The sequence below is a fragment of the Photobacterium rosenbergii genome, from assembly GCF_033022775.1.
Lineage (GTDB): Bacteria > Pseudomonadota > Gammaproteobacteria > Enterobacterales > Vibrionaceae > Photobacterium > Photobacterium rosenbergii_A.
In genome coordinates, this window is sequence record NZ_JAWJZI010000001.1 from 288,358 (window position 1) to 344,967 (window position 56,610).

Annotated in this window: 63 protein-coding genes (2 of these 63 cut by a window edge); 28 read left to right on the forward strand and 35 right to left on the reverse strand. The window is 44.2% G+C overall.

The features are described from left to right. On the reverse strand, positions 1-1,000 hold the 5' portion of the coding sequence (locus R2X38_RS01330) for a bifunctional UDP-sugar hydrolase/5'-nucleotidase (RefSeq protein WP_317520199.1). It extends 761 nt beyond the left edge of the window; the window shows 1,000 of its 1,761 coding nt (coding positions 1-1,000); it begins with the start codon at positions 998-1,000; its stop codon lies off the left edge, out of view. A gap of 146 nt (positions 1,001-1,146) precedes the next feature. Beyond that, positions 1,147-1,539, reverse strand: coding sequence for a VOC family protein (locus R2X38_RS01335; protein WP_317520200.1), 393 nt, complete (start codon positions 1,537-1,539; stop codon positions 1,147-1,149). 237 nt (positions 1,540-1,776) lie between these two features. Between R2X38_RS01335 and R2X38_RS01340 the strand changes: the two genes are divergently transcribed. Further along, positions 1,777-3,462: an ATP-dependent endonuclease gene (locus tag R2X38_RS01340; protein ID WP_317520889.1), complete on the forward strand. Its 1,686-nt coding sequence runs from the start codon at positions 1,777-1,779 to the stop codon at positions 3,460-3,462. A 14-nt stretch (positions 3,463-3,476) separates the two neighbouring features. Here R2X38_RS01340 and R2X38_RS01345 read toward each other — a convergent pair whose 3' ends face one another. The 13 genes from R2X38_RS01345 to R2X38_RS01405 form a co-directional block, all read right to left on the reverse strand. After that, the gene (locus R2X38_RS01345) at positions 3,477-4,031 is read right to left on the reverse strand and encodes a DUF3833 domain-containing protein (RefSeq protein ID WP_411184404.1); all 555 of its coding nucleotides are present in this window, start codon (positions 4,029-4,031) and stop codon (positions 3,477-3,479) included. Further along, positions 4,031-4,549 carry a chalcone isomerase family protein gene (locus R2X38_RS01350; protein ID WP_317520201.1) on the reverse strand — a complete coding sequence of 173 codons (519 nt, stop codon included), beginning with the start codon at positions 4,547-4,549 and terminating at the stop codon, positions 4,031-4,033. The genes R2X38_RS01345 and R2X38_RS01350 overlap by 1 nt, the downstream gene beginning before the upstream one ends. 36 nt (positions 4,550-4,585) lie before the next feature. Further along, the gene (locus tag R2X38_RS01355) at positions 4,586-5,077 is read right to left on the reverse strand and encodes a DUF2878 family protein (protein ID WP_317520203.1); all 492 of its coding nucleotides are present in this window, start codon (positions 5,075-5,077) and stop codon (positions 4,586-4,588) included. A 56-nt stretch (positions 5,078-5,133) separates the two neighbouring features. Beyond that, positions 5,134-6,372, reverse strand: a complete 1,239-nt coding sequence (locus R2X38_RS01360) for a cyclopropane-fatty-acyl-phospholipid synthase family protein (protein ID WP_317520204.1) — start codon at positions 6,370-6,372, stop codon at positions 5,134-5,136. Between the two features lie 7 nt (positions 6,373-6,379). Then, complete coding sequence (locus R2X38_RS01365) at positions 6,380-7,228, reverse strand: DUF1365 domain-containing protein (protein ID WP_317520205.1); 849 nt, start codon at positions 7,226-7,228, stop codon at positions 6,380-6,382. Beyond that, entirely contained in the window at positions 7,225-8,559 is a 1,335-nt protein-coding gene (locus R2X38_RS01370; protein ID WP_317520206.1) for an NAD(P)/FAD-dependent oxidoreductase, read from the reverse strand. The genes R2X38_RS01365 and R2X38_RS01370 overlap by 4 nt, the downstream gene beginning before the upstream one ends. Next, the gene (locus R2X38_RS01375) at positions 8,556-9,296 is read right to left on the reverse strand and encodes an SDR family NAD(P)-dependent oxidoreductase (protein WP_317520207.1); all 741 of its coding nucleotides are present in this window, start codon (positions 9,294-9,296) and stop codon (positions 8,556-8,558) included. Before R2X38_RS01375 ends, R2X38_RS01370 begins: the two co-directional genes overlap by 4 nt. 2 nt (positions 9,297-9,298) lie before the next feature. Beyond that, a complete protein-coding gene (locus tag R2X38_RS01380) occupies positions 9,299-9,730 on the reverse strand; it encodes a nuclear transport factor 2 family protein (RefSeq protein ID WP_317520208.1) in 432 nt (143 codons plus the stop codon). Positions 9,731-9,779: 49 nt separating this feature from the next. Next, complete coding sequence (gene phrB, locus R2X38_RS01385; RefSeq protein WP_317520891.1) at positions 9,780-11,189, reverse strand: deoxyribodipyrimidine photo-lyase; 1,410 nt, start codon at positions 11,187-11,189, stop codon at positions 9,780-9,782. A 4-nt stretch (positions 11,190-11,193) separates the two neighbouring features. Continuing rightward, the gene (locus tag R2X38_RS01390) at positions 11,194-12,018 is read right to left on the reverse strand and encodes a MerR family transcriptional regulator (protein WP_317520209.1); all 825 of its coding nucleotides are present in this window, start codon (positions 12,016-12,018) and stop codon (positions 11,194-11,196) included. Continuing rightward, complete coding sequence (locus tag R2X38_RS01395; protein WP_317520210.1) at positions 12,008-12,955, reverse strand: DUF1722 domain-containing protein; 948 nt, start codon at positions 12,953-12,955, stop codon at positions 12,008-12,010. Before R2X38_RS01395 ends, R2X38_RS01390 begins: the two co-directional genes overlap by 11 nt. 143 nt (positions 12,956-13,098) lie before the next feature. Then, the gene (gene cutA / locus R2X38_RS01400) at positions 13,099-13,413 is read right to left on the reverse strand and encodes a divalent-cation tolerance protein CutA (protein WP_317520211.1); all 315 of its coding nucleotides are present in this window, start codon (positions 13,411-13,413) and stop codon (positions 13,099-13,101) included. Between the two features lie 87 nt (positions 13,414-13,500). Then, positions 13,501-15,528: an alpha-amylase family glycosyl hydrolase gene (locus R2X38_RS01405; RefSeq protein WP_317520212.1), complete on the reverse strand. Its 2,028-nt coding sequence runs from the start codon at positions 15,526-15,528 to the stop codon at positions 13,501-13,503. A gap of 438 nt (positions 15,529-15,966) precedes the next feature. Between R2X38_RS01405 and R2X38_RS01410 the strand changes: the two genes are divergently transcribed. Beyond that, positions 15,967-16,317, forward strand: coding sequence for a hypothetical protein (locus tag R2X38_RS01410; protein WP_317520213.1), 351 nt, complete (start codon positions 15,967-15,969; stop codon positions 16,315-16,317). 62 nt (positions 16,318-16,379) lie between these two features. Here R2X38_RS01410 and R2X38_RS01415 read toward each other — a convergent pair whose 3' ends face one another. Further along, a complete protein-coding gene (locus R2X38_RS01415) occupies positions 16,380-17,285 on the reverse strand; it encodes an AraC family transcriptional regulator (RefSeq protein WP_317520214.1) in 906 nt (301 codons plus the stop codon). A 101-nt stretch (positions 17,286-17,386) separates the two neighbouring features. Here R2X38_RS01415 and R2X38_RS01420 point away from each other — a divergent pair, with 101 nt between their 5' ends. Continuing rightward, positions 17,387-18,772, forward strand: coding sequence for an MATE family efflux transporter (locus R2X38_RS01420; protein WP_317520215.1), 1,386 nt, complete (start codon positions 17,387-17,389; stop codon positions 18,770-18,772). Between the two features lie 141 nt (positions 18,773-18,913). Here the strand turns inward: R2X38_RS01420 and R2X38_RS01425 are convergent, their stop codons facing one another. Beyond that, a complete protein-coding gene (locus R2X38_RS01425) occupies positions 18,914-20,080 on the reverse strand; it encodes a sodium:proton antiporter (RefSeq protein WP_317520216.1) in 1,167 nt (388 codons plus the stop codon). Positions 20,081-20,528: 448 nt separating this feature from the next. Continuing rightward, complete coding sequence (locus tag R2X38_RS01430; protein WP_317520218.1) at positions 20,529-20,981, reverse strand: GyrI-like domain-containing protein; 453 nt, start codon at positions 20,979-20,981, stop codon at positions 20,529-20,531. A 74-nt stretch (positions 20,982-21,055) separates the two neighbouring features. Between R2X38_RS01430 and R2X38_RS01435 the strand changes: the two genes are divergently transcribed. The 4 genes from R2X38_RS01435 (at position 21,056) to R2X38_RS01450 (ending at position 22,983) form a co-directional block, all read left to right on the forward strand. Then, on the forward strand, positions 21,056-21,229 hold the full coding sequence (locus tag R2X38_RS01435; protein ID WP_317520219.1) for a hypothetical protein: 174 nt from the start codon (positions 21,056-21,058) through the stop codon (positions 21,227-21,229). Between the two features lie 107 nt (positions 21,230-21,336). Beyond that, complete coding sequence (locus R2X38_RS01440) at positions 21,337-21,759, forward strand: Hsp20/alpha crystallin family protein (protein ID WP_317520220.1); 423 nt, start codon at positions 21,337-21,339, stop codon at positions 21,757-21,759. A gap of 132 nt (positions 21,760-21,891) precedes the next feature. Further along, entirely contained in the window at positions 21,892-22,314 is a 423-nt protein-coding gene (locus tag R2X38_RS01445) for a DUF3859 domain-containing protein (RefSeq protein ID WP_317520221.1), read from the forward strand. A 42-nt stretch (positions 22,315-22,356) separates the two neighbouring features. Then, positions 22,357-22,983 (forward strand): 3'-5' exonuclease, encoded by a 627-nt coding sequence (locus tag R2X38_RS01450; RefSeq protein WP_317520223.1) that lies wholly within the window; start codon positions 22,357-22,359, stop codon positions 22,981-22,983. 68 nt (positions 22,984-23,051) lie between these two features. Here the strand turns inward: R2X38_RS01450 and R2X38_RS01455 are convergent, their stop codons facing one another. After that, the gene (locus R2X38_RS01455; RefSeq protein WP_317520224.1) at positions 23,052-23,714 is read right to left on the reverse strand and encodes a carboxylesterase; all 663 of its coding nucleotides are present in this window, start codon (positions 23,712-23,714) and stop codon (positions 23,052-23,054) included. A gap of 127 nt (positions 23,715-23,841) precedes the next feature. Continuing rightward, entirely contained in the window at positions 23,842-24,315 is a 474-nt protein-coding gene (locus tag R2X38_RS01460; protein WP_317520225.1) for a glycine zipper 2TM domain-containing protein, read from the reverse strand. Positions 24,316-24,524: 209 nt separating this feature from the next. On the opposite strand from R2X38_RS01460, the gene R2X38_RS01465 reads away from it, so the two are divergent. Beyond that, a complete protein-coding gene (locus R2X38_RS01465; protein WP_317520226.1) occupies positions 24,525-24,977 on the forward strand; it encodes a hypothetical protein in 453 nt (150 codons plus the stop codon). A 97-nt stretch (positions 24,978-25,074) separates the two neighbouring features. Beyond that, complete coding sequence (gene rodA, locus R2X38_RS01470; RefSeq protein ID WP_317520227.1) at positions 25,075-26,157, forward strand: rod shape-determining protein RodA; 1,083 nt, start codon at positions 25,075-25,077, stop codon at positions 26,155-26,157. Positions 26,158-26,323: 166 nt separating this feature from the next. On the opposite strand, the gene R2X38_RS01475 is transcribed toward rodA, so the two are convergent. Next, complete coding sequence (locus R2X38_RS01475; RefSeq protein ID WP_411184412.1) at positions 26,324-27,973, reverse strand: peptide ABC transporter substrate-binding protein; 1,650 nt, start codon at positions 27,971-27,973, stop codon at positions 26,324-26,326. Between the two features lie 321 nt (positions 27,974-28,294). On the opposite strand from R2X38_RS01475, the gene R2X38_RS01480 reads away from it, so the two are divergent. The 5 genes from R2X38_RS01480 to R2X38_RS01500 all read left to right on the forward strand — a co-directional run bounded on the left by R2X38_RS01480 (position 28,295) and on the right by R2X38_RS01500 (position 34,257). Then, positions 28,295-29,563: an O-acetylhomoserine aminocarboxypropyltransferase/cysteine synthase gene (locus R2X38_RS01480; RefSeq protein ID WP_317520229.1), complete on the forward strand. Its 1,269-nt coding sequence runs from the start codon at positions 28,295-28,297 to the stop codon at positions 29,561-29,563. Between the two features lie 106 nt (positions 29,564-29,669). Beyond that, the gene (locus R2X38_RS01485; RefSeq protein WP_317520231.1) at positions 29,670-30,794 is read left to right on the forward strand and encodes an endonuclease/exonuclease/phosphatase family protein; all 1,125 of its coding nucleotides are present in this window, start codon (positions 29,670-29,672) and stop codon (positions 30,792-30,794) included. Between the two features lie 203 nt (positions 30,795-30,997). Next, on the forward strand, positions 30,998-32,908 hold the full coding sequence (locus tag R2X38_RS01490) for a bifunctional metallophosphatase/5'-nucleotidase (protein WP_317520232.1): 1,911 nt from the start codon (positions 30,998-31,000) through the stop codon (positions 32,906-32,908). A gap of 217 nt (positions 32,909-33,125) precedes the next feature. Next, positions 33,126-33,479, forward strand: coding sequence for a putative quinol monooxygenase (locus R2X38_RS01495; RefSeq protein ID WP_317520233.1), 354 nt, complete (start codon positions 33,126-33,128; stop codon positions 33,477-33,479). 136 nt (positions 33,480-33,615) lie between these two features. Next, positions 33,616-34,257 (forward strand): DJ-1/PfpI family protein, encoded by a 642-nt coding sequence (locus R2X38_RS01500; RefSeq protein ID WP_317520234.1) that lies wholly within the window; start codon positions 33,616-33,618, stop codon positions 34,255-34,257. 28 nt (positions 34,258-34,285) lie between these two features. Here R2X38_RS01500 and R2X38_RS01505 read toward each other — a convergent pair whose 3' ends face one another. The 4 genes from R2X38_RS01505 to R2X38_RS01520 form a co-directional block, all read right to left on the reverse strand. Next, positions 34,286-34,624: a DUF1840 domain-containing protein gene (locus R2X38_RS01505; protein ID WP_317520235.1), complete on the reverse strand. Its 339-nt coding sequence runs from the start codon at positions 34,622-34,624 to the stop codon at positions 34,286-34,288. Then, complete coding sequence (locus R2X38_RS01510) at positions 34,624-35,196, reverse strand: rhomboid family intramembrane serine protease (protein ID WP_317520237.1); 573 nt, start codon at positions 35,194-35,196, stop codon at positions 34,624-34,626. Before R2X38_RS01510 ends, R2X38_RS01505 begins: the two co-directional genes overlap by 1 nt. Before the next feature lie 55 nt (positions 35,197-35,251). After that, positions 35,252-36,058, reverse strand: coding sequence for a crotonase/enoyl-CoA hydratase family protein (locus tag R2X38_RS01515; RefSeq protein ID WP_317520238.1), 807 nt, complete (start codon positions 36,056-36,058; stop codon positions 35,252-35,254). Positions 36,059-36,136: 78 nt separating this feature from the next. Next, positions 36,137-36,628, reverse strand: coding sequence for a hypothetical protein (locus R2X38_RS01520; RefSeq protein WP_317520239.1), 492 nt, complete (start codon positions 36,626-36,628; stop codon positions 36,137-36,139). Between the two features lie 520 nt (positions 36,629-37,148). Between R2X38_RS01520 and R2X38_RS01525 the strand changes: the two genes are divergently transcribed. Then, positions 37,149-37,667 (forward strand): DUF4136 domain-containing protein, encoded by a 519-nt coding sequence (locus tag R2X38_RS01525; protein WP_317520240.1) that lies wholly within the window; start codon positions 37,149-37,151, stop codon positions 37,665-37,667. 298 nt (positions 37,668-37,965) lie between these two features. Here R2X38_RS01525 and aroG read toward each other — a convergent pair whose 3' ends face one another. Continuing rightward, the gene (gene aroG, locus R2X38_RS01530; RefSeq protein ID WP_317520241.1) at positions 37,966-39,018 is read right to left on the reverse strand and encodes a 3-deoxy-7-phosphoheptulonate synthase AroG; all 1,053 of its coding nucleotides are present in this window, start codon (positions 39,016-39,018) and stop codon (positions 37,966-37,968) included. 289 nt (positions 39,019-39,307) lie between these two features. Between aroG and R2X38_RS01535 the strand changes: the two genes are divergently transcribed. From R2X38_RS01535 to R2X38_RS01550, 4 genes are all read left to right on the forward strand, one after another. Continuing rightward, complete coding sequence (locus R2X38_RS01535) at positions 39,308-40,045, forward strand: amino acid ABC transporter ATP-binding protein (RefSeq protein WP_317520242.1); 738 nt, start codon at positions 39,308-39,310, stop codon at positions 40,043-40,045. Positions 40,046-40,088: 43 nt separating this feature from the next. After that, a complete protein-coding gene (locus R2X38_RS01540) occupies positions 40,089-40,886 on the forward strand; it encodes an amino acid ABC transporter permease (protein WP_411184590.1) in 798 nt (265 codons plus the stop codon). A gap of 93 nt (positions 40,887-40,979) precedes the next feature. Further along, positions 40,980-41,789, forward strand: a complete 810-nt coding sequence (locus R2X38_RS01545) for a transporter substrate-binding domain-containing protein (protein WP_317520244.1) — start codon at positions 40,980-40,982, stop codon at positions 41,787-41,789. A 27-nt stretch (positions 41,790-41,816) separates the two neighbouring features. Next, positions 41,817-42,707 (forward strand): amino acid ABC transporter permease, encoded by an 891-nt coding sequence (locus R2X38_RS01550; RefSeq protein WP_317520245.1) that lies wholly within the window; start codon positions 41,817-41,819, stop codon positions 42,705-42,707. Positions 42,708-42,762: 55 nt separating this feature from the next. Here R2X38_RS01550 and R2X38_RS01555 read toward each other — a convergent pair whose 3' ends face one another. The 4 genes from R2X38_RS01555 to cobU all read right to left on the reverse strand — a co-directional run bounded on the left by R2X38_RS01555 (position 42,763) and on the right by cobU (position 46,006). Beyond that, entirely contained in the window at positions 42,763-43,296 is a 534-nt protein-coding gene (locus R2X38_RS01555; RefSeq protein ID WP_317520246.1) for a GNAT family N-acetyltransferase, read from the reverse strand. 66 nt (positions 43,297-43,362) lie between these two features. Further along, positions 43,363-44,850, reverse strand: coding sequence for a cobyric acid synthase (locus R2X38_RS01560; RefSeq protein ID WP_317520247.1), 1,488 nt, complete (start codon positions 44,848-44,850; stop codon positions 43,363-43,365). Positions 44,851-44,860: 10 nt separating this feature from the next. Beyond that, the gene (locus R2X38_RS01565) at positions 44,861-45,484 is read right to left on the reverse strand and encodes a histidine phosphatase family protein (RefSeq protein WP_317520248.1); all 624 of its coding nucleotides are present in this window, start codon (positions 45,482-45,484) and stop codon (positions 44,861-44,863) included. Further along, entirely contained in the window at positions 45,485-46,006 is a 522-nt protein-coding gene (gene cobU, locus R2X38_RS01570; RefSeq protein ID WP_317520249.1) for a bifunctional adenosylcobinamide kinase/adenosylcobinamide-phosphate guanylyltransferase, read from the reverse strand. It abuts the gene before it with no gap. A 272-nt stretch (positions 46,007-46,278) separates the two neighbouring features. Here cobU and R2X38_RS01575 point away from each other — a divergent pair, with 272 nt between their 5' ends. The 3 genes from R2X38_RS01575 to R2X38_RS01585 all read left to right on the forward strand — a co-directional run bounded on the left by R2X38_RS01575 (position 46,279) and on the right by R2X38_RS01585 (position 48,585). Further along, positions 46,279-47,046, forward strand: a complete 768-nt coding sequence (locus R2X38_RS01575) for a type II CAAX endopeptidase family protein (protein ID WP_317520250.1) — start codon at positions 46,279-46,281, stop codon at positions 47,044-47,046. A 92-nt stretch (positions 47,047-47,138) separates the two neighbouring features. Then, the gene (locus R2X38_RS01580; protein ID WP_317520893.1) at positions 47,139-47,510 is read left to right on the forward strand and encodes a NirD/YgiW/YdeI family stress tolerance protein; all 372 of its coding nucleotides are present in this window, start codon (positions 47,139-47,141) and stop codon (positions 47,508-47,510) included. A 271-nt stretch (positions 47,511-47,781) separates the two neighbouring features. Further along, a complete protein-coding gene (locus R2X38_RS01585) occupies positions 47,782-48,585 on the forward strand; it encodes an alpha/beta hydrolase (protein ID WP_317520251.1) in 804 nt (267 codons plus the stop codon). A 103-nt stretch (positions 48,586-48,688) separates the two neighbouring features. Here the strand turns inward: R2X38_RS01585 and R2X38_RS01590 are convergent, their stop codons facing one another. Further along, the gene (locus tag R2X38_RS01590) at positions 48,689-49,870 is read right to left on the reverse strand and encodes an amino acid aminotransferase (RefSeq protein ID WP_317520252.1); all 1,182 of its coding nucleotides are present in this window, start codon (positions 49,868-49,870) and stop codon (positions 48,689-48,691) included. A 278-nt stretch (positions 49,871-50,148) separates the two neighbouring features. Here R2X38_RS01590 and R2X38_RS01595 point away from each other — a divergent pair, with 278 nt between their 5' ends. Beyond that, positions 50,149-50,460 carry a DUF3081 family protein gene (locus R2X38_RS01595; RefSeq protein WP_317520253.1) on the forward strand — a complete coding sequence of 104 codons (312 nt, stop codon included), beginning with the start codon at positions 50,149-50,151 and terminating at the stop codon, positions 50,458-50,460. A gap of 272 nt (positions 50,461-50,732) precedes the next feature. Continuing rightward, a complete protein-coding gene (locus R2X38_RS01600) occupies positions 50,733-50,903 on the forward strand; it encodes a hypothetical protein (RefSeq protein WP_317520254.1) in 171 nt (56 codons plus the stop codon). Between the two features lie 75 nt (positions 50,904-50,978). On the opposite strand, the gene R2X38_RS01605 is transcribed toward R2X38_RS01600, so the two are convergent. Both R2X38_RS01605 and R2X38_RS01610 read right to left on the reverse strand, forming a co-directional pair. Next, positions 50,979-51,395: a VOC family protein gene (locus R2X38_RS01605; RefSeq protein WP_317520255.1), complete on the reverse strand. Its 417-nt coding sequence runs from the start codon at positions 51,393-51,395 to the stop codon at positions 50,979-50,981. A gap of 203 nt (positions 51,396-51,598) precedes the next feature. Then, positions 51,599-51,850 carry a hypothetical protein gene (locus tag R2X38_RS01610; protein ID WP_317520256.1) on the reverse strand — a complete coding sequence of 84 codons (252 nt, stop codon included), beginning with the start codon at positions 51,848-51,850 and terminating at the stop codon, positions 51,599-51,601. A 315-nt stretch (positions 51,851-52,165) separates the two neighbouring features. On the opposite strand from R2X38_RS01610, the gene R2X38_RS01615 reads away from it, so the two are divergent. Then, positions 52,166-53,077 (forward strand): DUF368 domain-containing protein, encoded by a 912-nt coding sequence (locus R2X38_RS01615; RefSeq protein ID WP_317520257.1) that lies wholly within the window; start codon positions 52,166-52,168, stop codon positions 53,075-53,077. Positions 53,078-53,135: 58 nt separating this feature from the next. Here the strand turns inward: R2X38_RS01615 and ansB are convergent, their stop codons facing one another. After that, a complete protein-coding gene (ansB, locus tag R2X38_RS01620; protein WP_317520258.1) occupies positions 53,136-54,197 on the reverse strand; it encodes an L-asparaginase 2 in 1,062 nt (353 codons plus the stop codon). A gap of 331 nt (positions 54,198-54,528) precedes the next feature. Between ansB and R2X38_RS01625 the strand changes: the two genes are divergently transcribed. The 3 genes from R2X38_RS01625 (at position 54,529) to R2X38_RS01635 (ending at position 56,042) form a co-directional block, all read left to right on the forward strand. After that, complete coding sequence (locus R2X38_RS01625) at positions 54,529-55,011, forward strand: hypothetical protein (RefSeq protein WP_317520259.1); 483 nt, start codon at positions 54,529-54,531, stop codon at positions 55,009-55,011. Beyond that, the gene (locus tag R2X38_RS01630) at positions 55,008-55,601 is read left to right on the forward strand and encodes an SCO family protein (protein WP_317520260.1); all 594 of its coding nucleotides are present in this window, start codon (positions 55,008-55,010) and stop codon (positions 55,599-55,601) included. The genes R2X38_RS01625 and R2X38_RS01630 overlap by 4 nt, the downstream gene beginning before the upstream one ends. A 177-nt stretch (positions 55,602-55,778) precedes the next feature. Further along, complete coding sequence (locus tag R2X38_RS01635) at positions 55,779-56,042, forward strand: Lpp/OprI family alanine-zipper lipoprotein (protein WP_036821101.1); 264 nt, start codon at positions 55,779-55,781, stop codon at positions 56,040-56,042. Between the two features lie 42 nt (positions 56,043-56,084). On the opposite strand, the gene R2X38_RS01640 is transcribed toward R2X38_RS01635, so the two are convergent. After that, on the reverse strand, positions 56,085-56,610 hold the 3' portion of the coding sequence (locus tag R2X38_RS01640) for a response regulator transcription factor (protein WP_317520267.1). The gene runs 140 nt beyond the window's last position; the window shows 526 of its 666 coding nt (coding positions 141-666); its start codon lies beyond the right edge, outside the window; it ends in the stop codon at positions 56,085-56,087.

Below are 56,610 nucleotides of genomic sequence, written 5' to 3' on the forward strand. Positions count from 1 at the left end.
AGTTCTTAACCATCTGGTGAGTTGAATCGTCAAGGTGTTCACTGCGGCTAGCATCAACAGTAAACTGTCTGCCAAGCAACAACTGATTCTTACCTCCGACACTCGCGACTGTACCATCAGCATTGAAATCAATATCTAACTGTCCTAACGCAAGCGCGTTACAGCCCGCCTGTACAACACAAGTACCGTTGACCTGCACGGCATAATCATCAGAAGCGCTGAAACCAATATTACTGAAATCGCCTTGCATAGTATGGGTATGGCCACCGATGATTGCTCCTATCCCATCAATTTGAGCCGCAAGCTCTAAGTCTCGTTCATAACCAAGGTGACTAAGCACAATGACCTTGTTGATACCTGCCAGGCGAATAGCTTCAACAGTCTGATGGGCGACCGTGGTGACATTCAAGAACTGTGTATCTGGGTCCGGATTGGCAATGCCTGACATGTTTTCAATCGCCAAGCCAAAAATGGCAACGGGCTCCCCGTCGACATCTTTAATTAGGTACTTCGCATGCCCATTGTCGTTGTCATAAGCCATGACATTGGGTTTAGGGGACAATGGGTTTTGCTTATTTTGATGTTCCTGGGACAAATCCCAGTTGCCTGCTAACAGAGGGAAATTGGCTAAATCCATGAAATCAGCCACTACCTGGTTCCCCATGTCTAGCTCATGGTTGCCCAGTGCCATAGCATCAATACCAATCGCATTAAGTAAAACCGCATTGGCTGACCCTTTGTATAGAGAAAAGAATAACGTCCCTTGGAAACAATCTCCGGCATGAACAAAGAGAAAATCACGCTGTTGTAAAAGTGCCTGCTTTTTTACCTCTCTCACCGCGGAAGATACCCGAGCGAAACCACCACAACTCGCATATACCGACATTGGCGACTCTGAAGTGCCCAATGGTATCTGTAGCGCAATTGTAGATGGCTCAAAGTGTGAGTGAGTATCATTGATATGGGCAATAGTTAACTTTGCCGAGCGATGCTGTGTCATAAAGCGTTGTTGGCCTCCACATATTCAGAGCAGTTATCTTATACCAAAATCCGTTCAATCTCAGATTTTTGTAAGTAATTCCCTCTTCGTTACACAACAAAGAAGGAGTAGACTCACATGTTTTGCAGTTACAAAAAGACCATCGATTACTGGTACCGGCCATGGCGCTGCAAGAACTCAATCTTATAACCGTCAGGATCTTGGACAAAAAAGAACTTCGCTAGTAACTGCCCTTCACGGAAAAACTCTTTAATGTCAGCAGGTTCATAACCCAGCTCCGACATTTTTTGGTGCTCGGATTCAAGCTCATCAACAGCAACCGCGATATGACCGTAACCGCTGCCATGAGTGTAGCTTTCAGTGCCTTCATTCCAAGTGAGCTCTAGTTCCATATCATTCTCTTCATTACGAAGATAAACCAAGCTAAAGCCTTCAAAATCAAGACGTTCAGCGATATCCAGATCCAATACCTCTTTGTAGAATTTCAACGATTTATCTAAATCACCGACACGGATCATTGAGTGAATAATTTTAGCCATCTGACATCTCCTTGATAATCAATATGTTAGTCATTATATTAGCTGCTGACTATAGCAACTAGACACTGGAACAACAAGCAGTTTCCCTTTTCAATCAATCAGTTATTTTTCCAATATTGTGACAAATACACCTTCAGATCTGCGTCTCATAAGATAGGCTTAAAGTATGAGCCAACGATGCTTCGCTTACTCCTTTACATTGTCTCTGCTTCTTTTTTTCATCATGTTGAGGTGGCTATGCAGCTAAAACGAATAGAGATTTCAGGCTTCCGTGGTATTAAACGATTATCCCTTTCTTTCGACGAGTTAACCGTACTGATTGGTGAAAACGCCTGGGGTAAATCCTCTCTGTTGGATGCTCTCGATATTGCACTGTCACCCAATGCAACATTCCACACTTTTCACTTCGACGACTTTCATGTCGACTACAGCGCAGGCCATTCCAAAATGAGCCACCTAAATATCATTTTGCACTGGCAAGAAGATTACCCCGGTGAACATAAGGCTCGGCGATATAAATCATTTTCACCGGTATGGGTTAAAGGCGAAGATCATTGCAAAGCACTGTTTTATCAAATTACGAGTAGCGTATCGGGAGATAAAATAACGACAAAAAGGCGCTTTCTCGACATGCATGGCGATCCGATAAACTGCGAAGACAATGATAAACTCGGCAAACAACTGATGGTACTGCACCCTATTGTGAGAATACGTGATGCACGACGATTACGTGAGCATCATCCACTCTCATCCTCCAGTACGACTAATGGCAATGGGCAGCATAACGGCAATGGTACAGATCGTCGACATGATGACAATGTGCGAATACAGCGACGGCTAGACAACACATGCAGACGCCTGATGACAAAGCCCGGCCATGTCAGTCAAGACGAAATAAAAAGTAGTATTAATGCGCTTCGCACATTGGTTGATCATTACTTTGCTTTCACGCCTCACCACCGCAACCATAATTTCGATCGCGCACATTTTCCAGAGCGTGCCCAATTTGCAATAAATCCCCTAGAACACTTAACTGAACCAGAGTCAACGAAACAAAGCCGACTAGTATTGATGGGGTTGCTCAATGCATTCATTCGCGCTAGAGGCCCAGTTGAATTAAAACGGATATCTCGCCCTATCTTGATCTTAGAAGATCCAGAAGGCCGCTTGCATCCCACGATTCTCCATCAGGCATGGACATTTATTAGCAAGATGCCGATGCAGAAAGTACTGACTACCAACAGCCCCGACCTTTGCTCAGTAGTCCCGCTAGAAAGTGTCCAAAAGCTGATCCGTCAACCCAATAAAACCCAAGTTTATTCCATCATCAATCATAAACTCAGCCGTGACGAAGAACGTCGCGTGACTTTCCATCTCCGAGTCCACCGACCAAGCGCCCTATTTGCAAGAGCTTGGTTATTGGTTGAAGGAGAAACGGAAGTTTGGCTATTCAATGAATTAGCGAGAATATGCGGCTATAACCTTGCCGCTGAAGGCGTACAAATCATTGAGTTTGCACAAAGTGGTTTAAAACCATTGATTAAAGTCGCCAGACACTTCGGTATTGAGTGGCACATGATTGCCGATGGCGATATGGCTGGGAAAAAATATGCAGATACTGTGAGAAATATCTTGGGCAATGAAGCCGAGCGTCATCGTTTAACTATTTTGCCGAAGAGAGATATCGAACACTTCCTGTTCTTTAATGGATTCGAGCCTTTATTCAGAGATTTAGCCAATATTCCAGTTGAGTCACCAGTAACGCCTAAAAAGATTATCCAAAGAGCGCTAAAACGCCATGCCAAACCTGATGTTGCGCTTGCTATGATCAAATTTATTGAACAAGAAAATGTCGATAACATTCCCATTTTATTGCGCTGGATCCTCAAACGTATTGTTGCTATGTCCAGAGGGCAAAGTTGATAGTAAAGCATCTACTAATTTTGTTTTTCAAAAAACAAAGTGACGGTTCCAACCGTGAAACCCCATTTGGTCATCTTTGCGGTATTAAACAAGCGCTTTTTATCTTGTAAATGCATCCAGTCATTGAAGGTGATGTCATACGTTGTGCCGTCAACAGGAATACGCAACACATATTGCCAATGAAGCGTGTTACCTAATGCAATACCAGTCGCTTCTCCAACCACGTCATCAGCACGGCCGGTGTAAGTTCCATTTGGGTTTTGTGAAATTACCCAAACCCTGCGCTGCTTTTCCCCATCATCAAAGACAAAGTCCTCTTCCAGCGTCAAGACACTGTCATTTACCTTACCTTTTATATCAACGGTAAAGCGTCGAGTTTGTTTCCCGCTTCTATCCTGCAGCATCCCCCAAGCTTTGATATCACCTTCAAAGAAACTAAACAAATTGAATACGGGCTTAGTGTTTTGATAGTCATTGATTGTTGCACTACAACCGAACAATCCAAACAAGCACATTATCAAGCACCCAACCAGCCAGAAACGTTTATTTGATTTCTTCTCAAGCGACATTAGCGTTTACCTATCAATTGGTTGCGAATTTCAGGGTATGCAGTGTTTGGCGATAACCAAATCTGCAAGAATGATTGGGACATCTCGAAGTCTTGAAGTACGCCTATCTGTCGGTTGTCTTGGAAAAATGCACCTTGGTTATCGTCTAACACAAATATCAGACGATCCCCTTTTCTAACGTCAGGCCAAATTTGCTCAAGACGGTTTATCCATCGGGTCCTTTTACTAGAGCTGATGCCGAGATGACGCCATTGGTCATCGGTAGCTTCAATCAAATCTTCACTGTCTATATTCCTATGGTAGCGAATCACAAGCGCAAGGTTGTCACCAGCACCTTGATACTTCCCGTCAGGAGACCTCAACTCCGAGTCATATATCACCCAAGGCCCCCACGTTAAACGAGCATCACCTACAGCGGGCCAAACTTGCCAAGGCGTTGAAGCACCTGCATTGACAGCAAATAAGCCAAACAATACTAGGATTGTGTACCGGCATAGAATTGAACGTAACAGTTTCATAAATCCCCCTTGAGGGCGACAAAGCTAACAAACATGTTATGAGTAATGAGGTTCATTGCGTTTCATCATTAGCGCTATCACTAACGAGAACATAAGCCATATGACAAATAATACTGACAGGGTAATGCCCACCCCCAACGGCCATTGCACCGCTTCTAGACGGTAGCCGGCAAAGTAACTCATCGAGCCGCCTATGCCGCCTAAAATACCTATCAACATTACAGGGTAACTAACGATGGTGCTTCTCATGAACCACACGAATGTTCCGAAACCAAGCCAAAGCATGATTAGCCATGAGGGTATGATGATGCTATCGAATGCAAGAATATCAACTACACTTAGGGTTAAATCCATCACCACACCGACTAAGGCTATAGACAGAGCTGCTTTAATACCTTTTGGAAACTTCCACCAGCAGACAACAACAAGTAGCACAAGTACCCACACGTAAGCCTGTTGCCCTAACACCGCGATTGACCAATACATGTTAAACAATAAGCCTGCTAGGAGTAGTTTCTTACCGGACATATTCATCACCATTGTCGTACCGAGCGTTAGTTAGCCTGATCGTTAGCTATGGCGGTTCAACGTCTCCAACCACTTCTACTGGCAACTAACTGTACGGTGCTAATACTTCTCTCTAAAAATCCACCTTCGCAATAACAAAGGTAATAGCGCCACATCCTTATAAACTGCTCATCGAAACCGTTCTGAAGGTATTGGTCGATATTCTCATTAAAACCTTTATGCCAATCAGACAGCGTTTTTGCGTAGTCCATCCCCATGTCTCTCAGATCCCTAATCACGAAATCTGTATGCTGGGTGAGATGCTGCGAAATCACTGTTACAGAAGGCAAAAATCCACCAGGGAAAATGTACTTCTGGATAAAATCAACGCCCTTGCTGTAACTGTCATACCGCTGATCGGCAATAGTTATAGCCTGAATGGCCAATAAACCATCTTGTTTCAATAATGACTGACACTTTTTGATATAAGTGGTCAGGTACTCTTTCCCAACAGCTTCAATCATTTCGACGGATACAATTTTGTCGTACTGCCCGGTTAAGTCCCGGTAATCATCGAGTAACAAGGTAACCCTATCGCTCAATCCTTCTTCTTCAATACGCTTTTTCGCCCACTGATGCTGCGCATCAGATATGGTTGTCGTCGTCACTCGGCATCCGTAGTGCTTGGCTGCATGGACTGCAAGTGCCCCCCACCCAGTACCGATTTCCAGCAAATGATCATGAGGCTTAAGATCCAGTTGCTTGCAGAGGCGATCCATCTTATTGAATTGGGCCTGAGAAAGACTGGTATTGTCGCCATCATAGATCGCGGCCGAATAAAGCATATTTTCGTCTAAGAAGGTACGGTAGAAATCATTGCCAAGATCATAATGTGCCAGAATATTTTGCTTTGAAGATTGCTTGCTGTTTCGCCGAGAGTAATGCAGCCATTTGTTTTTTAAGGTCGTCAACCAGCCCACTTTAGATTCAATGTTATCTAGAATGGTCATGTTACGGGCGAGAACACGTACAACCTGAGTTAAATCAGGTGAATCCCACCAACCGTCCATATAGGCTTCACCTGCAGCAATACTGCCACCATCTAAAATACGTTTATAGAACCCCTGATGTTTGACGATGAGTTGTGCTTGCAGCTCACCATGTTTATCACCAAAGTAGAAGGTTTCACCTTGATTTTCCGATACCATCAAACCGCAACCGCTTAGTTGCTCTAAAAACCGAAAAATGATTTTCCTCGCAACGCGATCAGTTCCTGAAAAGGCAAGTGCCCCTTGGCTTATTTCGCTATTTAACATGATACCTCTACTCCTTATTGTTTGATGGTGGAGGAAAATGCTTATTATCATTTACCGTCGCTGGTGAATGGGTGCTATCTGGATGAGAGTAAAATGGCACTTTCTTTAGCCATAACCTCAACGCCTGCCAGTAAATACCGAACACGACTTTAACCGTTTGAATCGGTGTCTTAGCAATATGCTGCCATAAAACGGATGACGTCATTGGATGACGCTTTAGCGCCATAGTGGCATCCAGCACTTTGATATCTGTTTGCTGCTCATGAATATCGAGATGGAGAAAAACACTCGATGCCGGCTGTGTCAGTTTCCAGTAATAATGTTGCTCCATCGGATTGAAAGGCGACACATGGAACGATTTTTTCTCATACCATTGTTTCTTGTTCCAATGCTCAACTGCAGGCAACGCATAATAATGTTTTTCATTCCATGGCGTATTGCTGACTTCAGCCAACACCCATTGCCATTTACCCTGCTCATCAAACACGTAGTACATATTAAGTGGGCTGAAATACATACCAGCGTAACGCAATTGGCAAAGCATATAGACTTGGCCTTTCACTGTCTCGTCCGTCAAATGCTCTAATTTATCTAACACAGCAGACTTCAATGCTACGCCTTGTTCAGCAATACCTGAATGAGTCAGCCCATTGAGTTGCTCACAACCACGCATGTAGTCAGAGAGCTTGAACCTTGCAAAGTGATACCAGCGTTGGCCAAAACCAAAGACTTGTTTTTCAAGCTGACCAAGTTCATCCAAATTGAGCAAGGGCATGAACATCGGATACTGGAACTGATGTGAAACAGGCGTAAATCGGCGGTGCCTGACAACACCAGAATACAAGCCGCTGTTCATGACGTTCCCCTACTACTTACCTCAACGGCAGAGAACCCGCCAGAGTCATTACTTTCTGCAGAGAGTTCCAGTTCTAGCTTGTTGATCTGTTCGACGACATCTAATGCGCTGCGAACACCATCTTCATGAAATCCGTTGTACCAATAGGCACCGCAGTACCAAGTATTTTCTACGCCGTTGACTTGTTCACGGCATTGCTGAGCCTGAATACTTTCAGTCGTGAAAACAGGATGAGCGTATACAAACTTACGCAGTATCCGCTCTGGTGCAATTTGATCAGTTTGATTCAACGTGACACAAAAGGTTTCCGGCGCTTCAATACCCTGCAGAATATTCATGTTATAGGTCAAGGTTGTTTGCTTATCTTCCCATTGACCATCTTCATTATCCCCTAGGTAATAATTCCAAGATGCCCATGCTGCTTTTCGTTTGGGCAATAAATACTTATCGGTATGCAACACCACATCATTCTTTTGGTAACCCAATGCTCCGAGTATTTTCTCTTCTGCTTCAGTCTGATCTGACAGCATATTCAATGCTTGATCACTATGGCTAGCAAAAATAACGTGGTCATATATCTCGCATACCCCATTTGATGTCACTGCGACTTTTCCATGTGTTCGTTTCACAGAGGTGACAGGGCTGGACAACCGAATTCGTTCTTCAAAAGGAACAATCAATCGTTTGACATACTCACGGGAGCCGCCAGGAATGACGTACCATTGCGGTCTGTTAGTCACTTCCAATAGTCCATGGTTACGGAAGAATCGAATAAAGAACTCCAGTGGAAACTGCCGCATATCTGATAAAGTCGAAGACCATATCGCGGCCCCCATAGGTAAAATATAGTTTTCACAGAAGTAATTGTTGAAGCGGTGTTTGGTGAGAAAGTCACCGAGGGTTTGCGTTCTGCTTATCTCAGAGGCTAAATCCACCTCTCTCGCTAGACGATTAAATCGCAATATATCGTAGATGAAACGATAGAAAAATGGGTTGAGAAAGTTGCGCTTCTGGGCAAACATAGACAGCAAGTCATGCCCATTATATTCAAGACCATTTAAAGTATTATGAACACTGAAACTCATTTCAGTGGGTTGCCCGACAATACCAATTTCTGCGAGAAGTTTTTCGAAATTCGAATAAGTACGGTCATTGAAAACAATAAAACCAGTATCAATCGCGTATTTACCGCTCTCCACTTCAACATCTACCGTCGCAGTGTGCCCGCCAATATAATCATTTTCTTCATAAAGAGTGATGTCATGCTGCTCATTCAAATAATGCGCGCATGTTAGACCAGAGATCCCACTACCTATAATTGCTATTTTCATGCGGTTTTTCCTGTCATACGTTTCACGGTAGCCAATTGCAGCCTAATGGGTAGCAAGGCAATAAACTTTAAGAACAAACTAAACTTCAGCGGAAAGTGAATTTCCTTTTTCTTCGCTTCTATTCCTTCTCTTATTTTTTCTGATGCAAATTCTGGTGACATTAGCATAGGCATGGCGAAGTCATTTTTGTCCGTTAATGGGGTTTTAACAAATCCCGGACTCACTAAACTGACAGTGACACCTTTACTAGCCAAATCTATAGCTAGCGTATTTGCAATATAAGCTATCGCGGCCTTAGAAGAACCGTAAGCTTCTGCCCTTGGCAATGGAATATAAGAAGCGGTTGAACCTATTATCACGAGGTGAGTATTTGCATTAAAAGATTGTTGCAATGCTTCTATACAATTAAGCAGACCAAATACATTCACTTCGTAGACACGACGAAACAAAGGCACATCTATCTGACCATGGTCGATGTATTCGCAAGTGCCCGCATTTAAAATGATCAGATTAGGTACTTCACTTAACTCTGACATTTTCTCATGAACATCTTGATTGCTGGTAACGTCAAAATTGACGGTCGTAATGTTTTCATTTGCATCAGAAAGCGCCTGCAAACGTTCAGGATTTTGCCCGCAGCCAAATACCGACCAGCCAGTATTCGCGTAGTCAATGGCGAGTTGCTTCCCGATACCGGAGCTGGCTCCTGTTATCAATACCTGCTTATTTGTGCTCATGATTACAGTCTCGCTTTTATTTTGCGGACGACAGATCCTAACAAAGGAATTCCTTCATAAAGCATTTGCCCCATGTCGAAGTAATCCCGGTGGTGGATCACTTTGCCCTCTGCAAATACTAATCTCGAACAGCCATTAACCAAGCGGCTTTTACCTGACTGTAAGCGTGGATGCTGGAAGGTCATTACCCACTGTACGTATGCGATATCGCCTTGGCATACCTGCTCAGTAATATTGAAACTGCAGTAGTCCACCGCATCGAATAAACGCGCTAAATAATCTGAAAGCTCTCCCCAACCTTCTACACGGTGAGCGGGGTCTTCAAATACAATATCGTCGTGATATATATCTTTTAATTCAGACAAATCTTGCTTATCCAGATTTTGATAAGCTGCAACGAACTTGTCTGCTAACGCAATATTTTGCCCATCCATATGATCTCCCGAACGCTTAAGGCCGCTGCACCTGATAGCAAAGATGCAATCACATTTCCTTGGCCGTTTTAAAAGCACTGATTGCCTGTAACCTTGCCTGTTTATGATCAACAATTGGCTTTGGATAATTGATGCCATCGCTGCCAGGCCAAAGATGTGGCTGATGGATATATTTATCCGGCACGTCTTTTAACTCATACAACCAAGTACGGATAAATTCTCCTTTTGGATCAAAACGTTCACCCTGTGTTGTCGGATTAAATACCCGAAAATACGGCTGCGCATCAGTCCCAGTTGAAGCAGCCCACTGCCAGCCACCGTTGTTTGATGCAAAGTCTCCATCAACAAGCTGAGACATGAACCATTGCTCTCCAGCCTGCCAGTGAATCAGCAGATCTTTGGTAAGAAAACTCGCTGTTATCATTCTTAATCGATTGTGCATCCACCCTGTTTCTTTCAACTGGCGCATCGCGGCATCTACAATGGGAAAGCCTGTTTTACCCTGCTGCCATGCCGCCAATAGTTCACTCGATGACTGCCAATGGACTTTCTTCGTCCACTGCTGGAAAGGTTGATCCCGGCAAAGATTCGGGTAGGCAACAAGTAAGTGGCGATAAAACTCACGCCAGATAATTTCATTAAGCCAGCTAAAAGCACCACTTTCCGGCTCGTCCAAACACATAGGACTGACTGCAACCAGTACCGCTATGCACTGACGGGGAGACAACATGCCTAGTGCCAAATACGGGGACAAACAACTAGTGCCATCTATAGCCGGAATATCGCGTTGTTGATGGTAGTCCTCAACTTTTTCATAGCAAAAGGTCACTAACCTCTGCCGAATTGTTTCTTCATCTACAGGCCAGGCCATGCTGTCAACAGGCGGATACGTCAAGGCGATGTCACCCAAATTCTCTATATGTAAAGGCTCTTCCATCGGCTTAGGAATTGGTAAAGGAGCCGGCGACAATGAGCGAAACTGTTTTAGCCACTCTTTTCTAAACGGCGTGAATACCTTGAACGCTTCACCTTTTTGCGTTTGTACTTCCCCAGGGGTAATGACGCAGCAATCGTCAAAAATACTGAATTTAATTTTTGATTCAGCAAGTCTGTGCCCGACTTTGTCATCTCGTTGAAGTTCGTTCCACTCATATTGTTTATTACAAAAGACATGCGTTACTGACTTCTCTTTTGCAAAATCAACCAGCAACTCTGCGGTTTGAGCAAAATCTGCAATTTCTTTAAATACAAGTGGAACACCAATATCAGCAAGTTGTTCTCTTAGAATCGATAATCGGCGCCTAATTAAGTCAACCTGTATCGGGGCAACATGATGTTCATGCCATTGCATCGGTGTTGAAACATATAGAGCAATGAGTTGATCGCAGTGTTTAACCGCTTCAAACAAGGCTGTATTGTCTACTACACGTAAGTCAGTCCGGAACCAAACTAACCCTATCTGCTTATGCTGACTCATGCTGCCGCTCCAATAACTCGGGATGGATAGTATTAATGCTGCCCATTGTTACCAACTCTGAATCTGTGCCATCTAATAACATCACGATTTGGCTCAAAATTTCCGGCGGAAGCTTCTTATCACCATCGATGAACAGCTTTTTATCAGGCCAAGAATTCAGCAATGGTGTCAATGGCGCCAATTTGCCTTTTAGCTTCGGTAGCAAGGTGGCACTGTAACCAAGCTCTGAAAGTTCAACCGCTTTTAACCAGAACCGTGAGCTTGGCTCTTCATCAAAACTAATAAGCAGACACGGCTTTTTGTTGCGCTTACGCGAAGCGGAAATCAGAGATAAACATCTTTCTTGAAACACACTTGTCCAAATGACCATTTGAATTTCCAGCAAAGGGTTGTCAGGTTGCTGTATTTCTTTAATCACTGTACTGATAATTTTATTTTCCAATACCTTTACCGGATATTCTTTCATCAGTTGAATAAGCTGCTTATCCAAAGAAATAGCATCAAGTTGAGCCAAAGAAGCCAGGATATTTCCGATCGCTCGTTGGCTCTCATTCTGACTGTCTTCACCGACACTAGGGGAAAGCTTGCCTAACATAGGTTTTACTTTCCCGATAGCGACACCCTTATCAAGCCATTCAACAATTTCTTTGATCTTCGAGATATCTTGCTCAGTGTATAAGCGATGCCCTTTCTCGGTTCTCTTCGGGTTAAGCAAACCATAGCGTCTTTGCCAAGCCCTCAATGTCACTGAGTTCACACCCGTGATCTCAGAGACCTCTTTGATCGCATAATATTTGTTATCAGAGTCCATAACGTAATTTCAAATCTTCTGGGTAAGGGTCAAGGAATGTCTGGAGTTGCAAATACGGATCAGGGTATTCCCGTAAGTAATGCTTAATCAGAGCCAGTGGTGCAAGAATAGGTTGATGCCCTTCTTTGTAGCTCATGATTAATTCAGACAGCTCCTGTTTTTGCTCTTTGGTTAGAGAGCGCTTAAAGTAGCCCTGTAGATGCATCAACACATTGGTTTTGTTTTTCCTTGAAGCACGCTCTTTTATCGCTTCCATAAATTTGATGCGGTACTCCAAATAAAACTCGTCAATATCCCATTCACTGATATGCGCAACCATACCGCCCAACTCTTTATATGCAGCTGGATTGTGTGCCATTAATACCAGTTTGTAACGGGAGTGGAATTTCACAATAGCGTTGGCAGATAGCTGGTCTCGCACTGAATGATAAAAATCATTTAGGGCAAAAATGCGGAAGACGAAATTTTCACGCAATACCGGATCATTTAATCGACCGTCTTCTTCCACCGGTAACCATGGCATTTTTGCCATTAACTCTCTGGTGTAGATGCCAACAGAGCCACCTGGAACGGTGTTATTATTTGGTATGTGTAGTTTTACACGCTCCATACCGCATGTAGGTGATTTTGCGCAAACAACATACCCACACAGATCATCGAACTGAGACACTTTCTTGTGAGCGAATTCCACCATTTTATCGGTGTAATCAATTTCCTGACGCTTGCTTTCCACCAAGCGAATTTCATTGGAAGGTAGTTGTAGTAGGCGGATAACAGGACGAGGTACCTCCATACCGATGCCCATTTCAGGACAGACTGGCTTGAAAGTCAGATACTTAGATAATTCATCGACAATAAATCGATTGAGTTTGTGTCCGCCATCGAATCTTACACGCTCGCCCAAAACGCAAGCACTGATCCCAACTGGAATTTGCATGACTATCCCTACCTTGTACAAAACTAATCTCTTGTACAAGGAAGAATAGTAGATTGGATCAATTATACAAATATTTTTTTTGTACAATTGCAATTAGTCACATAACAGAGACTATCAACACATGGCTATAGCTTATATGAAGGCTATTTGCACACATTCTCTATCCATTGCAGATAGTCGTTGTATCCGGCAGTGATCGGAAGCTGGATGATTTCCGGTGTTTCGTAATCATGGTTGGCAAGGATATCGGCTTCCACCTGTTGATAGAGTTCGGTAGTCGTTTTAATGATGGCCAACTTTTCTTGGTCATTATTCACCTTTCCCTCCCAGTGGTAATAGCTCTCAATAGCTTGAACTTGTATGCAGGCAGCTAGCCGCTTCTCAATTAACGAATGGATGATTGCCTTCCCTACTTTTTCATCAGCGAAGGTTGTCATCACCACGCATTTTTTACTCATCTTTTCGCTTCCAGCTATCAATATTGTAATAAAAACAATAACAAAAAAGGGAGCGACCTGCTCCCTTTTGGTATTAAATGAATGAATTTATGGGCACTTAGAAACCATCAACTGTTCCGGCTCTCCGCTGTCAGAAAACTTGAGACTCCAAACGTACTCACCGGCTTCAGGTAACGTCACAGCAGTGTCTTTACCGTAACCACCTCGCTTAAGCGTCGCAACTTTACCTGGTGTTAGCTCAAGGCCATCAGCAGTAAATTGCGGTGACCAATCTTTACTGGCGTATTGCATTCTAAATGCGCCGGCTTTCTCGTTTACAACCGCTTGGTAGGTGTTATCGCCCACGTAGCTGTAGGCTCGATTCGGCTTGTGCTTCCAACCCGCATCGACAAAGTCACCCACAACATACAGAGTCTTGCCAACAGGGCCTGTGCCTTCAACCACTGGGTTGTCACACTGAGCCATAAAGCCCTCGCCCATTAATGTTGCAGAAGTCGCTGCTACAGCCTTGGTCAACCCCTCTTCTGATGGCTCAACAATTTTCAAGAACTTGGCTTCAAAAGAGGACAAGTTGATTTGATACTCACCGTCAGTAGCCTGGTAAACTTTACCACTAAGCAAATCCACCAGCTGGCCTTCAGAGGCTATATCCTTCGCTTTAAGCACAATAGATTCCGGCTTGGTCGTTGTACTGACCATGTAAAGCAGTGCTTCTTCGTCCGTTTGTTTGTGGTCAACATACACGGTATCGTTGGCAACTATATTGGTTCGCTCTCCTCGGCTTAAAGCTGGGTGAGCAGCCCGCAATGACATCAGCTGTGACACATAATGCTTCAAATCACGCTGATTGGTATTTAGAGAGGCCGTTATACCGTCAATATTGGCACTGGTACGGGCAACATGATCATCACATAGCCCTTGAACAGCACAATCTAACTCGACTTTTTTCGCATAACCTTCAAGCTCATCACCGATTTCTTCACCGTAATACAGAGTGATTGGCCCTGAATATGCCGCTTGGAAAGACAGTGCCGCTTTGTGCCTTGCCCAGTATTCAGGCTGATCTGGTGAGGCAATATCACCACGCTGAAGCAAGTCACCAAAGCGAACCAAATCGTGATTGCCTAGCATCAGGTTCGGCTTGGCGTGTGATGGGTAAAGACTATGAAGGTTCATCCCTTCATCAAGCCATTTTCCTCCCTTGTTGCCAATACTGTTTTCATTGACCGCAAAGGTTTCTACTACGCGATAACGAACCGGAAAATCAAAGGCAGAACAAAGCGCAGGCTCTCCCTCTTTACCGTAACCTGTTTCTTTGATGTAGTTTTCGTTGTTCCAGATTTCCGCAACCATATATCCCAATGGGTTGACTGTTTCACCCTCTGAGTTCACATAGGTCACTGATTTAGAAGCTTCGTCTACACTTGCTCGGATAGCGGCCCATGCATCAGTTGGTACTTGATAAGCTTGGTCTAGGCGCCAGCCATCAATCTTAAGCTCTTCGATCCAGTATGTGGCAACTTCCTGGTAGAACTCGAGGCTTTCTGGGTAGCTGACAGGGTTGTTCTCCCCAACAGGTAGTCGACCTTCAGGCGAAGGCACAACATTACCTTTATGATGACCAAATACGCCATCAAAGAAGACATATAGCCCCTTCTTATGCGCTTTTTCTACCAACTCTTTTGCTTGCTCCATGGTGCCGAAGCGTGGGTCAATGGTAAAATAATTACTGGTGAAATAGCCTGTAGCATCTAGCCTATCGGCCCAGTGATCCTGGCCCTCGACAGGGATTGAATCAAAAATAGGTGTCAGCCATATTGCATTCATTCCCAAGGACTCGATGTAATCCAATGAATCTATAATGCCTTGCAAATCACCTCTATGATGGCTGGTACCATACCCGGTACCGTGCCCAATGCTATCGTCACCACTGACAAAGCTTTCAACCATGATCTGATAAATACGCAAATCATCCGATTGCGCCATCATTGAGGTATCGCACATATAAGCATTTGAATTAACGCCAGCGACTTCAGCAGCATTGTCTGCACTGTTACAGGCAGCGAGCGATGCTGCAATCGCCACAGCAAGGAAAGATCGTAGGTTCCTTTTCACATCGAGTCTCCAAGTTTGTAGTTATGTTTTCCCTATTATTCATAACTTTGTAATCGCCATACCCTCCCCTTTGCTTTGTCTGATAGGCGTAGATGGGGGGCGTAGAAACTTTAGGGGATTTTTTACCAATTCCACCGGTGTCTAAAGAAATACCCATGGAAAAAAACAGCTACAAAATGAGAGGCAAAGCAATTTTTCGCCACCCGCTAACAAGTAATCAGCTCACATACTGTTAGGGGATCCATGTTTTTATGTATTTGAGTGTATGTATTGAAATGTTCGTGAATGAACGCTCAAAATTTGAAATTACCAGCTGGGCGACCCAAAAAGAACAAAATATAGTCACCTATTGCCTGCAAAACCATAATTCTGTCTTTCCAATCAATTACACTGCTAGAATATGCTCAATCAACTTTGCTTAATAATAGGTATCTAACCATGCAACATGACCAATTCGAAACACTGGTTAAATCTCTTTGTGAATTGGACTCTGTTCCCCAAGTTCTTGAAGCACTTAAAGCTAATGAAGATACAGAGATCGCTGAGGCGGCCGCCTCACTAACAGGTCAGTTTAAAGTAGCTGAAATTGAAGGTGAACAGCGCATCTACCATGTGTCGTTAGAAGAAAATGATGAAGGTGAACAAGAAGAGTACGCCGAATGGATCATGAATGTTGGTGAGGATGTGATCAAATTCGTAGCGTGGTTCTTCTTTGATATGTTCGACGTAAAAGCGAAAGATGTTTACCAAGCAGCGGGCCGCACATACCAGCAGCCTAAGCGTAAGTAATCTTTTGGGGCTTCACCGTTTATTTCTGTCAAAGTAAACGGTGAGGCCAGTAATCAATAATATCATTCGCCCAAAAACAATCGCTTGCGGTATTCCCTTGGTGAGCACCCATGATATTGGCGAAAACGGTGGGTAAAGTTAAACGGGTCTTGATAACCCAAACGCTGAGCCACCATACCGATAGTCCACTCTTGGTAGTAAAGTAAATCCACCGCCTTTTCCATTCGCAGTTGAATCAGCCGCTGTTGTGTCGAACAGTTAAAAAGCTGCTTAGTGATCCGATTTAGCTGCTCTGTACTGAGAAAACATTGCTTGGCTATTCCCTTCACCGTCCAGTTAAGATGAAGCTGAGACTCAATGTCATTAAACACACTTTGGACACGTAACACTGAGTTGGAAGGAGCCAAATTGGCACTCCCGAGCATTAAACGAGAAAGTTCGCTGGCAAACAGCTTTCTGTAACTGGCTCGGCCACCTATTTCGCTGTGTAGCAAATTCATTACTGACCATACTTGCTCACAGATATGGGTATGTTCAACACGCTGTCCATTAGCCACCAGCGGTAACCATTTATCACCGGGTTTCAAAAGCACCCAAGCCATCTTCCAGCCCTTTTTATTGTCAGCCAATTCAAAACGAAAGGGGTGCCCTGCTGGCAATATCGTCAGTGTATTGGGCTTAAGATGATACTGGCGTTCCGCAAGGGTTAATAACCCGGCCCCCTCTTGAGTCAACAAAAGAGTATGATTGGTCGTCGCAACCCGCTCTATCTCATAACCCTCAGCCAATTCGGCCAAGCCTGCCATAAAGAAGCCGTTATCGGTCAGCTCAGGCAGATCCGACTGAGTAAGAAAGCGCTCCTTACAAGCTTGAGCCAGATAAACCTCTTCTTTCCAATCTGTTTTGGGCTGAGCCAATGCAAAACCCATGGTGACAGATTCACACAGGTTTTCTGTACTTTCTAACATGTCACTCCATTTTTGTGTTCGTTATAGTTGCCGTCCATTACCAAGCCGATCTATCTCTACAAACCGCTCTACCTTTAATAGGTATGATCCGGAGACTGACGATGACAACAATTAAAAACAATCCAACAGCACTACCACAAGACCTCTTTGCCCGTATCGCAAAGTTGGCCTTTCCCGTTGCCATTCAAAGTGCCCTAGTGGCGATCCTCGCCCTTGCCGATGTATTAATGGTGAGTGACTTTGGCCAGTCAGCCACTGCGGCTGTGGGTATTGCTTCGAAATGGCACTTTGTTGCCATTATGATCATGGCAGGCTTAGCCTCAGCGAATGGCATCCTAGTTTCCCAGTATTGGGGCAAAAAAGACAGTATTCATGCTAAAACAGTAACTCTTCAAGCGATGAAGCTTGGGGCCACCATCATGGTACCAGTCACAATTATTATCACAGTGTTTGCCCCGCAAATCATGCGCCTTCAGACCAATGACCTGGAGGTGATCATGCAAGGCAGCCAATACTTGTGGTACAGCTTCCCTGTTCTGATCCTTACCCACGTGATCATTACGTTGGAATCTAGCCTGCGTGCCAGCGATGATGCCCTGCTGCCACTTATATTTGGTGCCATTACCATTGCGTTGAATATTGCCCTGAATTTCCTACTAATAAAAGGTGGTTTAGGCATACCCGCTATGGGGGTTGCCGGTGCGGCGCTGGCAACAACCATTGCTCGATTCGCACAGGTTTTGATGATGTGTGGTGTACTCGCTTATCGTAAGCATTGGCTGATTGTTAGCCAATCTATCCGTAACCACCAAACATTGTGGATGACGTACCGTAAGCTGGCTATTCCACAATCTTTAAACGCATTGCTCTGGGCTCTTGGCACACTGACCTACCAGATTATCTTTGGTCATATGGGCACCACGGAGCTTGCGGTATTTAGCATGATTGGGCCATTTGAATCACTACTCTACTCCGTGTTCATGGGTATTTCCGTGGCGTGTTCAGTATTGATAGGCCAGTCGCTGGGCCGCGATGAATTTGAAAAAGCCCAAGCAATGACGGTTTTCTTCCTCAAATTCGTGTTGATTATCGGCTTGGGAATGGGCTTGTTCCTTTATCTCAATCACCTGTTCGTGCTTTCTTGGCTCAACCTAAACCAAGAAGATTTAATGCCGTTAGCAAAACCAGCTATGTATGTGATCAGCATTGGTATCACGCTACGAATGCTCAATATGATTATCATCAACGGCATTTTACGCACCGGTGGTGAGAACCTGTTCTGTTTGAGAATGGACTTTATCGCCATGTGGATGATTGGTATTCCATTTACCGCATATGGTGCATTTATCGGGGAGTGGTCATTTGGCTGGGTGTATTTGGCACTGCTAGCGGAAGAGGTAGTAAAACTATCGCTCTGTTTCAACCGTTACTTGAAACGCCGCTGGCTAAATAACTTAACTGTTCAACCGCAACCTGCTAACGCGTAATAGAACCAATACATAAAAAAACTGGCTACGTTAATTTAGCAACGTAGCCAGTTTAGATAGAAACTAAGCCGATTTTATTATGCTGCTGCTCTACCCACTACGAGTGAAAACAGGAAAATTGATATTACGGCTGCTAGTAATTTAAGCTCGCGTTTTTTCATGTGCGCCTCCTTTAACTGGGCTTAGAATCAAACTACGTACCATCATGATGAAAAAGCCTGTCAGCACTAGGTTCAATGCCAATGACAGCATACTGATCGTCACAATAGGTCCACCAAATCCATAACCGATACTGATCATCAACACACCAGCACCAACTTCACCTCGAGGCCACATACCTATAGACAGAGCTAAACGCTCTTTCACAGTCGCCTCGTTGCGGTAACAAAACAGCGGGAACATCTTGCCGATATTCGACACAATGGAAATCATAATGACGTGGAATACAATCTCGCTCATTTCCATTGCAGGCATAGCAGTCGTCACACTTGTATTATCCGTCGGAGCAACAGCGCCAAAAATCTGAGGTAAGCTCAAACCGACCAATACCATGAAGATGCAAGCAACTGCCGTAGACACTTTCACATCTTCAGCCGATTCATGCTGCGATTTCATCATACAACCTAAGACAAAGGCCGGGAGAAGTACCTCAAAGTGAATATCCGTAGAGATATAGAACAGCTCACACAGGCCTGCAATCAAAACTGAATAAGCCACAATCGAACTTGCCGAAGCTGGTATATTCCACTTGTGTAGGTATTTGTAACCCATTACCAGCAGCACAAGCATGACTATTAAGGTTAAGCCCAGCGCTGGTCGCCAACCGACAACCAAAATAGTTAATGGGATCATCAGCAGTACGGTATCTAGATCATCAAAAATGGCTAACACCCTTGCCTTTTTGAACATCCAAGTCGCACCAAGACCTGCCGCAGCGAGCATCGCAAACAAGACTCCGGCTGAAGTAGGTGCTGCAAAACGGCCAATTACCAGTGTCTCTTTCCAAGCATCAGCATTGAACCAGAGCTCACTCGGCATCAGTACAAAAATAAAATAGAGAACGACAGCGATCCAAGGGAATGTCGCAGTGGTCATCGCTACGACATAGTCCCAGCCATATTGCTTTAAATTGTCTTTATCTATATCGAATTCACGCCCGACGTTGATCATGATGTAAGCCAATGCCGACATCGTTACAACCATCAGTACTGGCTGCAAGGCACTATAGCCTTGGAAATACAGTGGGAGCAATTGTGATAAGAACAAGCCAATCAAAAGTAGGATTGAATAGAGTATGACTTTTTTCACATTGAAACCTTATTAAGAGTAATCTTCATTCTACAAACGTCTGTTTTTTTGTTTTCTTGAGTGTGAATATATTGATTAAACTTATTACAGTGTTTTATTTAGCGTATAAAAAAGTATGTATCTGTAATGGAAATTACTTTTTTATAAATAACATCAAAAAATATTAAGCAAACATTTATTTTTCTTACAAATTGAAATAAATGGGGAGGGAATTTAAATCGGATATGTGAGATTAATCAATTAATAAGGTATGTTTTAATTTCGAATTGATAATACCCTTAACTCGGGTTTTTCTTCAAGTCTTTTCTGTCTAACCGATATAAGAAAACACTAAGCGACAAATTCAAAAGGAGATTTACACTTATCGATAATTGCAAAATAGATTTACGTATTGAAACCCATTCCTAACGCCTTGTGGCACAAATATTTTTTACTTCACGACAATCTATCACTCCCCCTTCACGGCGAGGTAAAACCCAACGTCTGCAACATGTGTTTCAATATCATAACTATGATACAACTCGAAACATGGTCGCTCATCGAGCTCGAAGCCAGCGTTTTTGACGTCATTTTCAATCTCTTTCCAATACATTGGATAATCTTCTTTATGCCTGACGATTTCTCTTCGGGTGCAGTATTTCCCCGCAGCTAGGGTTTGTATAGCAACATCACCACTTGCTACAGTGCCGGCAGGTACAGTCAAACATATATCTGTCCGGCATTGAGCAGGCGCTATTTTGTCTGGATCATCGTGGTAAATAAACAAACACTGTCCGCCTTGCAACTTTTGCTCCCCTGCCCAGCGGTATAACTGCTCAACAGCAGGTTCATAATTTTCACCATAGGGCCCAGTCACTCTCAGATAAGCTAAGCAAGTTTCACCAATGTGTACGCTTTTCATGTCATTACCCAAACAACGAACTAGTATTAGTGATGTAATGTTCAAACCGCTAAGGTCATTAGTAAGGTTAGCCTATGTTTGAGTGGCTCAAAAATATCTTTAATCCTGCACAACCAGACAAAGACAATATCGTTGAACAACACAGCCCTGATGATGAGGATGGCAGTGAACGATATGCCAAAGGTAGTCCAGGAGAAGACAGCCCCTACGACGGAAACCATGATGGTGGAGACGATGGCGGAGACTAAAAGGTAACTCGGCTTGACATACATCAAGCCGAGTTTAAATATTCGCCAGACTTTTTGCCCATTATCTACAATTGTATTGATGATTAAGCAATCTGTCGGAGGCAATTATGAGCTTGGTACCTCGTGATTCTTGGTTCGACTTTTCGCAGATGTTCGATCATGCCTTTCCTACACTAAGGCACAGACTTGATACTGATGTTTATTCACCAAGAATCGATATCATTGAAAAAGACAATGCGTTTGAAATCAGCGCTGATCTTCCCGGTGTTAATAAGAGTGATATTTCTGTCCAACTATCCAATGGTTCTTTGACCATAGAAGCTGTCACTAAGAAAGATGATCTAGAAGAAAAAGATGGAAAAGTGATCCGCAAAGAACGTTATGAAGGTAGGCTGATGCGAAGTTTTTATCTTGGCCACAATATCCAACAAGAAGACGTTCATGCTAGCTTCAATGATGGGGTACTCACCATACAAGTACCAAAAGTTGAAGGGGCTTCACCCAATAGCACCAATGTGGAAATCAATTGATTCAATACGACAAGCAACACAAGAGGCTAGCTAACTAGCCTCTTTTTGCATCTGCTTACAAATGAGCATGAAACCAACCGTACTTCGCTTTATAATACCCCTTTTATTTCTTCGTTTTGCTGCTCTTTAGTCATGGCCAAATCAAAACCTGTCGTTAGCATTGAGACCTATGGTATCCATTCAACCTGGGATGCCGAGTCCAAACACTTACCCAAAATCCAGACCTTTACCACCGATGTGCCAGCAGAAATAGACATCGAGTTCGGGTTTACTGTCAATATTAAGAAAGCCCGTGGCGAGAAGATCCGCTATTGTATTTACCATCCAGGTATCACCGACGAAGATGGTGATGAGCTAGAGCCATTTGATGGAGAATTGCATGTTCGCACCAACGATTGGGATTTCTACCTCGGTGACACCATTTGGGAGCCTATTTCCAATAAAATCGGCAAATGGCGCATGACGATTGAACTTGGTGGTAAGGTGGTAGCAGAAAAAAATTTCAACCTTTATGCCAAAGATGAAGCTGAGTTCTGGAAAAAACGTGGCTACTAGAAAAACAGAACACAATATAAACACTTATTTGCTAGGTTAGTAATGTATACACAACATCCCGCTGATACGGTCATTGTTCTCGACTTTGAGACAACAGGCCTTTCACCCAACATGGGCGATCGTGCCATCGAAATCGGTGCAGTAAAAATTCAAAATGGCATTGTTATTGACCAGTTTCAGCAACTGATGAATCCTGGTTTCCGTGTTAGCAGCTTCATTGAAGGTTACACGGGCATCACCAATAAAATGCTAGAGTCGGCACCGAGCTGCCATGCGGTTATGGACGAATTTGCTGATTTTATCCAGGGCTATAACCTCATTGCCCATAACGCTTCATTTGATCAACGTTTCCTTGATGCCGAACTGGGTATGCTTAATCGCCAATATAGCGGTGACTTTGTCTGCTCCATGCTATTGGCGCGCCGACTATACCAAGAAGCCCCGAATCACAAATTAGGGACTCTCGTTAACGAACTCAATATTCCCAACGACGGTACCTTCCACCGGGCTTTAGCGGATGCCGAAATTACGGCAAGACTGTGGTTGCGATTAGTCAATGTAGTAAAAGATAAAACCAATTTACCATCGATCTCTTTCGATGTGATGCGCAAGTTGAGCAAAACAAGCAAAGCGTCAGTACCAGCGCTAATTAGGAAAATTGCCGCCTGATCCTGACTTATCTTATAGCCCAAGCGTTATGCTTGGGCACATCTGTAACACTGACGACAAATGGTGGGCTATAGCAATTTAGCTTGCAGCCACTCAGAAATATCCTTGATTTGCGGGTAACATACCTGGTGCTCCATCGGGTATTCACGCCAATTTGGTGAAAACCCAAGCCCCTCAAGGGCACCTAGGGCATCCCTCCCCATTGCGGGCAACACAACTGGGTCATAACTGCCATGCATGATTTCTATTTCTAGCTGCTTATTGGCACAGCTTACTTCAATATCTTCCGCGGTAGGGAAATAGGTAGAGAGAGCGAGAAGCCCAGCCAATGGCTGCGGGTAAGTTAATGCGACTTGATAGGCAACCGCACCACCTTGGGAGAAACCTGCTAGCAATACCCGCTCGCTAGGAATACCACTGGCTATTTCATGATCCACCAGCTTTGTTACCGCATCAGCCGAATCGAGCAACTGCTGCGTATTGAGTTTCCTCCCTGCTCCCATCTCTAGAATGTCATACCAAGCCGGCATGACCATACCACCGTTAATCGTGACCGGAATTGAAGGCGAATGAGGGAAAATAAATCGAATAGGAGCGCCTTCAGGAAGCTTGAGCTCAGGGAGTATGGCCTCGAAGTCGTGACCATTGGCACCCAACCCATGAAGCCAGATAACACTCGCTGTTGGCGTAATTTCAGGCTCGACAATCACGGAAGATAAAGTTTGGGTCATTGAATTAGCATCCTGCATTTGATGGTGTTAGAGCTCTAATATACCTGTAGGGTGCACGTGAAATAAAGCCACTCATGCTTTCGAGAAATTGATACTTATCTCTTGAACTAGAATGGCAAGTGATTCGTTATTCGGGCACAACCCGCGCGGTACGGCCATCGACATTAACCCTGACTCGTTGCCCGACCGTGAACATCATATTGGGGTTTGCTTCTTGCACGATAGCTATAGTCTCCCCGGTGTCATCCATCTTAATCGTTAAGTTGACACCATTACGGCGGGTCACCCCTTCTGCTGCTTTACTACCAGCATAACCACCAAGTACACCACCACCAATAGCCGCGATATCAGAGCCGGAGCCGCCACCAATTTTTGAACCAAGAATACCACCTACGGCAGCACCCGCTATAGCACCAACAGCTTGACCTTCGCCTTCAATGGTAACGGGTTCAGTCTTCATCACAACACCATATCGCACCTGCTGAATTGTACGAGTATCTGCAACTCCATAGGAGTCACCATAAGGGTTACTCGAACACCCTGTTATTCCTATCCCTAGTAGGCCTAACAACAGCACAACCGGATAAAAAAGCTTATTCATGCCGACACCTTTTTGTTACGTAGGATCCTGCCTTAAGTATAGCGTTAGCTTTACAAGGCTCTAGCAAGGTATTCTGAACAAATATCCCGCAACTAAAAGCAATCCGGCACCAGCATTGTAAAAATCAATTGCATTTTTTTACTAACGCTATAACTTGTTTGCACTCATCAGATATAAAGCCCTCAAATACTTTGGCTTAGATACAAGAAATGAAACATTCACTTTCACTCCCCAAGTTCATTATGCTGATCTTCGGGTTATCGCTTGTATCCCTATCAACTTATATAAGTTTCTTATTTCAGTCTGGATTTGAGCACAACCGTTACCACCTAACCGTTGTGGTTGAGGCCTCTGAACAACGGCTAGAGGATGATGAAGAGTGGTATCTCTCTTCACTACATAAGCACGAGCCCATTGGTTGGATAACCATTAGCTCCCCGCCTACGTCACAACGGCACCTCGAGCTTTCCCAGCAAACAGTACCTGTTGATTACTGGTGGCAAGCATCCGAGAGACGACTTCTGGTCAAGCAATGGATAATGATTGCAATGGCTGTCGTCGCCATACCCTTGTGTGCTTACACGCTAGTAAAAACCAAACACCGCTTGGGCGGCTGGAAAGAAGCTAATCTCCAGTTCCGCACTATTGTTGAGCATCACTAACCAATCGAAACAACAACATAGATGTTTTTCGGCCTTAAAATGCCAGCGTGCGCAATACATATTGCGCAGATTGTTATTGCTTACGATTCAAGAAATTATGCTTAATTACAGACCAAGAATTGATTATCCATTGCTGATCGCCATCAGCATCCTGATTTTACTCGGCTCCCTCACAGTATGGAGTGCCAGTGGCTTTAGCGAGCCGATGCTCGAACGCCACCTTATTCGTGCTTTGATCGCACTGTTTTGTTTGGTGGTGATGTCTGCTATTCCGCCGATCAAATACCAACATGCCGCCCCTTATCTTTATGGCTTAGCCATTGTGTTGTTGCTGGGGGTTATCGTCATGGGCGATAGCACTAATGGCTCGCAGCGTTGGCTGGCTATTGGCCCTATCCGCTTCCAACCGTCAGAGTTGGTTAAAGTTGCCATTCCTATGATGGTGGCCTGGCTCTTGGTGGTTGATGCCGGCCGTCCTGACCTAAAAAAAATCGGTCTTTGTTTATTGGTAACGGGTATACCGGCAGGCCTGATCTTTATCCAACCGGATCTTGATGGTGCCATCTTCACCATCATCTATGCCTTGTTCGTTCTGTATTTCGCAGGTATGAGCTGGAAAATCATTGGTTCATTCCTTGGTGGTATCGCCACAGCGGTTCCTCTGCTGTGGTTCTTCGTGATGGAGGCTTATCAGAAAAAACGCGTTACCCAGTTCCTTGATCCGGAGTCAGATCCGCTTGGTGCCGGTTATCAAATCATTCAATCATTGATTGCCATTGGTTCAGGGGGAATTAAAGGCAAGGGTTGGACCAATGCCACGCAGGGACATCTTGGCTTTATCCCAGAGAGCCATACTGACTTTATCTTCTCGACCTATGCCGAGGAGTGGGGGTTTATCGGTAGCCTGATACTACTGGGGTTGTACTTGTTTATTACGGGCCGAGTGATTTGGTTGGCCTGTCAGTGTGAATCGCCATTCAACCGATTGGTCAGCGGTGCATTATCACTAAGTTTCTTCTTGTATGCGTTTATCAACATGGGCATGGTCAGTGGTGTGTTGCCGGTAATGGGCAGCCCTCTCCCCTTCTTCAGCTACGGCGGTACCGCGATGATCACGCAAGGTGTGTGCTTCGGTATCATTATGTCGTTGTGTCTATATAAGCCGTACAAGAGTAAATAACGCTAAGATTCATTATCTATGCGAGGCCAGTAGGATCAAATTTCAAAAACGCATTAATACACCCATGTAGCCCCGGCTCTGGAACGCCAGCCCGGGGCATCCATGGTGGGTAGGATTTTAAATTTAACCCTACTGCTCTCTATATCTCACCTGTCACTGAAACTGCTTACTTCACAAAATACATATCCTTGGCGTAGATGTTGCCCTTAGGATTATTGATAGGGAAGCCTTTCAAATCCGCTTTAACCAAACGGGTATGGTTATAGTGGTATAGCGGGATCACAGGTGCGGCCTCATTGAGGATCTCTTCTGCCTGATGGTACAAATCATAACGCTCGCTTTGGTCTGATGCCGAAGCTGCCTTAGCAAGCAGATCATCAAATTTACTGTCACAGAAACCGGTCTCGTTGCTCACATGGCCACATTGGAAACTGCCTAGTACTGATGATGGTTCAGCAAAGTCCCCAAATGCATAGGAGCGTGCGACAGTAAAGTCACCTGCTGTCTTGGCCGACAAGTACGCGTTCCACTCCATATTGTCCAGCTGAACATTCACGCCCAGCGGTTTCCACATTGAAGCAATAGCCAACGCAATTTTCTTGTGATTCTCACTGGTGTTATAGGTCAGCTTAATTGAAAGCGGCTTATCCGGCCCATATCCTGCCTCTGCTAACAGAGCTTTGGCTTGCTCAAGGCGCTGTTTGCCATCTGTCGCTTTAAATGAAGGCACAGCCCCTTCATAGCCAGCAATAATGTCCGGCACGACAGAATAGGCTGCGGGTTCACCTTGGCCGGTGATTTTATCAACCAATATTTCACGGTCGATAACCATGCTAAGGGCACGGCGTACATCAGCATTATCGAAAGGAGCAACTCGGGTATTGAATGCATAGACATAGGAGCCGAGCAAACGAAGAGCCTGAATCTGTTCCGGGCTTTCTTTGATGAGCTTTTGGTAGTATTCCAATTGAACACGGTTGGTCATATGGATTTCACCGGCTTGATATCGGGTAAGCTCGGCATTTTGTGACGACAGCGCAAGGTAAGTCACTCCTTCAATCACCGTTTTGTCATTCGCTCGGTATTGCCCATTTCTAACCACATCGACTTTTTCATTCGGTACCCACTGCTTCAGTGTATAAGCACCATTTGACACAAAGTTCTCCGCGCGGGTCCAGCTATCACCATGCTTCTCAACTATTGACTGCGGCACCGGAAAGAAAGTTTTGATACTCATCATGCTGATGAAATACGGAGTCGGACGAGTCAGTGATACCACTAAGGTTCGCTCGTCTTTAGCCTTTACACCCAACTCAGATGACGGTTTATCGCCAGCAATAATCTCATCGGCATTGACTACATTCGCAGTCTGGAAATTAAAACCCGTCGAGTTGCCCGTCTTGCTATCGACCGCCCGCTGCCAGGCATAGACAAAATCTTGAGCCGTCAATGGCGAGCCATCTGACCATTTCAAGCCATCGCGTAAAACAAACGTCACCGTTTTACCGTCTTCAGATGTCGACCATGATTCTGCCTGACCCGGAATGGTTTCACCTTTTAGGTTCTCGATCACCAAGCCTTCAAAAAGATCATTGACGATCACATCGCCCGGACTGCCTGAACCGACAAAGCCAGGATCGACAGTATCTGGCTCTGCGCCATTGGCTCTGACCAAATACTGGTTTTTAGCGAACTCTACACCTGCTGGCACCTCAGCAGCAATCAGATTAAAAGCGGGAAAAGCAAGTGCAGCACTGATCGCTGCGGAAAGAACGTATTTTTTCACTACTACTAAGTCCTTTTTATATTGATACATAGCCAAGTACATAGATGTAACTGATGAGGCTAATGACTTCCTTTTGTCAGAATGACCTACAAATAGAACGCTATATTGTCCTTCAGATCAATAAGCCAAACTAACATATTGCTCAACTCAGAATATTTGTTCGCCGTTTTAACTTACTACAGTAAAGCATATTGACAAGCATGAAGTTGTTAGCATTGTCCTCTTAATTTGACCATTTAACTTCAGTAATTCAACAGAATACCAATTTTCTGTGATGTTTCTCAGTAAACAGCTGAAGCATTTGCCATACTTTCGAATTGTTCTGTCATTAATCAAGGAAGAAACAGCAATATGAAAGACGAAACGATCTCCATACACAGTGGCTATGAAACCTGCCCGACGACGAAGTCTGTCGCTACACCGATTTACCAGACTGTTGCCTATGAATTTGATGACGCTCAGCATGGTGCTGATCTCTTTAACTTGGAAGTACCGGGCAATATCTATACCCGTATTATGAACCCGACCAACGATGTACTAGAAAAGCGGATGGCTGCGTTGGAAGGTGGTATTGCGGGATTAGCCGTCAGTGCAGGAAGTGCAGCTATCAACTATGCTGTCCAAACCTTGGCCGAAGCGGGTGATAACATTATCTCAACTCCTCAGCTTTATGGTGGGACTTACACCTTGTTCGCCCATATGTTACCTAAACAAGGTATTGAAGTTCGCTTTGCACCAGATGACAAACCTGAGAGCCTGGCGGCCCTAATCGATGACAACACCAAAGCGGTTTACTGTGAGAGTATCGGTAACCCAGCAGGGAATATTGTCGATTTGGAAAAAATCGCAGAGCTTGCCCATCAGCAAGGTGTACCCGTTATTGTCGATAACACAGTCGCGACGCCTGCTCTATGTAAACCTATTGAGTTTGGCGCGGATATCGTGGTTCACTCGCTAACCAAATACGTAGGAGGTCATGGTACAACCCTTGGCGGTATGATCATTGACTCCGGTAAATTCCCTTGGGCTAAATTCAAAGATCGCTTCCCTGTCTTCAACCAGCCAGAAGCCTCTTACCATGGTGTCGTATATACCGAGGCATTTGGCGAAGCCGCTTTCATCGGCCGCGCCCGTACTGTACCTCTGCGCAACACGGGCTCAGCACTGTCACCGATGAATGCCTTTATGTTGCTGCAAGGGCTTGAAACACTCCCGCTTCGCATGGAACGCCATACCGAGAATGCGCTTAAGGTTGCTGAATATCTGAAACAGCATGAAAAGGTGAGCTGGGTGAGCTATGCCGGTTTGTCTGATTCACCTTACTACCCACTGGCTGAGAAGTACATGAAAGGCAAACCTTCAGCAATTCTCTCCTTCGGATTGAAAGATGGCTATGATGCTGGCGTCCGTTTCTACGATGCACTGAAAATCTTCAAGCGCTTGGTCAACATAGGGGATGCTAAATCACTCGCTTGTCACCCCGCTTCAACCACTCACAGGCAGTTGAGTGAAAGCGAACAAGCTCAAGCGGGGGTCAGCCCAGAGATGATTCGCCTTTCCGTCGGTATCGAACACATCGACGATATCATTGAAGACTTGGAACAAGCGTTGAACGCATAACATCCAATCAAGTTCGGTGTATAAGGGCTAAACTGCAATTTCCGTTTTGTTTTTGCATGTTTAGCCCTATTCTATTTATAGGATTACCGAATATTTGGATAGCAATTTGCCGTATTTAACCGATAACGCTCAACCCGACAATACTATCAAAATAGCGACTTTCAATTTATGTAATTACCTCGCCCCGCCCGACGCTTTCTACGACTTCGAAAATATCTATTCGCAAGAGCAATGGGATAGAAAACAAACTTGGATCCGCACTTACTTAGAAGATCATCAACCTGACGTGGTTGGGTTTCAGGAAGTCTTTTCTTCACCCTCTCTACAGCAACTGACAAAAGAGTCTGGTTATGCTTATTTTACTGTTATCGATGAGCCAAACGTGGTCGACGACTATATCTACGATAGCCCGGTGGTCGCCATTGCCTCACGCTTTCCGATCACAGGCTTCAGCGCTGTTCCAGAAGACGCCAATCTCAATGGCCCGCTAGGGATCAGTGACAGCTTTTCTTTCAGCCGCAAACCGCTCAGAGCAACGATACAACTACCTCAGCTAGGAGAATGCGACTTCTATGTCGTTCATTTTAAGTCGAAGAGGCCCATTGTTGATGAGGGCTTTCGTCAAATTAATATCGATACAGCTTTTTATTCAGAAATAGCCGCTGACAATTTACGTGCAGAGATCCTTGGCCAGTGGGCTTCAACCCAACAACGAAGCGCGGAAGCTGCCCAGCTCATTAATGCTATCTGGAAACGAAAAATGAAGTCGGGGTTACCTGCCATTTTAATGGGTGATTTCAATGACGAGTTAGAGACCAGTGTATTGCACCATTTACTTGCTGATGGTGGTCGCCAGAAAAATGATGCCTTTTCGAACGCTATTTCCCAACGCTTCCGGCTTCAACAGAGTTGGTCACTGTTTCAGGCCAGCCTGTGCCATCGCGAATTCAGCAAACTTGCTGTTTCAGGTTCTGTTAATGATATTGCTGAGCAAAACGTACCGATCCCTAGTAAACACCCGGCACCATATACCTTTTACTATGGTGCAAAGGGCATGGTGCTTGACTACATCTTATTAAGTGGTGAATTCGACGCGAGCTTCGACGAAAGCCTGGCTGAAGTTTACGATTATCACCTTTACGATAAGCACCTTATCAACCCATCCTATGACATAGATAGCCATAGCACAGACCATGCAGTTGTGATGATTTCACTTCTCATTCGGCAATAAGGCTTTAAACAAAAATGATGACAATTTGGCAATTGGTTTAAAGCCACCCATTTCGATTAATACCGCAACAAAATGTAAGACACGCCTCACAATGACATGCAAATAAATACAATCAACAAGCAATAAAGTGATCAATACTGCAAAAACGAAAACGTTAAACCTTTAGTATTACGCCACTTTATTCATAAAAATCATAAGTTAACATGAAAAAACATCTTTTAGCCTCAACCATTCTTCTCGCCATGAGCGGCCATGCCTTCGCAGCTGACGGCGATATCGTTGATGTCACTATCTTAGGTACATCTGACATTCACGGACATTTCATGGCGTGGGATTACGCCAGTGACAAAGCCAATACCCGCGGCAGCCTGAGCCAAATCGCCACGAAGGTAAAAGAGGTCCGAGGCCAATCTGACAATATCATTCTGGTCGATGCCGGTGATACCATCCAGGGTAACTTCGTTGAAACCTTCAAGGATGAGCCTGTCGATCCTATGATGCTCGGCTTCAATGAAATGAACTACGACGTATGGGTGTTGGGTAACCATGAGTTCGATTTTGGTCTCAAGGTGCTAAACCGCTCGCTTACACAGTTTAAAGGGACTTCTCTGGGCGGTAACATCAAACGCAAAGATGGCAACCCATTCTTACCTGCCCACACAATTATTGAGCGTCAAGGCATTAAGATTGGCGTTATCGGTATGGATACACCGATGACTCAGGTGTTTGCTGAAGGGACAAACCGCCTAGAAGGCATGACATTCACCAACCCTTCGTTGGAAGTGAAAAAAGTCATCAAGCAAATTGACGATAAAGTAGACGCTATCGTGCTTGTTGCACATATGGGTCTTGATAACGAAAACAATATCGAAGCAACCGGTGTCACCGATATCGCCAACGACAACCCAGAGCTGGATGCCATTGTTGCTGGCCACATGCACACCCACATCGATAAGGCCGTGGTCAATGGTGTAATTATCACTGAGCCTGATAAATATGGCCGCGCCCTTTCTCGTATCGATCTTCAGTTCGAAGAGAAAAATGGCCAATACACTTTGGTGAACAAAGACAGCTGTACCTACAAAATTAACGGTATAGATTCTGATGACAAAATGGACGAGCTGTACTCGCCATATCACAAAAGACTTCGCGAGCAAGCTAATCGCGTAGTCGCTGAGCTTACAGGCATCGACCTTGTACCGCAAAATGAGATCAAGGGGATCCCGCAGGTACATATCCAAGACACAGGTATCAGTACTCTATTCCAAGAAGCCAGCATGTATTATGCGCCGAAAGCCAATGTCATTGCCCTTCAGATCGATAATGACAAGGCTGAGCTGAACGTTGGTAAGATCAAGGCTAAAGATATCGCCTATAACTACCAGTATGCAGGTGGCGAGATCACTGTTTATGAAATGACAGGTAAAGATCTAAAAACCTACATGGAATGGTCAGCTGGCTACTTTAACAGCGTCACGCCAGGCGATGTGACCTACAGTTTTAACCCTGATCGCCGTGCATCGAAATACTCAACCAATGACTTCTTTGCCGGTGTTACCTACACCATCGACTTATCCCAGCCACAGGGCCAGCGAATTACTGATCTACAGTTCGCTGATGGTACAGCTGTGACCGATACTACCCCTATCCGCTTAGGCATGAACAGCTACCGTATGGGTCACCTGACAAAAGCTGGCGGCGTATTGGAAGGCAAATCTTTTCCTGTACTATTTGATACCGAAGCTGAATACGGTGAAGAAGACGGCACAATTCGAAATCTGACCATTCGTTACCTGACTGAAGTTAAGCACGGCAAATACGAAGGTAAGCCAATGCAACGTTGGAAGCTTTCAGGCCTTGAAGGTTTTGAAAAGCAGCGTGAAGTCGTCAAGACACTAATAAACGAAGGCAAGATTTCCGTACCAACCAGCAAAGATGGTCGTTACACCAACATCGCTTCAATTAATGTCAAAGATCTAATGTTCAAGTCGCCAAAACAAGCTGCCGAATATATCAAAACACAGCAACAAATGCTTAAAGGTGATGTCAGCAAACATAAGGCGAAAGAAATTGAGCGAAATATCGTGATTGCTCAAGCACTGAATAATGTTTAGCAGTAAGGCTATTTCATTTAGAACTGCCACTCTGGCAGCATAACCACAACCTCAATTACAGCTCCTCACTCGAGGGGCTTTATTTTTTCATGGACAGAATCCGTCCTCAGCACTACATTTGACTAATTAACTGTACACCCAGTAACTTGGGTATATGTAACTGCATGGTTTAATTAATCAAAGCTCACAACTTTAAAATGTCTGATAAGGAAGTCAAATGTCGAAAAAAGTTTACTGTATTGCCCAATTCCAACCTAAAGCTGGCCGTGAACAAGAGTTATTTGTTGCCCTCCAAGCTTTAGAGCCAAACACGCTAAGAGAAGATGGCTGTCTGCAATATATCGTCACGCGACAGATCAAAAGCCCGTTTGCCGAGGGGAACTCTATGTCTATTGCGTTCAATGAAATATGGTCAGATATGGCTGCATTTGAGGCGCATTGTAAGAGAAACGAGATCCAAGCTTTCTTTGCTACCCATTGTGAGGCTGAAACAGGTGCAGCCAAAGAGTGGAATGTGTGTATTTACACTGATGAGCCTGAAAACTTTGACGCGCCGCAGAAAGTTTCTTAATGCAGATGCTTTCTTAAATCGGCTCAGATAAAGATGAAAGCTCTTATCTAATTGCCGGAAGCGCAAACTTGCGAACCCTTCCGGCAGTTCTCGAAGCTACGCTTACTTAAAGTGTCCCAAATTACGTAAAAGATTTATGTCAGAGCATCAACAACCGGCCGTGCCATCACGCTTTACATTAGCAATCGTTTTATTTGAAGGGTTTGATTTACTTCAGGTATCGGCTGCTATTGCACTGTTTCATGGATTACCCGAGAAGTTTGATATTCTGCTGACCTCAGAAAACAGCGAGGCGGTGGCCAGCCAGCAAGGTATCGCATTAAATGCTGATTTAAGCTACCAGGCATTAATGGCCTATGACATTCTCTTCATTCCCGGCGGCTCCGGCGTCGAAAGTGCCCTTCTAAACGAGAACCTAATTCATTGGCTTACTAAACAAAATCGACATGACACCCTCATTTGCTCGTCATGTTTAGGGGCTGTGTTACTCGCTCAGGCAGGGCTACTTGAGAATCACTCTGCGACCACCAATAAACAACACTATCATTGGGCAACGACATTTGGAAACCAAGTTAAATGGAACCCCGTAGCGCGGTGGACACGTGATAAACGTGTATTTACCTCGTCCGGTAATACTGCCTGTTTAGACATGCTTATCGCTGTGATTGCAGAATTTCTCAACGAAGAAGCCGCGCGCAAGTTAGCAATAAAAATGGAATACCTTTGGATCCATGATCCTGACGATGATCCTTTCGCGCCCCTTCACATCGTCGAATGAAGCTGGTGTGAGGCCCAAGTGAGAAAGTTTAGCAACCTTCATCCCACATGACATGGCATTCTGCCTGTTTAGCCGCTTGTAGCATTTCTATCAGTGGCGTTGCACGAGTATGGAGACTTACTACCGGCTCCATGTCTAAATCAGCGACATCATCCACATCAACAGCTTCTTCATCGGCAGATTGCAACTCTAAATGACGCAATCTTTGGGTTTCTGCAGTGAGTTTTGCAAGCGCATCATCAATATCCTGTGGGTCAATGGCTCCTGGGATGTTCTCGCAATGCCCCATAAACTTAAGAAATTGTTTAGCGACATCACCAAACATAACGACATTTGCGTGAACCTTGCATTTAAACGTCACCAACATTATTCATTCCTCCTCTTATCTCTACGGGCATAATGGTAGCCCGCTATCCCACCCGAAATAGCACCGAATAAATGGCTTTCATAACTTATCCACTCTTGAGTGGGTAAAAAACCCCAAACCATTGAGCCATAAAAAAACATCACCAAAACGGCGATAGCAATCGACTTAACACTACGATACATAATTGCGTACATCAGCAAATACGCCCATAGTCCATAGATAATCCCACTCAAACCTATGTGGTAATGCATTCGACCGAACAACCAGACACCCAAGCCACTGCCTAACCAGCTAATCATAAAAATAGCGATTAACCGTGCCAAACCTGATCGAGATAACAGAAACGCCAAAACAGAAAACGACAGGATATTACTGATCAAATGGCCCCAAGAGCCATGGAGAAATGGGTAAGCAATAATGCCGGTAAACCCACCAAAGTGACGTGGTAATAGGCCAAAATCAGAAAGATAGCCGACAGTGAATACATTGACGACATGCACGACAGTGATGAGCACGACGATTGTCGTAATGAACTTTAACGAGTCTCTGTCTTTCTGATCCAGCTTCATCATCTGCAACCATTAAAATGCATTAGCTTATATACCATCATCACCCATAACGTTTTTTCTACCAAAACGACTGCCTGGGTTTGTAATCTATATCAACTTTCTTACGTTGTCGTTTACCGGCGATATGAAAGTTCTTACCGAGAATCAATCTGATCTGATTCAAGGTTTCAGTGGCTAGCAAGCGACGATCTGAGCTATGCCAACAGCGATTCATTGTTAACTTAATAGCAGCAATAGCATCTGGAGAACCTTTGCAAATCGCTTGACAGATTGATTGAGCATACTGCATAGGATCTTCAACGACTTCGGTCACCAAGTTCAACTTGTTCGCTTCATCAGCTTGTAAGATTTCCCCAGTCATAGTCAATCGCATGGCTGCATCTCTTGGCATCACTTCACGTAAGGACATCAACCCTGCCATATCTGGCATTAACCCCCAACGGATCTCCATAATTGACAACTCTGCATCTGGCGAAGCGATACGAAAATCCGCTCCCAACACTATTTGCATACCCCCGCCCCAACATTTGCCTTCTATAACAGCAATGACAGGGCAAGGGATCTTACGCCAATTTCGCGATACACGTTGTGCCATATTGGCATTGCCAGGCAACCATTTCGCAAGTAATGAAAGTGCATTAGAACGTGAGGTCACCACACTTTTCACATCGAGCCCACTACTGAAATTGCCGCCCGCACCTTTAACAATCACTGCCCGCACATCCTTGCGCTTACGTAGCTGGTTACTTACTTTGTCTAGCTCTTTGAATAAAGACATATCCAGTGCATTACATTTATCTGGCCTGTTAAGCACAACAGTAACGACACCATCCTCTTCTTCAACTAGCAATCTGGTCCATGACATAGTCGCCCTCTCCATTCTGGTCTGTCCAGTTACACCATGAACATTAACACAAAATCAACAAAGCACCGCATTGAGTCTTCATCTTTGTGGCGGTTCAAATCCTTTTTTTTCAGCATAGAGTCGCCATTCAGAAGACGTCGAAGAAGATATAGGTTCAATAGTCTCAACACTTACTGCTACATCACCACCAGTACAGGTTGTCCCTGTTGGCTCAATTGAAGCTCTGAATAACGGATAGGAATGACTACCTGAGATACACCAATCTACATCCATTTCCCCTCCCTTGCTGTCACAGACATCAGCGATAAAGTGCTGGAACTCATCTATTGAGCCTTTCCCCTTGTCCAAACACCAAAGGCGGTTGTAATAGATGTACCCGTCACGAGGGTGATAAACCTTACTGGGAAAAAGTGAGGTAAAATCCCATCCGCCACCACGTGTTGCATTCACGTACTGCGCCGATAAACTGGCAATGTCTTTATTTTCATCGATCACAGGCTTTGAGTAATGTTGGCTAGTACAGGCACTTACTAAAACACAGCTAAATAATGCCAAACCTGCTTTCCCCATATCCGCACCTTCATGTTAACTACTGCATCCGACTCCCTCAGAAATGAGGCGTTTAATGTCAGAGGGTTACGCATTAATGCCACTTCATTAAGCATAGTGAGGATTTATCTTTCCCTCTAACCCATTTGCAACACTAAGCACTAAGTCTTTTGAGACCCTTCTTGGACTACGCAGTAATAGATGCATCTCCTCCCAGTATCAGCAAGCAATGAGCAAATACCCCTTGCTAAGCTATGCTTTTATGAGAACAAGCCCAAAGTGTGATGTGAGCCAGATATGTACTTAGAACCTCATTCGAGACTATTAATCGCTGATACTGCCGAGGTATTGGACGCTTTTTTAGACAATGGATTGCATAAGGAATATGAGATTTACTGTCAATTTCCTCACAGCTTGCATTTACAAGAAAAGCTGAAAAATGAATCGCCCATTTCTGTTGAGTTTAATGACGGCTTTATTATCAGCGAAGACGCGTTGTGAGATTTATACACACCTGCATCTAATACTTATAGGTGAAAGTATGGCTAAGCAATTAATATTACTGTTTTTTATATTAATTAATATCGGTTGTACTAAGGATGTTGTTACTGACTTTAATAGTGCAGTGAACTACAACAATTACAAAACCTATGAGTTTGCGACCTTCTCTACTACCCAAGCCACCACGCTCGATGGAAAAAGAATTGAAGATGCCATTGCTACACAACTTTATACTAAAGGGTTAACGGGTGTGAATGATAATGCTGACTTATTAGTTAGGCATTCCATCGTCGAACAAAGTGATTTTCAAACCTACGGTACATCATTTGGATTTGGATACAGGCATCGAAGTGTTGGTGTTGCTTATTCCACACCAACACAGATTAGAGAATATCGGTACGGTAAAATAATTGTGGAGCTCATTGACACCGAAACCAATAATGTTATTTGGCGTTCGACGTCGCAACGAAGACTTACCGAAACAATGACTCCCTCATCTCGAAAATCATTCATTGATAACCAAATCAATGAAATGTTTAAAGAATACCCCCCGCAATAATAACCACAAATTTTAAAGCTTAATTAAAAATTTCACCCATCCATTCCCTTCCTTATTCAACATAATAAAGCAGCTAGTTAAGAAGTTGAAGAACCTGCTAGTCACTATTACTAAAACGAAACAACCATGTTGTAATAATTCTTATCATCTACCACGCCTCTTCCTTGAGATGTAGACACTAAAAATATTTATATGCAACATATGAAAGAAATTATAATAAGTCTCTCATTTATGCAAAAAGCCAGCAGGACTATCCCTACTGGCCTTACTTTATAGATTCAAATTGATTTGACTGAAATTACTTCTCGCGGCGCTTCTTCACATCTTCCGCAAGTTGACGTAGTACTTTCTCTGTGTCGCCAAAACCAATACAAGCATCTGTGATACTTTGACCGTAAGTGGGCTCCTGGCCTTCTACGATATCCTGGCGGCCTTCTACAAGGTGACTTTCGATCATCACACCAAAGATAGCTTTATTACCTTCAGCGATCTGGCTACCTACATCTTCAGAAACCAGTAACTGGCGCTGGAACTGCTTTAGGCTGTTTGCGTGGCTGAAGTCGATCATCACCTTCTGGCGCAAACCGGCTTTCTCAAGCTGATCAGTAATCGAGTTAACATGCTCTTTACTGTAGTTAGGCTCTTTACCGCCACGTAGAATGATGTGACAGTCTTCATTACCGGCAGTCGATACAATCGCAGAGTGACCATACTTAGTGACTGATAGGAAATGGTGCGGAGCACTCGCTGAACCAATCGCATCGGTTGCGATCTTGATGTTGCCATCGGTACCGTTCTTGAAGCCTACCGGACAAGATAGGCCCGAAGCCAGTTCACGGTGAACCTGTGATTCTGTGGTACGTGCACCGATTGCACCCCAGCTGATCAAATCACCCATGTACTGCGGCGTGATCATATCAAGGAACTCACCTGCTGTCGGTACACCCATATCAGTTAGGTCAAGCAGAAGCTTACGGCCCATGCGTAGACCATCATTTAGCTTAAAGCTGTTATCCATGTACGGGTCATTAATCAGACCTTTCCAGCCAACAGTTGTACGTGGCTTTTCGAAGTAAACTCGCATAACGACTTCTAGCTCGCCTTTTAGCTCTTCACGCAGCGCTTTTAGCTTCTGGCCGTACTCCAAAGCAGCTTTGGTATCGTGAATAGAACATGGGCCAACGATTACCAGCAGGCGATCATCTTCGTCGTTGAGAATATTGTGAATTGATTGACGAGCTTGATATACCGTTTCAGACGCATTTTCTGTTGCAGGGAAACGCTCCAGTACCGCGACAGGAGGGAGAAGTTCTTTTATTTCGCTAATGCGAACATCATCGGTCTTATGCATTGTTACTTCCTAATTTACGCACTTGTCAGCTGTAAACTAATAATTACAGACTTTGTTGACAGTATATTTCGAATCCAATTGACATAAACTTATCTGTCTTTTATGTGCAGTGCAAACGCTAATTGACCAATTTGGTGATTTTTTTTCATAACGGCTATTTATTAATCAACATGATGCGTAATCAGAATAATTTCACAGTTATCACTCTATAATCACTCCATATCTTTGAATTCCTCTTTACAAAGCAATAGCATAGTCAAATAAACACCTTCTCTTTGGAGCGGTCTGGATGACCAAAGAAACTGTAATTTCGTTTCAAGACATCAATAAGTGGTATGGAGATTTCCAGGCACTGAAGAATATTAACCTCAACATACAGCGAGGGGAAAAACTCGTCATATGTGGTCCATCCGGGTCGGGAAAATCTACTTTAATACGTTGTATCAATGGCCTAGAGCAGTTCAATGATGGTCAATTAGAGGTGGCAGGCCAACCATTAAATGCACAACATCTCAAACGTATTCGTGGACAAGTGGGCATGGTGTTTCAACACTTCAACCTATTCCCTCACATGACGGTATTGGAAAACCTTGCTCTCGCGCCTCGCCGCACTAGAAAGCTGAGCAAGCAAGAAGCCGACAAATTGGCGATGAAGTACCTTGAACGCGTTCATATTGCCCATCAAGCGGATAAATACCCTTCACAGCTTTCAGGTGGACAACAACAACGTGTAGCTATTGCCCGTTCGCTTTGCATGAAGCCTAATATCCTGCTTTTTGATGAACCAACATCCGCGCTCGATCCGGAAATGATCCGCGAGGTCTTGGATGTTATGACAGAACTTGCTGATGAAGGGATGACCATGATTTGTGTCACCCATGAGATGGGCTTTGCTAAAAAAGTTGCTGACCGCGTAGTCTTTATGGACGAAGGTGAAATTGTTGAAATTGCTCCCCCCTCTCAACTGTTTGATTCCCCAAAACACCCAAGAACCCAAATGTTCTTAGAGCAAATTCTGAGTTATTAAGGGTGGCATGATGATTCAGAACGTAGTTAGTTCATCACAGATAATGAAAACGATGGGGCGTATTTCCAAACCTTTCTTCTCAGGGTTATTGCAAGTGGGTCTTGTCGCTATGTTTTTACTGTGGTTACTGGAAACCGGTGCCGATGCGATGAACTACCGTTGGCAATGGTATCGGATACCACAGTATTTGTGGTTTGTTGAAGATGGCCAATGGTTTCCAGCGGAATTATTAGAAGGCTTAAGAGTAACACTTGAAATTTCAGCCGTTAGCTTATTTTTCACTTTAGCTATAGGTTTGACTACTGCCCTACTTCGGCTGTCTGACTCTGTTGTGGGCCGTACTGTTGCCAGGGGTTATATCGAGCTTATCCGTAATACCCCTTTACTGGTTCAGGTTTACCTACTTTATTTTGTCTTTGGCCCAGTTCTTGGACTAGAAAGATTTACAACTGCGGTATTGGCGTTATCACTTTTCCAAGGCGCTTATACCGCAGAAATTTTCAGAGCAGGCCTAACCAGCATTGATCGCGGACAGTTTGAAGCCAGTGACAGCCTTGGCCTCTCGGTTTTTGATAGTTATCGTTTTGTCATCTTGCCGCAAGTCATTAAGAGAGTCTTGCCACCTTTGACAAATGAAGGGGTTTCACTTGTTAAAAACTCATCAATAGTCAGCGTAATGGCCATCTTTGATTTGACCACAGAGGGTAGGAATATTGTCGCTGATACGGCCATGCCCTTCGAGGTATGGTTTACCGTTGCAGGTATCTACCTTGTTGTCACCCTTACACTCTCAGGCTTTGCCGCTTGGTTAGCACACAGGTTAGATACTCCGTCACACTAACAGAGCAATTACCAAAAGAGCTATCACCAAAACAACTATCAGTACTATGTATCAACAGTCATTTAGAAAATGGTCAATTAGGAGAAAGGAAGCATGAAACGATTACTCTCAGCATTTATTGCTGTTATGGCGCTAACGATAGCCTCTGTCTCAACAGCCGCCGATAAAAGTGCACTGGTTGAAATCAAAGAACGCGGGACACTTCGTGTTGGGCTCTCAACATTCGTCCCTTGGGCAATGAGAGATAAACAAGGAGAGCTTGTCGGTTTTGAAGTTGATGTTGCTCGCCGTTTGGCGAAAGATGCAGGGCTAAAAGTTGAATTCATCCCGACAGCGTGGGATGGAATTATTCCAGCCCTACTTGCCGGTAAATTTGATGTCATCATCGGTGGCCTATCCATTACCCCCGAACGTAACATGAGCGTATTGTTTACTAGCCCATATGCTCATTCAGGGGTACAGCTTGCAGCGCATAAAGAGCTTGCTGCAGACAAAACAAGCTTTGAAGACTACAACAAGCGCAGTGTAACCTTAGCTGTCCGTCGAGGCGCTTTCACAGTACAAACTGCAAAGAAGTATTTCCCAAAAGCGAAATTACGTCAGTTTGATGATGAAGCACAAGCATTCCAGGAAGTACTTAATGGTAATGCGCACGCGGCACTAGCCTCTTCACCAAAACCCGAACACATGGCGATTCAGTATAGTGACAAACTCTATATTCCTTTCGAAGAACGTCTGAGTCGTGGTTCGGAAGCATTTGCAATTCGCCATGGGGAGTTTGATCTACTTAATTTCTTCAACAACTGGATTTTACTTCGTACCGAAGACGGTTGGCTGAAAGAGCGACACGACTACTGGTTCACCACCCTTGACTGGGAAGACCAGATCGCAGAAGGACAATAAGCGTTGTCGCATTCAAAGTCACAAAACATGCCGGGAATTAAATTCCCGGCTAATTTAAAACTGAACAAGCTTGATGCCTTTCTGCTGGCACTAATTGCCATTGCCATTGGCTGGTTGTGGTATCGCTCTTCTGCCGGGATTCACTACCAGTGGAACTGGGAAAAAGCGTTTAGCTTGATAATGACACCAGGCCGAAATGGTGAACTACCTTATTTTTTTCAGGGGCTGCTTGCCACATTGCGCCTGAGTTTGTGGGGAATGGTGTTTGCCGGCGTACTGGGTATGCTACTTGGCTTGGCCCGCCGCTCCACATGGTTTTTCTTACGACTACCAGCGCAAGCCTACATCCAGTTGGTGAGAAACATCCCACCATTAGTTTTTGTGTTCATCTTTTACTTCTTTATTTCGAGCCAACTGATCCCGGTTTTAGGTTTAGACACCGTATTTAGAAATACACCCAGTGAAATCGGCCATTGGCAGTCTGTACTGTTTGGTCCGGCAAAATTATGGGAGAACTTATTCTCAGGGATCTTATGTGTCGGTCTAATCGCAGCGGCATATATTGCTGAGATAGTCCGCTCAGGTATTGATGCTATTGCAAAAGGTCAATGGGAAGCCGCTAACTCGCTTGGGTTATCTCCAATTGACCGATTCCGCTATGTTATCTTCCCTCAGGCATTAAGTGGTATTGTTCCACCACTCGCAGGTCAATTTATTTCCTTGGTCAAGGACTCCTCCATTATCTCGTTAATATCTATCCAAGAGCTCACTTTTGTTGGCAGCGAAATCGCCAACTCTTCAGGTTTGATATTTGAGATCTGGCTCTTGGTCGGTGCGGGGTACCTTTTCCTGTGCCTTGGCTTATCTGTTCTATTTAGCCACTTAGAAAAACGTTCACAAAAACACTATCAACCTTGATGAAGGCGACTTCAGCCACATATACAATCATCACAGCAAAAATAAGGGAGTCGATTCAAGGCTCCCTCTTTATTTGGAAGACACTGAGCTTTCTGTTGTGAAGCTCTCGGTCACCAATATGTTCCATCCCTATTTTTTTCATCACCTGGCGTGCCGACATATTTCGCACACAAGTAAACCCGATAATGCTGTGGAAACCCGCCTCTTGAAAACCGTACTCAAGGATCGCTTTTCCAATTTCTGTCGCATAGCCTTGATGCCAATGATCTTCACAGATCACCCATTCAATTTTTGCTGTCGAATCATTATCTCCATAGGGATGCAATCCAACTCGACCGATTAGGGTATGACCGTCAGAGAGTATAAGCGGGCAGTTAAAATAACCACGTTGACCATCAGGCACAGATGGCTCAATGTGATACTTTTGCAGCTCGCGCCTTGCCTTGTCTTCAGACCAAGGTTCTTCTCCCGTGAAAGTATGAACTGATTGATTGGACATTATCCGGTACAAACCAGCAAGGTCGTCTTCACCCCATGGCCTAGTGTATAGACGAAGAGTTTTAATACTCGGTGAAACATCTAAAATCATATTCATCCCTCTTGAGAGAGCCTAGTTCGCTCCTCACACTAGGCTCTAGGTTTACAAAAGGAGAAATTAGCTCCCCTTGTTGCTAAAATGCTCTGCCCATTCCGGCCATAGCTTGTCAAATTCCATGTGCTCTTCAAGCATATCGGCAACACGATCAATGCCTTGTTCTCTGATCAAGTCAAAGTCTGGTGTACAGGTCGCGGCCAGTCCCGCCCAGCTCAAGATCGCATCGCAAGCTTCTTGCTGCTCGAAAATACCGTGTAGATAGGTACCAAACACCTGACCATCTACCCCAAGTTTTCCGTCAACATTATCAGCTAAACAGATAGGCGCATCTTCACCCACACCTTCGGTCACACCAGCATGGATTTCATATCCTCTTACCGGCACACTTTGCTGCTCAGGCATTGTTAAGTTGCCTGATACCTGTTTGAGCTGCTTATGTGGCGCTAATACTGTCGATACCGCTAGGTATCCCAAGCCACGACTTGTTCCCGGCTCACCCTCAATGCCGTCGAGATCTGCAATGGCTTCACCCAACATCTGGTAACCACCACAAATACCCATCACCTTACCGCCTAGACGAAGATGACGGGCAATTTGCTGATCCCACCCTTGCTCCCTAAGGTAGTCCAGATCACTACGAACACTTTTAGTCCCTGGAATAATGATAAGATCAGATGGCGGAATTTGCTGCCCTTTACCTATAAATTGTAGATTTACTTGGGGATGCATGCGCAGTGGATCAAAGTCTGTATGGTTACTTACACGCGTTAGCACCGGTACCGATACCCGAAGTTGATCCCCATCGGCATCAACTTGCTGAACATCAATGGCATCTTCTGCCTCAAGCATTAAACCGTGGAGATAAGGCAAAACTCCAAGCACTGGCTTACCGGTTTTCTGCTCTAGCCAGTCCAGGCCTGATTCCAATAACTTGATATCACCACGGAAACGGTTAATGACAAAGCCTTTGACCCTTGCCTGCTCGCTGTCTGATAGCAGCGCCAGGGTGCCATATAAGTGAGCAAAAACGCCTCCACGATCGATATCAGCAACAATGATCACTGGCACATCGGCTTCTTCAGCAAAGCCCATATTGGCAACGTCGTTTTCGCGCAAATTGACTTCAGCAGGACTTCCTGCACCTTCAATGATGACAGTTTGATATTCCTGCTGAAGAATGTTGAAGGATTCCATTATCGGGCCAAGCACGACTTTTTTGTAGTTGTGGTACCCCACAGCATCCATGTCTGCCAATGCTTTACCCTGAACGATTACCTGCGCCCCGATATCTGTGTTCGGTTTTAACAGTACAGGGTTCATATGCACGGTTGGCTCAATCATACTCGCCTGAGCCTGAACAGCTTGTGCCCGCCCTATTTCACCGCCGTCTTTGGTCACGGCGCTGTTTAAGGCCATGTTCTGCGATTTGAAAGGCGCTACTTTAATGTTCTTTCTAGCCAGTACTCGGCATAAACCGGCAGCCAAAACACTTTTGCCTGCATCTGATGTTGTGCCCTGAACCATCAAAGCTTTCATTGTTGATTGCATTTGCTCTCGCTTAATACTGTTGTTCGATCGGCCACTGGATCTGAGGCCAGTGCAAGCCATTCTTATCGGTTGTAACTATGACACGGTAACGCGCTGCGTAAGGTAGATCTACCCGATGGAGATAGCTGGTCGTTTCAGGCATCTCCAACAAAATACGCATGAGCTGCTTCATGACACCCGCATGAGTCACCAGTAAGATTTTCTTCCCTAAATAGTTTTCAAGAAGATGGCCCCAAGCCTGCTGGATACGCATATCAAAATGTTTAAGGGCTTCGCCGCCATGCGGTGTCGATAGCCAAGGGTTTTGCCAGTACTGTTCTAATAACGCACCATGCTGTTGCCATAAGCTATCATGACTTTGGCCATCCCATTCACCAAAGTCCATTTCCTTCCAATGATTTAAATGCTGGCAAGGCAAAGTAAACTGCTGAGCAAAAACATCCGCAAAATCACTACAGCGCTGTAAAGGCGAGGCAATCACCTGCTCAACATCATTCAACCCTTTTACGGCACTGTGCATCTGAGCTAAACCGGTATGGGTGATAGGAAAGTCAGTGTGTCCCCTCAAGCAGCCGTGGCCTTCCGGTAGACCGTGGCGCAAGATATCGACCCTCGTTGTTACACATTGAGCCATCTACGCCCCCTTCAAGTGCTGTGGGATCCCTGCTGTCACGAAAGTTACTTTCTCAACCTGCTTAGCTATAGCTTGGTGTAACCAGCCGCTTTCATCAACGAACCGTCTCGACATCTCGCCCATAGGGACAATACCCTGCCCGACTTCATTGCTAACAAGAATGATCTCCCCTGGCGCCTGTTTCAATGCCGCAAGAAATTCACCTTTTTGCTGCTGCCAATCAATGGCGTAATCTTGGTTAAACAGGCAGTTGGTCAACCATAACGTTAAGCAGTCCACCAGCAAACAATTCTCTTTTGTAGAAAGCTCGGTGATCACTTTCGCAAGAGCGAGGGGCTCTTCGATTACACGCCAACTGTTCGGACGGTCTTTCTGATGACGCTCAATTCGCTCGGCCATCTCAACATCACCGCCTGTTGCCGTCGCAACATATACGATAGCTTTTCCACTCGCTTGGGCAAGTGACTCAGCATAACTGCTTTTTCCCGAGCGGGCACCGCCCAGCACAAACTCCGTTGTCATTCATTAACCTTTCTGTTCGCAAGCAAGAGATTCATGAAGATTATTCCTCATGAGACGTTGTTCCTGCTCACTTTCAAATGCGCTGTATTTTCACCATTATCGCAATGAAAACACAGTTTTTTTTAGTTACCATGGTTGTAACCATTATAACGCTCAACTCAACTTAAAATACTATGTTTCATCTTAATGACCTATGGCCAGACGGCCTGATTTGGCTACTTCTTGCCATTGCTGTTTTATCCGTTTTTATCCGGGCAAAAGTTTGGCCGCTTTTGCTGGCTACCACTGGCTTAGTTGCATTTGTTCTTGAACGAATTTCGCCAATCGCACTGGTCATTATCGCTATCGGACTCGGGATTGCCAAACTGGGGCAACGGCAAACAGGTATCTATAAAATCGCTTGCCACTCCGTAGTCATACTCTGGGCTGGCGCTCTAGTACTCCATCTAGTACCTGGTTTTGACAATTTACTCGTACTCGACAAAGCCTTAACTGGATCAGGCAGTATCCCCTTTACTCTGTACCTGAACCTCGACAAGCCGCTTATTGTTTTCGCTCTGTTGCTGCTCATGCCTGATATGCTAAAGCGCACCAGTCCTATATCATCGGCTAAAACATCTCTAACTCAATTACCATTAACTCAAAAATTTATACTGGCCGCACTTTTCATCGCCCTGCCTTTAGTTGCATGGGGAGTGGGTATTGTTGAGCCAGAGTTCTCGCTACCAACTTGGTTGTGGGTATTTGTAATCAACAACCTAGTATTTACATGTGTCGCTGAAGAGGCTTTGTTCCGAGGCTATATCCAAAATGGCTTGACCAAACGCTTCAACCCTTTTGTTGGTATTTTTCTTGCCAGTTTCCTCTTTGGTATCGCTCATTTTGCCGGGGGCGGAATATTCATCGCTATCGCTGCCCTTGCAGGGCTATTGTACGGCCTGACGTATTACTGGACGGGCCGTTTGATATTTGCTGTCTTGATTCACTTCGGCTTTAACTTAGTTCATCTTTTATTTTTCACCTACCCGATGGCTAATTAAATGATATGAACCATTTCTGAATAGGTACCTCATCATTAATTCAGAACCCGTGTTGTTTAATAGAACCATCAACACAAGGAGACCGAATTATGATCAAGAAAACTGTTATTGCTATCGCAACTGCCGCTATCATTCTGCCAACCGCTGCATTTGCTGGTGACCATGACAAAAACGAAAGTACATTGAATTACTCTGGCCCAGTAGAAACCGTGAGCATTGCTGAGCTTCTTCAAGATAGCAGCATGTTTACTGAGAAAGAGGCGATTGTAGAAGGCCAACTGATCAAACAAATCAACGCAGATACGTTTATTTTCAGCGATGGAACAAAAGAGATCCAAGTTGAGATAGATGACGATATCAAGATGCCTGCAGCAATTAACGCCACCACAAGACTGCGACTATACGGTGAGTACGAAGGCGGTAATACTCCTGAAATCGAAGTCGACCGATTACAGCTGCTTTAACATCTAGCAAGGGGTTATCGCTCCACACAATTATACGGTATAACCAAACGGTTATGCCGTTTTCTGCTATTTGTCGTACAAGCCTCCAGCATCACTGCCACCAAGGTGTGACATAAATCACAATAATGAGGTTTCAATATTTATCATTAACTTCACTATCAATAAGTTAATTTTTCCCTAAGCCTTCAGTTTACAAAGCCTCACACATCGGAGCTAAGTCTTAGGGGGCACCGTGTTATAATGCCTGCAGAAAACCAAAATGAGTCGATACATGTCAGATACTTTGTTGTTTCATAAAACTTACCTTCACCCAACCAGCAAGGACTGGGTTGTATTTGTTCATGGTGCAGGTGGCAGTTCTTCCATCTGGTTCAAGCAGATTAAGGCCTATAAGCAGCATTTCAACTTGCTCCTGCTCGATCTAAGAGGCCACGGTCGCTCTAACAACATGTTCCAGGACATGATTAAAAACCCTTACACGTTTAAATCTGTCACAACGGATATCGTGCAGGTGCTAAATCACCTTAAGATCCAATCTGCCCATTTTGTTGGTATCTCCTTAGGCACCATCATTATCCGTAACCTGGCAGAGCTTGCACCAGACAGAGTAAAAACCATGGTTCTTGGTGGTGCAGTCACGCGTTTGAATACCCGATCCCAAGTACTTATTACTGCTGGGAATATGTGTAAGCACTTCATTCCGTATATGTGGCTTTATAAGCTGTTCGCTTATATTGTCATGCCACAGAAAACACAAAAAGAATCCCGCTTGATGTTCGTTAATGACGCTAAGAAGCTCTGTCAGAATGAGTTCAAACGCTGGTTCAAACTTGCTGCAGACGTCAATCCGGTCATGAAGTATTTCAAGGAAAAGGAGCTACCAATTCCGACCTTGTATTTAATGGGTGGGAATGACTACATGTTCATCAAACCCGTTAAAGAAATGGTTAATAAACATGAGCACAGCTATCTCACCGAGTTCGAGGACTGTGGCCACGTTTGTAACGTTGAGCGCCCTGATGAGTTCAACCATCATTCTATCGAGTTTATACAGCGCCATACCCTAGCCGCTTAACCAACTCACTTTGGTAGAGAATGAATTAGCTCTCCAACCCTCAAAAGAAAAATGGCCAGTCTTCGACTGGCCATTTTTTATCTGGGCAAGAGCTAGGCTGATGTTAGTTAGAAACTGATACCAACGCCTTGGCCAAGTAGCCTAAGTGTTGCTCTTGCAGACCTGCAATGTTGATACGTCCATCACCGACAGCATAAATTGCATAGTCATCACGCAAACGAGCGATTTGCTCCGGAGAAAGCCCTGTCACTGAGAACATCCCCTTATGCTGCTGAATGAAATCAAACTGATTCGAGCCTAACGCTTGAACTTCATCTACTAGGCCGGCACGCAACGTCAACAAGCGCTGTTGCATTTCATTTAGCTCTTGTTTCCACGTTTGCGTTAGAGATGCATCATTTAAAATCGTCGACACGAGAGCCGCACCATGATCTGGTGGCATCGTGTAGGTAGAACGTGCAAGGTTTAGTATACGTCCTTTCGCCTTCTGTGCTTCCTGTAGAGTTTCCCCTACCAAAATAGCGGCACCTGTTCGTTCACGGTATAGGCCGAAATTCTTGGAACATGAGGTCGCGATAACCATTTCTTCAATGTTGTCTGCCATATACTGCAAACCAGCAGCATCTTGCTCTAAACCGTCACCAAAGCCCTGATAAGCAATATCAACGAATGGCATGAAACCATTCTTGTTGGCCAATGCCGTTATAGCCTGCCAGGCAGAAAATGAGATATCAGCACCTGTTGGGTTATGGCAGCAACCGTGGAGCAAAACCACATCTTTAGGGCCAGCTTTTGCCAACTCAGCCAACATGGCTTCGCTATTTACTTGCTTAGTCACCGTATCGAAGTAAGGGTAATAGCGAACTTGTAAGCCTGCAGCTTCCATCACTGGCTTGTGATTAACATAGCTTGGGTTGGAAATCCAAACGGTTGTCTCAGGCTCAGCTAGGTGGATTAAATCTGCCAGCATTCTTAAGGCGCCACTGGCACCTGGGGTCTGTACAGCTGCAGCACGCGGTTTAGCGGATGTACCAGTCAAAAGCAAATCCATCATGGACTGATTAAATTGCTCATTACCAGCTAGGCCAACATAAGCCTTCGTCTTCTGGCTAGCTTGTACTTGCTGCTGCGCTAATTTTACCGCTTGCATGATAGGGGTCTCACCCTGACTGTTGCGGTAAACACCAATACCAAGATCTACTTTTTCTTCTCGGGGATCGTCGCGATAAGCAATAGAAAGCGAAAGAATAGGATCAAGCTGCGCTTCGGCAAGTTGCTTAAACATGATTAAAATTCCGTTTAGTTGTCGTTCATACCTTTCAAGCTACCACTTCATTTCTATTACGTCATCATGAATTTTCAACATTTTCAATTTCTTTAAAATTCAATAATGTGAGGCCCATCCATAGCATTAATTGATCTAGAATAAACCTTTCATCAGTTCTATTGCAGATTGAGAGTAAACACCTAAATTTAAGGTAGGAAAACTTCGTTTGGTATACTTAACATGCTTTGTATAAAACCTGCATGAACATGCACCATTAGCACATGATGGAGGCCAAGATGAAAAACAGAGTCGATGTCCGCACCCTGCTTAGTGTCTATGAGAAAATTAAAAGTCAGGGTCACAATATAGAATTTGGTAGTCAGTTAGAAGATATCAAGTGTACCGAATCACCTGATGGTTACTCTGTCAGCCTTGCCGATGACAAAGTCACCTTGGATATCAACTTTCATAACACCTACCATTTCCATACCATGAATGAAGACCCTGAGTCAGTCATCAACCAGACTACAACTGAATTTCACAACAATAATGAAGTTCAGATCCAGGAGTTCATTCATAAACTGGAAGAAATTGATAAGAATTACTAATCCATCGTTACCACAATTCAAAACGCGCAATTTCCATCTCACTGAAATTGCGCAGCTTTTTTTTGCTAGCAACCACCTTTCTGACAATTTCCTGACATTGCCATGACAGATGACTAACATCCGGTTTCTATTATTATTTTGTTGATTCCTTGCAATGTTCAATAAACGAACAAGCTTGTTCAGATTTTATTCATGTGGGCAGCGGTATGCTTTATAGGAATAAAGGTTTCAACAGCATCTAATTGGCAAGCTATCTTGATGGGAATAATGTCATGCAACTACAACAGTTAAAAAACAATCAAGTAGATACAGTGCTTCTTGCTCTGGATGAGTGCTATCGTCGACTAGAAAAAGCAGAAGTCTCAGCAAAAGAACTGACACAAGCAGGTTTTACCTTAATGTTTAAATCGGCTTACGAATCTCTCGCACGCCAGAAACATTAATGTTTTAAATCTAATGAATTAAAAAAGCTCAAGTTTTAAACTTGAGCTTTACTCTATGTCAATCAAACTACCGGTTTAGAAGTCCCAATCGCGGTTCTGCAGCACTATTCGATATCCATCGAGATCTTCAAATGTCTTGCCAACTTGCTCCCAATACGGGTTACTTGACTCAACGACTGCGAAACCAGCGTCTATCATTTTTCTGCAAGCTCTTTCCCAAGCTTGGCTGCAATCTACATAAAACACCAACAGGTGTTCTTGGCTGGGTGCCCCTCCAACTTCAGAGCCAATTTTGTGCACAAACTCGATATGATATGGGTGATGCTTATGCCCCAGAACGACACCATCAAAACCATCATAATCCTCAAACTGCTTGAGTAAATCAAAACCAAGTGCCTGTCGGTACATGGTTGAAATTTGGGATACGTTATCAGTTGGTCTGACCACTCGTAATGTCGAATCTTGCGGTATCATATTGAAATTAAACTCCATTTAACTTGCTACTTGGTTAGTTTATTCCTCAGACAAATCTTATTCAACAAGGTTAATAGTGACGTCCTACATTCCTTGACATCTGTCACATACTCAGCCTAAGTGCTCATTCCTATGGAGATGTATACCTTCTATTTGAAACGCCTATTACTTATGAAAAAGTGGCCCGAAGACCACTTCATAAAACGTGTTGTAACTATTGTTTAATGCGATAACTCACCGGAGGCGAGAAGAGACAGTGCATCTGCTGAGTACTTTTTGAAGCTAATGTCAGATTTTTTTGGCGGATAGATATACTTAGTCACTTTCACTATGTATTTAGCCACGACCTCGCCTGTCGCCTTTTTCTCATCATACCAAAAGGTATCAATGTCTTGCTTTTTCCCTATATCCCACTTCATATCAGTACGGACAAACTGATGCTCTGCAGGGATTTCTAATAAATCACGGTACATAATCAGACTCCACTTTTATTTCACTGAAGCCATAATCTCACGGTTTATTTAAGGGCTTTTCTGCACATGTCACAGTTTAAAAAACAATCAGGCACCGGCATCACAATCTGCGATTGTGGCAAACAATCATTGAAATCCTGAAGTACTTGGCTGCTCTTACTTTAACTTATCCAGCTTTACACTAAACAAGCTGGCGTTTATTCGATTCTGCCCTCAGCCTAGAAATTAGTACAAACAGCAGGAAAACACTTTTTTTTCACTCATTGTAGGTATAATAGCGCCAGTTGATTTCTTATCGGTAACTAACGGAAAAGTATGAGCAAAGTGTTTACTTTCCTTAAAGGGATGGCAATGGGGGCCGCTGATGTTGTCCCTGGCGTCTCTGGCGGAACAATCGCATTTATTACGGGTATTTATGACACGCTTCTCGAAAGCATTCGACGCGTTAATCCTAGCCTGATTGGCATCTGGCGCAAAGATGGATTTAAAGCGGCCTTCAGTCACATAAATGGTACCTTCTTGATCTTATTGCTGTCAGGGATCCTGACCAGCATCTTTACCCTAGCGCGCTTCATCACTTGGATGCTTCACACTCATCCTATCCCTCTCTGGTCATTCTTCTTTGGCTTGATCATTATTTCAGTGATCCATATGTTCAAACAGATCAGTCACTGGGGTCCATCACGGATTATTGCAGCGATTGCCGGTGCCATATTCGCGTATGGCATCACGGTATTACACCCTCTTACACTGGAACCGACTTACTTTAATATCTTGCTAGCTGGCTCTATCGCCATCTGCGCAATGATTTTGCCCGGTATTTCCGGTAGCTTCATTCTTCTTCTGCTAGGCATGTACGCGCCAATTCTAGGTGCAGCAAAGTCGTTGGATATCATCACACTAGGCTTATTCGCTTGTGGCTGTGTGATTGGGCTTCTGACATTCTCACATGTCTTATCTTGGGTGCTGCGAAACTACCGAGATATCGCCCTAACCTTCCTGACTGGTTTGATGATTGGAACATTGAGCAAGATTTGGCCTTGGAAAGAAACGTTAACTTGGAGAATAAACTCTAGCGGTGAACAAGTGCCTTTGATTGAACAAAACCTGTCTCCATTCAGCTTCGAACATGTTACAGGTCAACCAGCCTTACTTGGCTACGCAATTGTGGCGATGGTACTCGGCATAGGTTTGGTCTGGGGACTTGAAAAAGTTGCAGATAAATAACAACAAGAGAGCCGCCAACTGGCGGCTTTCTTTTGTTATCAAGTCACGAATTTGGAGATCAGTAATACTGGAACATCTTCTGGACGTCTTGGTAGTCCTGCGTCTGAGTAAGAGACAGCATTAGAAGGATCCGCGCTTTCTGAGGATTCAATGACCCCGCGGCAACAAAACCGTATTTGTCATCATCGACTTCTGCATCCAATGTTGTTGAACCAGAAGCAGTACGCGAACTGCGCACGACCATTGTGCCCTCTTTGCTCGCCTTCGCTAGCTCATCAAAAATGGTGTGATACATATTACCGTTACCCACCCCCGCACTGACGATACCGTCATAGTTCGCTTCCATCATCGCTGTCACAGGCAGAGCAGTAGCATTGGCGTAGTTATAGACAATACCGACTTTCGGCAAGCTATCGACTTTTGAAATATCAAACACAGTCTCAGTTGTGTGCTTACGCTCTGGGCTACGCTGGTATTTCACATCACCATTATGGATATATCCCAACGCGCCGGTGTTTGGCGACTGGAATGTATTCACTGCTGTTGTATTTGTCTTGGTTACATCACGTGCGTCGTAGACAGTGTCATTCATCGCCACTAAAACACCGCGCCCAGTCGACTCAGTATCTGTTGCTGTCACGACAGCGTTGTACAAGTTTACCGGGCCATCAGCACTCATTGCTGTGGACGGGCGCATTGCCCCAACAAGCACGACAGGTTTATCACTTTTAACTGTTAGATCAAGGAAGTATGCAGTTTCTTCCATAGTGTCTGTACCATGGGTAATTACTACCCCATCGACATCGTCTTTAGCAAGTAGCTCATTTACGCGTTTTGCCAGCTTCAGCCACACTTCATCGTTCATGTCTTGTGAGCCGATGCTTACAACCTGCTCGCCAGAAATATCCGCAAGTTTTGTCATTTCAGGTACCGCTTCAATCAGCGCATCTACCCCTACTTTACCAGCTGTATAGTTTGATTCAGTAGTTGATTGCCCTGCACCGGCAATAGTGCCACCAGTTGCTAGAATTTTGATATTTGGAAGATCACCCGCGAAGCTAAAAGAGCTAAGACACATACCAGCTAAGAACATACCTACAGATACAGCATTCTTCTTCATTGTCATTACCTTATAGTGATTTATTTCAACATAAACTCAATGAATGAAATACTATTCCAAATGGATAATACTTTTGTGGTATACATCACCTTTTATAATATTAAAAAAGTGATCCTAATTACACATTCGGTGAGTGAGCTCAAGAGGTTAACCGATTTTCTATACCTTACAAACAGTTGCTAACATCCCATCACATGATTAACAACCTACAATCAGTATCAGCTTTGGCAACTCGTACCCTCCTCACAAAAATCAACATCTGTTCGATTCCCTTAACCAAGTCAGTGATAACATTCACAAATCGGCTCAATACAGAGGGATGATACAGCAAGTGGTACGCAGTAAACGTTATAGAGATGTTTTACTTGCTCTCGTTGCTTTTACAGGGAGCTACTTTTTTTTCCATTACGGATTTCCAAAGCTCAAAGTAATGGTCAGCAACTACGGTACAGTCAACAACATTGACTCAGCAGACACTTACTGCCTGTTGAGTAATAAGAACTGTGCCATCGATGGAACGAACATTAAGTTAGATAGAAATATCATCAGACCGATGGAAGCGGCTAAAATTCAAATAGAGTGGCCATCATTGCCATCCGAGACAGATACACTGATGCTGACCCTTGAAGGCCAAGAAATGATGATGGGGGTCTACCGACAAAAACTCGTTCGACAAATAGGTACCGACCTTTATTCTGGAGAATTGGTATTACCATTTTGCGTCTCTGACGAAATGACCTGGCAAGGAAAGATCACACCACCAGCCAATAGCTCAGAACAACCAGTTAATGTTTCAATAAGGATGATCAAGTGAAATATCAATGGATTATACTCGCGCTTGCCTTGACGGCTGGATTTATCACCAGCGTGATTGTTGATCGCCAACCACCTGTGGCACAAACCAGTGAACCTATTAACCTTTTAAAAAGCGGGAAAGACAACGTAGATTTATACAACCCGGAAGATGAACGAATTCGGGTGATCTATTTTGGCTACACCCACTGCCCCGATGTGTGTCCGACGTCACTTGCCGTCTTATCAGCCGCCTTGAAACAGATCGATGATCAGAAAATTAATAAACTGTGGCCGATATTTATCACTTTAGATCCCGAACGCGACACGCCTGAAAAGAGTGCTCAATATGCACAGTATTTCCATAAAAAAATTATAGGTATGACAGGAAGTGCTAATCAGACAAAAGCGCTGGCCGAAAAATATGGCGTGTTATACATGCGAACAGAGCTTGAAAACTCAGCATTGGAATACGCGGTAGATCATAGCTCGTATTTTTATTTCCTCCGAGCCGATGGCACTCTGGTTGAAAAAGTGCAACATACCCTTAACCCGAATATATTGGTCGATGCTATCAACCGAATCCTTGCCGCTCAGAACACACCTGCATAATTTCTACACTCCGCATAAATAAACCCGCTCAGGCGGGTTTTCTCATCTTTGAGAGAAAAAAATCTGACTCTTTCTTCACTTTAAGCAGCAATTTGCGCAACTTCTGCCATAATGAATTTGCCGACTGAAACTTTTATCGAACAGTCTGTAGTGGCAAACAAAGGAGAAGAAAGAAAAATGAACCGTTCATTATCTATCCTTACCGGTATTATTCTGAGTGCAACACTTATCGGTTGTTCTAGCTCAGATGAAGTTGACCAAATGCAGCAACTAACCAATAAAGTAGATATGCTCTCTGATCAGGTAGGCGCGTTACAAAGCCAACAAGATCAAATGGCTGGTGCAGTTAACGATGCTCGTGCAGCATCAGACGCTGCTTACCAAGAAGCTATGCGCGCTAACCAGCGTATCGACAATATTGCTAGTTCTTACAGCAAGTAAAACCAAAGAGTGGCGCTTTTTAGCGTCACTCTTTTATTTTATTCACGCCCCAACCACTTCCAAGAAGCTATACCCTTTGCCCCTTACGGTTTTTATATGTTGTTTTGGTAATCCAGATTGAACTATTTTGCGACGAATGTTGCTGATATGCATATCAAGATTACGGTCAAATGGGCTCAATTCTTTCTTAAGCACTGCCTTTTGCAATTCAGCCTTAGAGACAACAATACCATTATGCTTGACAAGATATTCCAACAATTCACTTTCTGTGCCCGTTAACGGAATACGTCTTAGTTGTTCATTGATACCCACGTCTGTTGGTACATTACTGCCACGTTGTTTTTCTAATCCAACACGACGCATTGTAGCTTTTATTCTTGCCAGCAATTCAGGCACCTTAAAAGGTTTCGCCATATAGTGATCGGCGCCAGCTTGAAGTCCATCAAGTAAAGAGGCTTCATCGCCCAAAGCGGTCAACATAATAATTGGCGTGGCAAAACGTTGGCATATTCTGCGGGCCATCTGCATTCCGTCAATATGTGGAAGCATGACATCAAGCAAAACTAAA

What these genes read in the sequence shown, in the direction of transcription:
- R2X38_RS01410 (WP_317520213.1), top strand. Translation starts at nt 15,967, where the DNA reads ATGCAACATGACCAATTCGAAACACTGGTTAAATCTCTTTGTGAATTG.
- R2X38_RS01475 (WP_411184412.1), bottom strand. Translation starts at nt 27,973, where the DNA reads ATGTATCAATATAAAAAGGACTTAGTAGTAGTGAAAAAATACGTTCTT.
- R2X38_RS01505 (WP_317520235.1), bottom strand. Translation starts at nt 34,624, where the DNA reads ATGTTGGTGACGTTTAAATGCAAGGTTCACGCAAATGTCGTTATGTTT.
- R2X38_RS01435 (WP_317520219.1), top strand. Translation starts at nt 21,056, where the DNA reads ATGTTTGAGTGGCTCAAAAATATCTTTAATCCTGCACAACCAGACAAA.
- ansB (WP_317520258.1), bottom strand. Translation starts at nt 54,197, where the DNA reads ATGAAGAAGAATGCTGTATCTGTAGGTATGTTCTTAGCTGGTATGTGT.
- R2X38_RS01590 (WP_317520252.1), bottom strand. Translation starts at nt 49,870, where the DNA reads ATGTTTAAGCAACTTGCCGAAGCGCAGCTTGATCCTATTCTTTCGCTT.
- aroG (WP_317520241.1), bottom strand. Translation starts at nt 39,018, where the DNA reads ATGCATAAGACCGATGATGTTCGCATTAGCGAAATAAAAGAACTTCTC.
- R2X38_RS01355 (WP_317520203.1), bottom strand. Translation starts at nt 5,077, where the DNA reads ATGTCCGGTAAGAAACTACTCCTAGCAGGCTTATTGTTTAACATGTAT.
- R2X38_RS01335 (WP_317520200.1), bottom strand. Translation starts at nt 1,539, where the DNA reads ATGGCTAAAATTATTCACTCAATGATCCGTGTCGGTGATTTAGATAAA.
- R2X38_RS01545 (WP_317520244.1), top strand. Translation starts at nt 40,980, where the DNA reads ATGAAACGATTACTCTCAGCATTTATTGCTGTTATGGCGCTAACGATA.
- R2X38_RS01525 (WP_317520240.1), top strand. Translation starts at nt 37,149, where the DNA reads ATGGCTAAGCAATTAATATTACTGTTTTTTATATTAATTAATATCGGT.
- R2X38_RS01350 (WP_317520201.1), bottom strand. Translation starts at nt 4,549, where the DNA reads ATGAAACTGTTACGTTCAATTCTATGCCGGTACACAATCCTAGTATTG.
- R2X38_RS01605 (WP_317520255.1), bottom strand. Translation starts at nt 51,395, where the DNA reads ATGGAGTTTAATTTCAATATGATACCGCAAGATTCGACATTACGAGTG.
- R2X38_RS01500 (WP_317520234.1), top strand. Translation starts at nt 33,616, where the DNA reads ATGTCAGAGCATCAACAACCGGCCGTGCCATCACGCTTTACATTAGCA.
- R2X38_RS01370 (WP_317520206.1), bottom strand. Translation starts at nt 8,559, where the DNA reads ATGAAAATAGCAATTATAGGTAGTGGGATCTCTGGTCTAACATGCGCG.
- R2X38_RS01460 (WP_317520225.1), bottom strand. Translation starts at nt 24,315, where the DNA reads ATGAATAAGCTTTTTTATCCGGTTGTGCTGTTGTTAGGCCTACTAGGG.
- R2X38_RS01510 (WP_317520237.1), bottom strand. Translation starts at nt 35,196, where the DNA reads ATGATGAAGCTGGATCAGAAAGACAGAGACTCGTTAAAGTTCATTACG.
- R2X38_RS01550 (WP_317520245.1), top strand. Translation starts at nt 41,817, where the DNA reads ATGCCGGGAATTAAATTCCCGGCTAATTTAAAACTGAACAAGCTTGAT.
- R2X38_RS01365 (WP_317520205.1), bottom strand. Translation starts at nt 7,228, where the DNA reads ATGAACAGCGGCTTGTATTCTGGTGTTGTCAGGCACCGCCGATTTACG.
- R2X38_RS01455 (WP_317520224.1), bottom strand. Translation starts at nt 23,714, where the DNA reads ATGACCCAAACTTTATCTTCCGTGATTGTCGAGCCTGAAATTACGCCA.
- R2X38_RS01520 (WP_317520239.1), bottom strand. Translation starts at nt 36,628, where the DNA reads ATGGGGAAAGCAGGTTTGGCATTATTTAGCTGTGTTTTAGTAAGTGCC.
- R2X38_RS01420 (WP_317520215.1), top strand. Translation starts at nt 17,387, where the DNA reads ATGACAACAATTAAAAACAATCCAACAGCACTACCACAAGACCTCTTT.
- R2X38_RS01360 (WP_317520204.1), bottom strand. Translation starts at nt 6,372, where the DNA reads ATGTTAAATAGCGAAATAAGCCAAGGGGCACTTGCCTTTTCAGGAACT.
- R2X38_RS01450 (WP_317520223.1), top strand. Translation starts at nt 22,357, where the DNA reads ATGTATACACAACATCCCGCTGATACGGTCATTGTTCTCGACTTTGAG.
- R2X38_RS01555 (WP_317520246.1), bottom strand. Translation starts at nt 43,296, where the DNA reads ATGATTTTAGATGTTTCACCGAGTATTAAAACTCTTCGTCTATACACT.
- R2X38_RS01465 (WP_317520226.1), top strand. Translation starts at nt 24,525, where the DNA reads ATGAAACATTCACTTTCACTCCCCAAGTTCATTATGCTGATCTTCGGG.
- cobU (WP_317520249.1), bottom strand. Translation starts at nt 46,006, where the DNA reads ATGACAACGGAGTTTGTGCTGGGCGGTGCCCGCTCGGGAAAAAGCAGT.
- R2X38_RS01560 (WP_317520247.1), bottom strand. Translation starts at nt 44,850, where the DNA reads ATGCAATCAACAATGAAAGCTTTGATGGTTCAGGGCACAACATCAGAT.
- R2X38_RS01380 (WP_317520208.1), bottom strand. Translation starts at nt 9,730, where the DNA reads ATGGATGGGCAAAATATTGCGTTAGCAGACAAGTTCGTTGCAGCTTAT.
- R2X38_RS01415 (WP_317520214.1), bottom strand. Translation starts at nt 17,285, where the DNA reads ATGTTAGAAAGTACAGAAAACCTGTGTGAATCTGTCACCATGGGTTTT.
- R2X38_RS01540 (WP_411184590.1), top strand. Translation starts at nt 40,089, where the DNA reads ATGAAAACGATGGGGCGTATTTCCAAACCTTTCTTCTCAGGGTTATTG.
- R2X38_RS01440 (WP_317520220.1), top strand. Translation starts at nt 21,337, where the DNA reads ATGAGCTTGGTACCTCGTGATTCTTGGTTCGACTTTTCGCAGATGTTC.
- R2X38_RS01375 (WP_317520207.1), bottom strand. Translation starts at nt 9,296, where the DNA reads ATGAGCACAAATAAGCAGGTATTGATAACAGGAGCCAGCTCCGGTATC.
- R2X38_RS01390 (WP_317520209.1), bottom strand. Translation starts at nt 12,018, where the DNA reads ATGGACTCTGATAACAAATATTATGCGATCAAAGAGGTCTCTGAGATC.
- cutA (WP_317520211.1), bottom strand. Translation starts at nt 13,413, where the DNA reads ATGAGTAAAAAATGCGTGGTGATGACAACCTTCGCTGATGAAAAAGTA.
- R2X38_RS01495 (WP_317520233.1), top strand. Translation starts at nt 33,126, where the DNA reads ATGTCGAAAAAAGTTTACTGTATTGCCCAATTCCAACCTAAAGCTGGC.
- R2X38_RS01430 (WP_317520218.1), bottom strand. Translation starts at nt 20,981, where the DNA reads ATGAAAAGCGTACACATTGGTGAAACTTGCTTAGCTTATCTGAGAGTG.
- R2X38_RS01340 (WP_317520889.1), top strand. Translation starts at nt 1,777, where the DNA reads ATGCAGCTAAAACGAATAGAGATTTCAGGCTTCCGTGGTATTAAACGA.
- rodA (WP_317520227.1), top strand. Translation starts at nt 25,075, where the DNA reads ATGCTTAATTACAGACCAAGAATTGATTATCCATTGCTGATCGCCATC.
- R2X38_RS01595 (WP_317520253.1), top strand. Translation starts at nt 50,149, where the DNA reads ATGAAAAACAGAGTCGATGTCCGCACCCTGCTTAGTGTCTATGAGAAA.
- R2X38_RS01585 (WP_317520251.1), top strand. Translation starts at nt 47,782, where the DNA reads ATGTCAGATACTTTGTTGTTTCATAAAACTTACCTTCACCCAACCAGC.
- R2X38_RS01515 (WP_317520238.1), bottom strand. Translation starts at nt 36,058, where the DNA reads ATGTCATGGACCAGATTGCTAGTTGAAGAAGAGGATGGTGTCGTTACT.
- R2X38_RS01480 (WP_317520229.1), top strand. Translation starts at nt 28,295, where the DNA reads ATGAAAGACGAAACGATCTCCATACACAGTGGCTATGAAACCTGCCCG.
- R2X38_RS01610 (WP_317520256.1), bottom strand. Translation starts at nt 51,850, where the DNA reads ATGTACCGTGATTTATTAGAAATCCCTGCAGAGCATCAGTTTGTCCGT.
- R2X38_RS01395 (WP_317520210.1), bottom strand. Translation starts at nt 12,955, where the DNA reads ATGCAAATTCCAGTTGGGATCAGTGCTTGCGTTTTGGGCGAGCGTGTA.
- R2X38_RS01635 (WP_036821101.1), top strand. Translation starts at nt 55,779, where the DNA reads ATGAACCGTTCATTATCTATCCTTACCGGTATTATTCTGAGTGCAACA.
- R2X38_RS01445 (WP_317520221.1), top strand. Translation starts at nt 21,892, where the DNA reads ATGGCCAAATCAAAACCTGTCGTTAGCATTGAGACCTATGGTATCCAT.
- R2X38_RS01535 (WP_317520242.1), top strand. Translation starts at nt 39,308, where the DNA reads ATGACCAAAGAAACTGTAATTTCGTTTCAAGACATCAATAAGTGGTAT.
- R2X38_RS01565 (WP_317520248.1), bottom strand. Translation starts at nt 45,484, where the DNA reads ATGGCTCAATGTGTAACAACGAGGGTCGATATCTTGCGCCACGGTCTA.
- R2X38_RS01490 (WP_317520232.1), top strand. Translation starts at nt 30,998, where the DNA reads ATGAAAAAACATCTTTTAGCCTCAACCATTCTTCTCGCCATGAGCGGC.
- R2X38_RS01345 (WP_411184404.1), bottom strand. Translation starts at nt 4,031, where the DNA reads ATGTCGCTTGAGAAGAAATCAAATAAACGTTTCTGGCTGGTTGGGTGC.
- R2X38_RS01615 (WP_317520257.1), top strand. Translation starts at nt 52,166, where the DNA reads ATGAGCAAAGTGTTTACTTTCCTTAAAGGGATGGCAATGGGGGCCGCT.
- R2X38_RS01600 (WP_317520254.1), top strand. Translation starts at nt 50,733, where the DNA reads ATGCAACTACAACAGTTAAAAAACAATCAAGTAGATACAGTGCTTCTT.